The 57,671-nt window shown below is 45.3% G+C and carries 53 protein-coding genes and 1 other annotated feature (1 of these 54 running past the window's edge); of the genes, 24 read left to right on the top strand and 29 right to left on the bottom strand.

The genetic code is table 11. From position 1 onward, the window contains the following. Both FKQ60_RS15320 and FKQ60_RS15315 read left to right on the top strand, forming a co-directional pair. Positions 1–634: the 3' portion of a LacI family DNA-binding transcriptional regulator gene (locus tag FKQ60_RS15320; RefSeq protein ID WP_004395499.1), read on the top strand. It extends 368 nt beyond the left edge of the window; the window shows 634 of its 1,002 coding nt (coding positions 369–1,002); its start codon lies beyond the left edge, outside the window; it ends in the stop codon at positions 632–634. Positions 635–764: 130 nt separating this feature from the next. After that, on the top strand, positions 765–2,393 hold the full coding sequence (locus tag FKQ60_RS15315; RefSeq protein WP_004395498.1) for a glycoside hydrolase family 32 protein: 1,629 nt from the start codon (positions 765–767) through the stop codon (positions 2,391–2,393). Between the two features lie 167 nt (positions 2,394–2,560). Here FKQ60_RS15315 and FKQ60_RS15310 read toward each other — a convergent pair whose 3' ends face one another. Next, positions 2,561–3,478, bottom strand: coding sequence for an aminoimidazole riboside kinase (locus FKQ60_RS15310; protein WP_004395497.1), 918 nt, complete (start codon positions 3,476–3,478; stop codon positions 2,561–2,563). 260 nt (positions 3,479–3,738) lie between these two features. Between FKQ60_RS15310 and FKQ60_RS15305 the strand changes: the two genes are divergently transcribed. The 7 genes from FKQ60_RS15305 (at position 3,739) to FKQ60_RS15275 (ending at position 11,389) form a co-directional block, all read left to right on the top strand. Continuing rightward, a complete protein-coding gene (locus FKQ60_RS15305; RefSeq protein WP_040904854.1) occupies positions 3,739–4,113 on the top strand; it encodes a DMT family protein in 375 nt (124 codons plus the stop codon). Between the two features lie 575 nt (positions 4,114–4,688). After that, complete coding sequence (locus FKQ60_RS15300) at positions 4,689–6,320, top strand: ABC transporter substrate-binding protein (RefSeq protein ID WP_115152717.1); 1,632 nt, start codon at positions 4,689–4,691, stop codon at positions 6,318–6,320. A 104-nt stretch (positions 6,321–6,424) separates the two neighbouring features. Beyond that, the gene (gene oppB / locus FKQ60_RS15295; protein ID WP_072669302.1) at positions 6,425–7,345 is read left to right on the top strand and encodes an oligopeptide ABC transporter permease OppB; all 921 of its coding nucleotides are present in this window, start codon (positions 6,425–6,427) and stop codon (positions 7,343–7,345) included. 15 nt (positions 7,346–7,360) lie between these two features. Continuing rightward, the gene (oppC, locus tag FKQ60_RS15290; RefSeq protein WP_004395493.1) at positions 7,361–8,263 is read left to right on the top strand and encodes an oligopeptide ABC transporter permease OppC; all 903 of its coding nucleotides are present in this window, start codon (positions 7,361–7,363) and stop codon (positions 8,261–8,263) included. Positions 8,264–8,287: 24 nt separating this feature from the next. Beyond that, the gene (locus tag FKQ60_RS15285) at positions 8,288–9,256 is read left to right on the top strand and encodes an ABC transporter ATP-binding protein (RefSeq protein ID WP_170906707.1); all 969 of its coding nucleotides are present in this window, start codon (positions 8,288–8,290) and stop codon (positions 9,254–9,256) included. Further along, positions 9,256–10,248 carry a murein tripeptide/oligopeptide ABC transporter ATP binding protein OppF gene (gene oppF, locus FKQ60_RS15280; protein ID WP_170906706.1) on the top strand — a complete coding sequence of 331 codons (993 nt, stop codon included), beginning with the start codon at positions 9,256–9,258 and terminating at the stop codon, positions 10,246–10,248. The genes FKQ60_RS15285 and oppF overlap by 1 nt, the downstream gene beginning before the upstream one ends. Before the next feature lie 193 nt (positions 10,249–10,441). Then, entirely contained in the window at positions 10,442–11,389 is a 948-nt protein-coding gene (locus FKQ60_RS15275; RefSeq protein WP_170906705.1) for a glutathione S-transferase family protein, read from the top strand. Positions 11,390–11,478: 89 nt separating this feature from the next. Here the strand turns inward: FKQ60_RS15275 and pta are convergent, their stop codons facing one another. Together pta and FKQ60_RS15265 are read right to left on the bottom strand one after the other, a co-directional pair. Continuing rightward, positions 11,479–13,623, bottom strand: coding sequence for a phosphate acetyltransferase (pta, locus tag FKQ60_RS15270; RefSeq protein ID WP_004395489.1), 2,145 nt, complete (start codon positions 13,621–13,623; stop codon positions 11,479–11,481). A gap of 189 nt (positions 13,624–13,812) precedes the next feature. Next, positions 13,813–15,009 (bottom strand): acetate kinase, encoded by a 1,197-nt coding sequence (locus FKQ60_RS15265; RefSeq protein WP_170906704.1) that lies wholly within the window; start codon positions 15,007–15,009, stop codon positions 13,813–13,815. A 351-nt stretch (positions 15,010–15,360) separates the two neighbouring features. On the opposite strand from FKQ60_RS15265, the gene yfbV reads away from it, so the two are divergent. After that, on the top strand, positions 15,361–15,813 hold the full coding sequence (yfbV, locus tag FKQ60_RS15260) for a terminus macrodomain insulation protein YfbV (protein WP_040904387.1): 453 nt from the start codon (positions 15,361–15,363) through the stop codon (positions 15,811–15,813). An 87-nt stretch (positions 15,814–15,900) separates the two neighbouring features. On the opposite strand, the gene dusC is transcribed toward yfbV, so the two are convergent. After that, positions 15,901–16,848, bottom strand: a complete 948-nt coding sequence (gene dusC, locus FKQ60_RS15255) for a tRNA dihydrouridine(16) synthase DusC (protein ID WP_170906708.1) — start codon at positions 16,846–16,848, stop codon at positions 15,901–15,903. A gap of 180 nt (positions 16,849–17,028) precedes the next feature. On the opposite strand from dusC, the gene FKQ60_RS15250 reads away from it, so the two are divergent. The 4 genes from FKQ60_RS15250 (at position 17,029) to serS (ending at position 21,205) form a co-directional block, all read left to right on the top strand. Then, positions 17,029–17,649 (top strand): YecA family protein, encoded by a 621-nt coding sequence (locus FKQ60_RS15250; RefSeq protein ID WP_154168459.1) that lies wholly within the window; start codon positions 17,029–17,031, stop codon positions 17,647–17,649. Positions 17,650–17,831: 182 nt separating this feature from the next. Further along, positions 17,832–18,425: an outer membrane lipoprotein chaperone LolA gene (gene lolA, locus FKQ60_RS15245; RefSeq protein ID WP_170906703.1), complete on the top strand. Its 594-nt coding sequence runs from the start codon at positions 17,832–17,834 to the stop codon at positions 18,423–18,425. A 21-nt stretch (positions 18,426–18,446) separates the two neighbouring features. After that, complete coding sequence (locus FKQ60_RS15240; protein WP_158138297.1) at positions 18,447–19,796, top strand: replication-associated recombination protein A; 1,350 nt, start codon at positions 18,447–18,449, stop codon at positions 19,794–19,796. A gap of 101 nt (positions 19,797–19,897) precedes the next feature. Beyond that, entirely contained in the window at positions 19,898–21,205 is a 1,308-nt protein-coding gene (gene serS, locus FKQ60_RS15235; protein ID WP_170906702.1) for a serine--tRNA ligase, read from the top strand. A 99-nt stretch (positions 21,206–21,304) separates the two neighbouring features. Here the strand turns inward: serS and bioA are convergent, their stop codons facing one another. Further along, positions 21,305–22,588: an adenosylmethionine--8-amino-7-oxononanoate transaminase gene (bioA, locus tag FKQ60_RS15230; protein WP_170906701.1), complete on the bottom strand. Its 1,284-nt coding sequence runs from the start codon at positions 22,586–22,588 to the stop codon at positions 21,305–21,307. A gap of 270 nt (positions 22,589–22,858) precedes the next feature. On the opposite strand from bioA, the gene bioB reads away from it, so the two are divergent. From bioB to bioD, 4 genes are read left to right on the top strand one after another with little or no spacing between them, the layout of a single operon-like run. After that, the gene (gene bioB / locus FKQ60_RS15225; protein ID WP_004395479.1) at positions 22,859–23,911 is read left to right on the top strand and encodes a biotin synthase BioB; all 1,053 of its coding nucleotides are present in this window, start codon (positions 22,859–22,861) and stop codon (positions 23,909–23,911) included. After that, complete coding sequence (gene bioF, locus FKQ60_RS15220; protein ID WP_170904843.1) at positions 23,898–25,055, top strand: 8-amino-7-oxononanoate synthase; 1,158 nt, start codon at positions 23,898–23,900, stop codon at positions 25,053–25,055. The genes bioB and bioF overlap by 14 nt, the downstream gene beginning before the upstream one ends. Next, positions 25,052–25,858 carry a malonyl-ACP O-methyltransferase BioC gene (gene bioC, locus FKQ60_RS15215; protein WP_004395477.1) on the top strand — a complete coding sequence of 269 codons (807 nt, stop codon included), beginning with the start codon at positions 25,052–25,054 and terminating at the stop codon, positions 25,856–25,858. Before bioF ends, bioC begins: the two co-directional genes overlap by 4 nt. Then, on the top strand, positions 25,855–26,559 hold the full coding sequence (bioD, locus tag FKQ60_RS15210) for a dethiobiotin synthase (protein WP_170904842.1): 705 nt from the start codon (positions 25,855–25,857) through the stop codon (positions 26,557–26,559). Before bioC ends, bioD begins: the two co-directional genes overlap by 4 nt. 90 nt (positions 26,560–26,649) lie before the next feature. Here bioD and FKQ60_RS15205 read toward each other — a convergent pair whose 3' ends face one another. The 12 genes from FKQ60_RS15205 to FKQ60_RS15150 all read right to left on the bottom strand — a co-directional run bounded on the left by FKQ60_RS15205 (position 26,650) and on the right by FKQ60_RS15150 (position 37,364). Further along, on the bottom strand, positions 26,650–27,039 hold the full coding sequence (locus FKQ60_RS15205; RefSeq protein ID WP_154168450.1) for a GspS/AspS pilotin family protein: 390 nt from the start codon (positions 27,037–27,039) through the stop codon (positions 26,650–26,652). A 2-nt stretch (positions 27,040–27,041) separates the two neighbouring features. Then, positions 27,042–27,338, bottom strand: coding sequence for a YciI family protein (locus tag FKQ60_RS15200; RefSeq protein ID WP_154168448.1), 297 nt, complete (start codon positions 27,336–27,338; stop codon positions 27,042–27,044). A 148-nt stretch (positions 27,339–27,486) separates the two neighbouring features. Beyond that, positions 27,487–27,891, bottom strand: coding sequence for an acyl-CoA thioester hydrolase YciA (gene yciA / locus FKQ60_RS15195; protein ID WP_040904380.1), 405 nt, complete (start codon positions 27,889–27,891; stop codon positions 27,487–27,489). 118 nt (positions 27,892–28,009) lie between these two features. Then, positions 28,010–28,555 (bottom strand): septation protein A, encoded by a 546-nt coding sequence (locus FKQ60_RS15190; RefSeq protein ID WP_154168446.1) that lies wholly within the window; start codon positions 28,553–28,555, stop codon positions 28,010–28,012. A 186-nt stretch (positions 28,556–28,741) separates the two neighbouring features. Further along, entirely contained in the window at positions 28,742–29,941 is a 1,200-nt protein-coding gene (gene nhaA, locus FKQ60_RS15185; protein WP_170906700.1) for a Na+/H+ antiporter NhaA, read from the bottom strand. Between the two features lie 373 nt (positions 29,942–30,314). Next, positions 30,315–31,127 carry a tryptophan synthase subunit alpha gene (gene trpA / locus FKQ60_RS15180; RefSeq protein WP_170906699.1) on the bottom strand — a complete coding sequence of 271 codons (813 nt, stop codon included), beginning with the start codon at positions 31,125–31,127 and terminating at the stop codon, positions 30,315–30,317. Then, positions 31,127–32,317 (bottom strand): tryptophan synthase subunit beta, encoded by a 1,191-nt coding sequence (gene trpB, locus FKQ60_RS15175; RefSeq protein WP_004395467.1) that lies wholly within the window; start codon positions 32,315–32,317, stop codon positions 31,127–31,129. Before trpB ends, trpA begins: the two co-directional genes overlap by 1 nt. A gap of 108 nt (positions 32,318–32,425) precedes the next feature. Beyond that, positions 32,426–33,835: a bifunctional indole-3-glycerol-phosphate synthase TrpC/phosphoribosylanthranilate isomerase TrpF gene (gene trpCF, locus FKQ60_RS15170; RefSeq protein ID WP_170906698.1), complete on the bottom strand. Its 1,410-nt coding sequence runs from the start codon at positions 33,833–33,835 to the stop codon at positions 32,426–32,428. Positions 33,836–33,840: 5 nt separating this feature from the next. Beyond that, entirely contained in the window at positions 33,841–34,839 is a 999-nt protein-coding gene (gene trpD / locus FKQ60_RS15165; protein ID WP_161426053.1) for an anthranilate phosphoribosyltransferase, read from the bottom strand. A gap of 53 nt (positions 34,840–34,892) precedes the next feature. Continuing rightward, positions 34,893–35,474, bottom strand: a complete 582-nt coding sequence (locus tag FKQ60_RS15160) for an aminodeoxychorismate/anthranilate synthase component II (protein WP_154168438.1) — start codon at positions 35,472–35,474, stop codon at positions 34,893–34,895. A 4-nt stretch (positions 35,475–35,478) separates the two neighbouring features. Then, positions 35,479–37,044 carry an anthranilate synthase component 1 gene (locus tag FKQ60_RS15155; RefSeq protein ID WP_170906697.1) on the bottom strand — a complete coding sequence of 522 codons (1,566 nt, stop codon included), beginning with the start codon at positions 37,042–37,044 and terminating at the stop codon, positions 35,479–35,481. Positions 37,045–37,205: 161 nt separating this feature from the next. Then, positions 37,206–37,307 (bottom strand) — a sequence feature (Trp leader region). Beyond that, positions 37,254–37,364 carry a Trp operon leader peptide gene (locus FKQ60_RS15150; protein WP_083797757.1) on the bottom strand — a complete coding sequence of 37 codons (111 nt, stop codon included), beginning with the start codon at positions 37,362–37,364 and terminating at the stop codon, positions 37,254–37,256. (Overlaps the previous feature by 54 nt.) Before the next feature lie 88 nt (positions 37,365–37,452). Here FKQ60_RS15150 and FKQ60_RS15145 point away from each other — a divergent pair, with 88 nt between their 5' ends. The 3 genes from FKQ60_RS15145 (at position 37,453) to rluB (ending at position 40,107) form a co-directional block, all read left to right on the top strand. After that, on the top strand, positions 37,453–38,325 hold the full coding sequence (locus FKQ60_RS15145; protein WP_170904835.1) for a PHP domain-containing protein: 873 nt from the start codon (positions 37,453–37,455) through the stop codon (positions 38,323–38,325). 2 nt (positions 38,326–38,327) lie between these two features. Then, the gene (locus tag FKQ60_RS15140; RefSeq protein WP_004395461.1) at positions 38,328–38,948 is read left to right on the top strand and encodes an L-threonylcarbamoyladenylate synthase; all 621 of its coding nucleotides are present in this window, start codon (positions 38,328–38,330) and stop codon (positions 38,946–38,948) included. A 118-nt stretch (positions 38,949–39,066) separates the two neighbouring features. After that, positions 39,067–40,107 carry a 23S rRNA pseudouridine(2605) synthase RluB gene (rluB, locus tag FKQ60_RS15135; protein WP_004395460.1) on the top strand — a complete coding sequence of 347 codons (1,041 nt, stop codon included), beginning with the start codon at positions 39,067–39,069 and terminating at the stop codon, positions 40,105–40,107. 115 nt (positions 40,108–40,222) lie between these two features. Here the strand turns inward: rluB and FKQ60_RS15130 are convergent, their stop codons facing one another. From FKQ60_RS15130 to FKQ60_RS15105, 6 genes are all read right to left on the bottom strand, one after another. Beyond that, the gene (locus FKQ60_RS15130) at positions 40,223–41,941 is read right to left on the bottom strand and encodes a hypothetical protein (protein ID WP_170906696.1); all 1,719 of its coding nucleotides are present in this window, start codon (positions 41,939–41,941) and stop codon (positions 40,223–40,225) included. A 160-nt stretch (positions 41,942–42,101) separates the two neighbouring features. Further along, the gene (gene cydC, locus FKQ60_RS15125) at positions 42,102–43,823 is read right to left on the bottom strand and encodes a cysteine/glutathione ABC transporter ATP-binding protein/permease CydC (protein ID WP_170904832.1); all 1,722 of its coding nucleotides are present in this window, start codon (positions 43,821–43,823) and stop codon (positions 42,102–42,104) included. After that, complete coding sequence (gene cydD / locus FKQ60_RS15120) at positions 43,816–45,603, bottom strand: cysteine/glutathione ABC transporter permease/ATP-binding protein CydD (protein ID WP_170904831.1); 1,788 nt, start codon at positions 45,601–45,603, stop codon at positions 43,816–43,818. The genes cydC and cydD overlap by 8 nt, the downstream gene beginning before the upstream one ends. A gap of 118 nt (positions 45,604–45,721) precedes the next feature. Then, positions 45,722–46,681: a thioredoxin-disulfide reductase gene (gene trxB / locus FKQ60_RS15115; protein WP_158138323.1), complete on the bottom strand. Its 960-nt coding sequence runs from the start codon at positions 46,679–46,681 to the stop codon at positions 45,722–45,724. 141 nt (positions 46,682–46,822) lie between these two features. Then, positions 46,823–48,175 (bottom strand): MATE family efflux transporter, encoded by a 1,353-nt coding sequence (locus FKQ60_RS15110; RefSeq protein WP_004395455.1) that lies wholly within the window; start codon positions 48,173–48,175, stop codon positions 46,823–46,825. A gap of 12 nt (positions 48,176–48,187) precedes the next feature. Beyond that, on the bottom strand, positions 48,188–48,652 hold the full coding sequence (locus tag FKQ60_RS15105; RefSeq protein WP_158138325.1) for a helix-turn-helix domain-containing protein: 465 nt from the start codon (positions 48,650–48,652) through the stop codon (positions 48,188–48,190). Positions 48,653–49,051: 399 nt separating this feature from the next. Here FKQ60_RS15105 and FKQ60_RS15100 point away from each other — a divergent pair, with 399 nt between their 5' ends. Further along, positions 49,052–49,708: a 2OG-Fe dioxygenase family protein gene (locus FKQ60_RS15100; RefSeq protein WP_170904830.1), complete on the top strand. Its 657-nt coding sequence runs from the start codon at positions 49,052–49,054 to the stop codon at positions 49,706–49,708. Continuing rightward, positions 49,692–50,942 (top strand): cysteine desulfurase-like protein, encoded by a 1,251-nt coding sequence (locus tag FKQ60_RS15095; RefSeq protein WP_170904829.1) that lies wholly within the window; start codon positions 49,692–49,694, stop codon positions 50,940–50,942. Before FKQ60_RS15100 ends, FKQ60_RS15095 begins: the two co-directional genes overlap by 17 nt. Positions 50,943–51,003: 61 nt before the next feature. Here FKQ60_RS15095 and FKQ60_RS15090 read toward each other — a convergent pair whose 3' ends face one another. The 4 genes from FKQ60_RS15090 to FKQ60_RS15075 form a co-directional block, all read right to left on the bottom strand. Next, complete coding sequence (locus FKQ60_RS15090; protein ID WP_170904828.1) at positions 51,004–51,834, bottom strand: DUF2797 domain-containing protein; 831 nt, start codon at positions 51,832–51,834, stop codon at positions 51,004–51,006. A 149-nt stretch (positions 51,835–51,983) separates the two neighbouring features. Then, on the bottom strand, positions 51,984–52,742 hold the full coding sequence (locus tag FKQ60_RS15085) for an ElyC/SanA/YdcF family protein (protein ID WP_161425621.1): 759 nt from the start codon (positions 52,740–52,742) through the stop codon (positions 51,984–51,986). Next, a complete protein-coding gene (locus FKQ60_RS15080; protein ID WP_161425622.1) occupies positions 52,715–53,038 on the bottom strand; it encodes a DUF3392 domain-containing protein in 324 nt (107 codons plus the stop codon). Before FKQ60_RS15080 ends, FKQ60_RS15085 begins: the two co-directional genes overlap by 28 nt. A gap of 101 nt (positions 53,039–53,139) precedes the next feature. Further along, entirely contained in the window at positions 53,140–54,828 is a 1,689-nt protein-coding gene (locus FKQ60_RS15075; RefSeq protein ID WP_004395448.1) for an NAD-dependent malic enzyme, read from the bottom strand. A 348-nt stretch (positions 54,829–55,176) separates the two neighbouring features. On the opposite strand from FKQ60_RS15075, the gene FKQ60_RS15070 reads away from it, so the two are divergent. Next, the gene (locus FKQ60_RS15070; protein WP_154168420.1) at positions 55,177–55,575 is read left to right on the top strand and encodes a transporter; all 399 of its coding nucleotides are present in this window, start codon (positions 55,177–55,179) and stop codon (positions 55,573–55,575) included. A 58-nt stretch (positions 55,576–55,633) separates the two neighbouring features. On the opposite strand, the gene FKQ60_RS15065 is transcribed toward FKQ60_RS15070, so the two are convergent. Together FKQ60_RS15065 and FKQ60_RS15060 are read right to left on the bottom strand one after the other, a co-directional pair. Next, positions 55,634–56,737: a phosphoribosylaminoimidazolesuccinocarboxamide synthase gene (locus FKQ60_RS15065; RefSeq protein WP_170906695.1), complete on the bottom strand. Its 1,104-nt coding sequence runs from the start codon at positions 56,735–56,737 to the stop codon at positions 55,634–55,636. Positions 56,738–56,917: 180 nt separating this feature from the next. Then, on the bottom strand, positions 56,918–57,313 hold the full coding sequence (locus FKQ60_RS15060) for a SulA-like leucine-rich domain-containing protein (RefSeq protein ID WP_154168416.1): 396 nt from the start codon (positions 57,311–57,313) through the stop codon (positions 56,918–56,920). Positions 57,314–57,671: the final 358 nt, after the last annotated feature.

The raw sequence follows: 57,671 nt of genomic DNA, 5'->3' as shown, positions 1-57,671 counted from the left end.
GACTCACCTTGATGAGCCTTTGATTAAAGCGATTCAACAATCTCATGTTCCCGTTGTATTAATTGGTCAGGATGGCTCGTTATACAATATCCCTAGCGTGGTGCATGATGATTTACGAGTCGGGTTTGAAGCAGGTAATCGCTTAGTCGCGGCTGGATGCGAGCAGATCGGTTTTATCGGTGTGCAAAGTGATGATTTGGCGGTAGATGCCCTTCGTTCGCAAGGGCTAGCTCAGTCACTAGCGCTTCATCAGCGAGAGTTATTGTTTCATGCACGTGGTGATTTTTCGATTGAATCAGGTTATCGGTTAGCTAAGCAGCAACTACAAGTTTTCCCTCAACTCGATGGACTATTTTGTGCGACTGATCGATTAGCGGTCGGGGCAATTAAAGCCCTGCATGAGAGCGGTCGAATTGCGGGTCAGCAGGTGAAAATACTTGGGGTCGGTAATGACGAGTTGGCTTATGTCAGTACTCCAAGCTTATCAACGTTCAATTATGCTTTTGATAAAGCAGGAGAAAATGCCGCAAAAATGTTGCTTGATCGTATTGCTGGACAAGGTTTAGAAATGAGTAAAGTCGTGCTGACCTTTCAAAATATTGATCGTGAGACTTGCTCACCATTGGTCTCGTAGAGACTCGTCGACAATTTTGTGTTCTTTCTCACATTGCTCTCGTCGAGTTACTCATGAAAATCAGAAATACTTGCCTATCGGCGTAATGTCTTATACTTTTTGAGAACGTTCCCGACTTGATGGTAATTCTATGTCTCTTAATTTGTTGATTGAACTCGCTGGTGGGATAACCAATATTCTGCGTATTTTAGCACCAGAAGGGCGGGTAACCGTTGCGGTACGTGATTTACAGCAGGTTAAACCGCTGCCAACGTCGATAGTCTCAGAGTCGGTATTAGGGGAGTGGCAGCTTTCTATGCCGATCAGTGATGAAATTTCTGAACACGATTTGGCAGAGGTTGGCATTCACATTGCAAAACAGCAACGTCAACAAGCCAAAGCTTATTTACCGCCGACCGAAAGTGTATATCGTCCGCAATGGCATATTTCGCCGCCACAAGGTTTGCTCAATGATCCTAATGGTTTTGTTTATCATCAAGGTGAATATTATTTATTTTATCAGTGGCACCCGTTTGCTTGCCAACATAAAGACAAGTACTGGGTGCTACTCAAAAGCCAAGATCTTATCAACTGGCGTTGGCATTCGATTGCTTTAACGCCTTCAGATTGGTTTGACAGTCACGGTGTATTTTCAGGTCATGCGGTGAGTGATAGCGACGATCTGTGGCTATTTTATACCGGAAATACCCGCTTAGGGCATGGTCGTCAGCGGCAAACCATGCAGTGCGTTGCGAAAGCTAACTCTGAAGGTGGTTTTACAAAGCTGGGCCCTGTGATACGCACGCTACCAGATGGTGTCACTGAGCATATTCGTGACCCCAAAGTGGTGTATAAACAGGGCCGCTGGCGGATGCTGCTCGGCGCGCAAACTCAGCAATTAGCGGGCTGTTTGGCCGTTTATCATTCGGATAACTTACAAGATTGGCACTTTGATGGATTGTATGGTCAAGAATTAGCGCCTTATGGTTATATGTGGGAATGCCCAGATATGTTTGAACTTGATGGCCAAAGTTTGGTTGTTTTTGGTCCACAAGGTATCCGCTCGCCTAATCCTCATCACACCATTGAACATCACAATCGAATTTTCACCGTTGCCGACAACCAGCAAGGACAGCTACAATTCTTACAAGGTTGGGAGCTTGATTGTGGTTTTGATTTTTATGCGCCGCAAACGGCACTGACGCCAGATGGACGCCGTGTACTCTGTGGTTGGATGGGGCTACCGGACGAGGTCGATCATCCTAGTTGTGCTGATGGTTGGATCCATCAATTAACCGCGTTACGTGAGTTACGGTGGATAAATGGTCGCGTGATACAGAGCCCGATTCGTGAACTCACTCAGTTGCGCGGCGAAAAACGCTCACTACATTTGACCGAGCAGGGCATCGACATTGGCGGTAAAAGTTATGAGTTACTGGTCACTTTACCTTGGGGGAGTGAGCTGCATTTGATGAAAAATAGTCAGCAGCAAGTCGTTTTGACGCTTGATGAGCAGAGCCAAACTTTACGTTTAGATCGTAGTCAAACTGAGATTCGTCAAGGGGATACGATACGAGAAATCAGTCTGACTACGCAGCAGGTTGAGCTACAAATTCTGGTTGATCATTCGTCGATTGAAATCTTTATCAACCAAGGAGATCAAGTGATGAGTAGCCGTGTGTTTACCGCGCCGGATGCTACGCAAATCGCTTTGTTCGGCGCTGAGGTAGAAGCGGATTACTTCCCCCTTCAGGCAACATTAAAGCCGTTTGCTGCTTAAGGTTATTCTGTTCCTATTTGCAACTGCAGCGATGTTAGCTACGTTCGTTCATCCCAATCAAATAGTTTGTCTATGCTCATTGGGATGAATTCATTTGCCGCTTATCTGTGACTCCAAATCGTTTGGGTATAGCGGCTGTTGGTTCAACAAGACCAACAGCCATTCAATTAAGATTCGATAAATTCGAGTAACGCTTGTTGGTCAGGCAAAGCCGTCATCGCCCCTTTTTGAGTAGTAGCTAATGCACCGCAGCCATGTGCCCATTGGATGGCTTGGGTCGTATTTTCTTGCCAGTTGGAACTTGTCGCTAATTGGTATAACAAACCACCGACAAATGCATCGCCTGCGCCAGTGGTATCAATAGGTTTGACCACTTTACCTGTCACTAACTGTTGTTGTTTGCCTGTTACTACTAAAGCACCTTTTGACCCTTGAGTGACCACCACTAAGGGTAAGGCGAGGGGAGCTAATGCGGTTAACCCTTGCTCAATAGTTTGTGTTTGAGTTAAAAAAGTCAGCTCTTCTTCAGAGAACTTGACTACGTCAGCTTTACTGACTGCCTGCATGACGACCTCGATAATCTGCTCCGGATTCTGCCAGACTTCTTCTCGTAAATTAGGATCAAAACTAACATAACCACCGGCTCGTTTGATTTGTTCTATGGCTGCAAATGTGCTGCTGCGACTTGGCTGGTTGGCAAGAGCGATAGAGCAAACATGTAGCCACTCCCCTTGTTTAAAGGCTGGAATATCGGTTGGCTGTAGGAACTGATCAGCACTGGGTTTGACCATAAAAGTGAAGCTACGCTCACCTGAGCTATCGAGATCAACCACCACGGTTGAGGTGCGTTGCTGATCATCGAGAATAAGATGTTGGCAATCGACTTGTTCTGTTATTAAGGTTTGTTGGATAAATCGACCAAAGGGATCGTTCCCGACTCGACCAAAAAAAGCGCTTTGTCCACCTAATCTTGCAATGGCAACGGCAACATTAGCAGGAGCTCCTCCGGGGCATTTTAAGTAATGCTTGTCGCCTTCAGGAATTAAATCGACGACGGCATCGCCCGTTACCCAAATTTTGTTCATTATTATTTCTCCGATCATGGTTTTGCTTAGTGTAGCCGATGGGCCAGGGTGGAAAAAGCATCAAATAAAAGCTAGAAGATTTCACTTCTAAAAATGTGATCAGTTAATGATAAATGTGGTTAATGTAGGATTTTTAGCTCATTTTTCGGTATCGTTCCCAGTTTGATTGAAATTACTATTGAGTGGATTGACGAGAGCAAAAACTCAGCGCAAACTGCGCTGGTTTTCCTACTTGATCCGGAGCGTTCATCATGTTTGCCCTGCCACCGATGTTGGTCACTATTGGTCTGTTATTGATCAGTAATGTTTTTATGACCTTCGCTTGGTATGCCCACCTAAAAGATCTAGCTCATAAACCTTGGATCATTGCCGCATTGATCAGTTGGGGCATCGCTCTGTTTGAATATATGTTTCAAGTGCCAGCAAACCGGATTGGTTATACGGTGATGAACTTAGGCCAACTGAAAATATTGCAAGAAGTTATTACGTTAACCGTGTTTGTGCCTTTTGCGCTGATTTATATGAAAGAACCTTTCCGCTTGGATTTTGTCTGGGCTGGATTGTGTTTACTTGGCGCGGTATTTTTTATTTTTCGTCCCCAAATACTTGAAATACTAACCCGTACGATGGGTTAACTGCTTGTGAGCTGAATATCGCCACAGTGGTTTAAATCAATGGATTCCGTGGTAATAATTCTTACTGTGAATGCAACATGCTGGGGCAATATGGTCAGCTTAGTGCAAGGTAGTGACCCTCTTCACAGAACGTAGGGCTTTAACAGGGGATTATTACAATAAGTTAGACGTTCTACTGTTTAAATGTTAATTTTTTGCTAAATTGACGGCGGAAGATACTGCTAATCGGGTTTCAAGCAGTGCTTATGCCCGACTTGTCTAAAGATTGTTTCCCTTGTCGATTAAAAAGGCTACTGGCTAAGTAAGTGGTGGTTTTAGTCACTAGGGCGTAACCGCAAACGCGCAGCGGTGCAGCGTTATAGTGGAGTAATTGCCTAATAATTGATGTGGGTTAAGGATATCATTGGTTAGCTTTACATTTTATTGGCAAATTACTTCGATGATTGCTAATGTGCGAAATTCTTTATTAGGTCTAGGTTATATTGCTTGGTTTTTGCGCTAAGCCACCTGATTCAGGCCGTTCTGAAGGCTTAATAAAGAGTCATGGATGCAAAATAAAAACTTGGAGTTTATGCATGTACAAAAATAAAATCACACAAGCCTTGTTACTTGGCGCAGGTTTAACTGTCGCTACGGCCTCTTTCTCTGCGCTCGCTGCTGATGTTCCAGCAGGGACTAAACTTGCTCCTGTTCAAGAGCTTATCCGTGGTAATGGTACTGAAGTTGCTTCTCTCGATCCGCATAAAACCGAAGGTGTACCAGAATCGCACGTGATTCGTGACTTGCTCGAAGGTTTAGTTAACCAAGATGCTGATGGTAATACTATTCCTGGTGTTGCCGAGCGTTGGGAAACCTCAGATAACCAAACTTATACCTTCTATTTACGTAAAGACGCAAAATGGTCTAATGGCGATCCAGTGACTGCGCAAGATTTCGTTTACAGCTGGCAGCGTGCGGTCGACCCTGCTACTGCGTCACCTTATTCTTGGTATATGGAATACACCAAGATGAAAAACGCGAAAGAGATCATTGCTGGAGAAAAAGCCAGCACGACATTAGGTGTTAAAGCATTAGACGATCATACTTTGGTGGTTGAATTGGATACGCCACTGCCGTATTTCGTGATGATGACTGGTCATACCACAATGAAGCCTGTCCATAAAGGGACGATAGAGAAACATGGTGATGAGTGGACTCGCGCGGGTAATTATGTCAGCAATGGCGCTTATATGTTGGACCGCTGGGTGGTCAATGAGCGTTTAGAGCTAAAACGCAATCCCAATTACTGGGATGATTCAAAAACAGTGATTAACAAAGTCACGTTTTTACCGATTGAAAACCAAGTCGCAGAGATGAATCGCTTCTTATCTGGCGAGATTCACATTACCAACGAAGTGCCGATTGAACATTTCCGCCGCCTACAACGTGATCACGCTGACTCGGTTTCAGTCGTGGGAAGCTTATGCACTTACTACTATGGTTTTAATAACCAAAAACCGCCTTTGGATGATGTGCGAGTTCGAAAAGCGCTCTCTTTCGCGATTGACCGTGATGTCATCGCCAATGCGATTATGGGCCAAGGTGAAAAACCGGCTTATTTCTTAACCCCAGAAATTACCGCTGGTTTTCAACCAGAAATGCCTGCTTATGGCAAAATGACTCAACAGCAACGTTTGGCCGAAGCGAAAAAGTTACTAGAAGAAGCGGGTTATAATCGCAGTAATCCACTGCGCTTTAATTTGCTATACAACACCTCAGAAAACCACCGTAAAGTCGCGACCGCGATTCAATCGATGTGGCGCTCAGGCCTTGGAGTGAACGTTACGCTAGAGAACCAAGAGTGGAAAACCTATCTTGATTCACGCCGTGAAGGTAACTTTGACGTGACGCGTGCTGGCTGGTGTGGTGACTACAACGAAGCTTCATCATTCCTTACCTTGATGAAGTCAAGCAACAGCTCGAATGATCCAAGATATCATAACGAAGAGTATGATGCGCTGATGGCCAAAGCCATGGCAACTACCTCAGAAAAAGAGCGTCAGGCGATTTACGCTCAGGCAGAAAAACTGCTTGCACGTGACATGCCGATTGCCCCTATCTATCAATATGTTAAATCTCGTTTGTTATCACCACAGGTCGGTGGTTTCCCGAGCAATAACGCTGAAGAAAAAATCTACACTAAAGATCTTTATCTCATAGCAAAATAATAATTGAGTGGTTAAACCACCTGTTGTTCGACTCTGCATGTACGTAACGGTGCATGCAGTGTCGTTTGTATTTTTTATTATCACAGATTGGAAAGAGTGAGTTTATGTTTAAATTCATCGTAAAAAGGATATTTGAGGCAATACCAACCATGTTGGTATTGATCACCCTGTCTTTCTTTCTCATGCGCTTTGCACCGGGAAATCCGTTTTCTAGTGAGCGTCCATTACCACCGGAAGTCATGGCCAATATCAATGCCAAATATGGCCTTGATAAGCCCGTTTCGGTGCAGTACATCACTTATCTCGGTAATATTTTGCGTGGTGATTTAGGTCCCTCGTTTAAATATAAAGATTATACCGTGAATGAGTTAGTTGCGAGTTCACTGCCCGTGTCGGCAAAAATTGGTGCCGCGGCGTTTATCTTTACGATTATTATCGGTGTCTCGATTGGTACGATTGCGGCGTTAAAGCACAATACTTGGATAGACTATACGATTATGTCGACCGCGATGCTCGGGGTCGTCATGCCTTCCTTTGTATTAGCGCCGGTATTAATTTATGTCTTTTCCATCAAATTAGGTTGGTTTCCGGCCGGTGGCTGGCTCGATGGATCCTTTAAATATATGGCGTTGCCAGTGATTGGTATGTCGTTGCTGTATGTTGCAACTTTTGCCCGTATTACCCGTGGTTCGATGATTGAGACCTTAAACAGTAATTTTATCCGTACCGCTCGTGCCAAAGGATTAAGCTATCGCTATATCGTGTTTAAGCACGCGTTAAAACCCGCTTTACTGCCGGTTGTCTCTTATATGGGACCGGCTTTCGTTGGCATTATCACTGGTTCGGTGGTCATTGAAACCATTTTTGGTTTACCCGGAATTGGTCGTTTGTTTGTTAACGCGGCATTTAACCGAGATTACTCCTTAGTGATGGGAATCACCATTTTGATTGGTTTCTTATTTATCTTATTTAACGCGATTGTCGATATTCTTCTGGCTTATATCGACCCGAAAATTCGCTACTAGTTTGAGGGCGAAAGCATGTTAAAGAAACAAGAACACTTACAAGCCATAGAGAAATTTACCGAAAACCTTGAGATTGAAGGTCGTAGTTTATGGCAAGACGCTCGTGTACGTTTTATGCGCAACAAAGCGGCAATGGCGAGCTTATGTATTTTATGCTTCATCACTTTACTGGTGGTGTTTGGGCCGATGTTGGCTAATTTTAGTTACGATGAAACCGATTGGTATGCGATGCACGCGGCCCCTTCGGCAACCCATTGGTTTGGTACTGATGCCTTAGGGCGAGATTTATTTGTCCGGACCTTAATTGGCGGTCGAATCTCTTTGATGGTCGGGATCATGGGTGCGTTTGTTGCTGTACTGATTGGGACTTTATACGGCGCGGCTTCTGGTTTTATTGGTGGTCGTACCGACCGTGTGATGATGCGTGTTTTGGAAATTTTATACGCGATTCCTTTTATGTTTCTGGTTATCGTATTGGTGACGTTTTTCGGTCGTAATATTGTGCTGATTTTTGTTGCGATTGGAGCGATAGCTTGGCTGGATATGGCGCGAATTGTACGTGGGCAAACCTTAAGCCTACGCAGCAAAGAGTTTATTGAAGCTGCGCATGTCTGTGGTGTCAGTCAATGGCGAATTATCACTCGTCATATTGTGCCGAACGTACTGGGTATTGTTGCGGTTTACTCTACGCTACTGATCCCGAGTATGATTTTAACCGAGTCATTTCTTTCTTTCCTTGGTTTAGGGGTTCAAGAGCCGATGACCAGTTGGGGGGCGTTGTTACAGGAAGGCGCTAACACAATGGAAGTCGCTATTTGGCAACTTATCTTCCCGGCTACTTTTATGATCGTCACTCTATTTTGTTTTAACTACGTCGGTGATGGGCTGCGTGACGCGCTCGATCCTAAAGACCGATAACCCAACTTAGCTAAGGAATAGATAATGAACTTATTAGATGTTCAAGACCTGCGAGTTGAGTTCTCGACTCGGGATGGCATGGTCACTGCGGTCAATGATTTAACCTTCTCTTTGCAACAAGGTGAGACCTTGGGCATTGTTGGTGAGTCTGGTTCGGGCAAGTCACAAACCGTGTTTGCTTTAATGGGCTTGCTGGCCAAAAACGGAAAGATCAGTGGCAGTGCTAAATTTGAAGGGCGAGAAATTTTAAACTTGCCTGAGCGTGAATTGAACAAAGTTCGCGCCGAACAAATTGCAATGATTTTCCAAGATCCAATGACGTCGCTCAATCCATACATGAAAGTCAGCGATCAGTTGATGGAAGTGTTAATGCTTCATAAAGGCATGAGTAAGGCGCAAGCTTTCGAAGAGTCAGTGCGTATGCTCGATGCGGTGAAAATCCCCGAGGCACGTAATCGGATCACCATGTATCCTCATGAGTTTTCAGGTGGTATGCGTCAACGGGTGATGATTGCAATGGCACTGTTGTGTCGTCCAAAACTGCTGATTGCCGATGAGCCGACGACCGCACTGGATGTGACGGTACAAGCGCAAATCATGGATTTGCTCAATGAGCTGAAAAAAGAGTTTAATACCGCGATCATTATGATCACCCATGACTTGGGCGTTGTCGCTGGCTCATGTGACAAAGTGCTGGTCATGTACGCCGGACGGACCATGGAATACGCTGACGTGGATGATATTTTCTATAATCCAAGTCATCCGTATTCAGAAGGGTTATTAAAAGCCATTCCTCGTTTGGATACGGAAGGGGAAATTTTACCGACCATTCCGGGTAATCCACCGAATTTATTACGTCTACCACCGGGGTGTCCGTATCAAGAACGCTGTCATCGAGTCACCGACCGTTGTAAACGTGAAGCGCCGCAGTTACTGAGTTTTGCCGATAATCGTCAGCGCGCTTGTTTTTCGGATTGGGAGGGATGGAAGTAATGAACTTAGAAAAAAATCTATTGTTGGATGTGCAAGATCTGAAAGTACATTTTAGCATTCCAGCAAAATCACCATGGCCATGGGCTAAACCATCGACGCTTAAAGCGGTCGATGGCGTGAATGTGCGCTTGTACGAAGGGGAAACCTTAGGTGTGGTCGGTGAGTCTGGCTGTGGTAAATCGACCTTTGCTCGGGCAATCATTGGTCTAGTCGAAGCGACTGAAGGGCAAGTGGTCTGGTTAGGGCAAGATTTAACCCGTCTGAATGCCGTTAAGCGACGCAATACTCGTAAAGATATTCAGATGATTTTCCAAGACCCGTTGGCATCACTCAACCCGCGGATGACGGTGGGCGATATTATCGCTGAGCCACTACAAACCTTTTACCCTGAGCTATCTAAACAAGAAGTGAAAGATCGCGTTAAAGAGATGATGGCCAAAGTCGGTTTACTGCCGAACGTGATTAACCGTTATCCTCATGAATTTTCCGGCGGCCAGTGTCAGCGTATTGGCATTGCCCGTGCGTTGATCTTAAATCCGAAAATGATCATCTGCGATGAACCCGTCTCAGCACTCGATGTGTCGATTCAGGCTCAGGTGGTTAACTTATTGCAGCAGTTGCAAAAAGAGCTAGGCTTGTCGTTGGTGTTTATTGCTCATGATTTGTCGGTGGTTAAGCACATTTCCGATCGGGTATTGGTGATGTATTTAGGTAACGCGGTGGAGTTGGGCACGTCCGAAGCTCTATTCTCCAATCCGCTGCATCCTTATACCAAAGCCTTGATGTCGGCAGTGCCTATTCCTGATCCTAAAAAAGAGCGCAGTAAAACCATTCAGATGTTAGAAGGGGATCTGCCTTCGCCGATCCATCCACCTTCTGGTTGTGTATTCCGCACTCGTTGCCCACAAGCCACGGCAGAGTGTGCGCAAACCAAACCGCAAATCAAAGGTAATGATATTCACGCTGTGTCGTGTCTACACGTCGAAATATAGCCTAATATCTACCTCTACCACATCGCCCCGAAAGATTGATTGTCTTTCGGGGTGATATTCAAATGGTTTTATTTACTTTCCCCATCAAAAATTTTGAACATCTAGGCCAATTCCCTTCGGTTCTCTTCTTACGGCTGCACTTTATACTAGCGTATCAATACTGAGTAGCAAAATACGTAAAGAGAGGTCAAGCATGGGTAGACTAGTGGCAGGCCAATGGCAGGACGTTTGGTACGATACGAAACAGAGCAATGGGCAATTTGTGCGTGAAGACGCTGGTTTTCGCGATTGGATAGAGAACACACCGAATGCTCGATTCACTCCCGATTCAGGTCGTTATCATCTGTATGTTTCTTTAGCTTGTCCATGGGCGCACCGCACGTTGATCTTTCGAGAGTTAAAACAGCTGACGGACCATATTGACGTAACAGTGGTTTGCCCTGATATGCTAAGCCATGGCTGGAAGTTTGGGATCCCCGAGCCTTTATTTGGCCATCGTTTTTTGCATCAACTCTATACTCAAGCCAAAGCGGATTATACCGGACGCGTTACTGTGCCAGTACTATGGGATAAACAAACCCAAACCATCGTCAGTAATGAATCTGCAGATATTATCCGAATGTTTAACTCGGTGTTTAACTCATTAACCGGCAATGATATCGACTATTACCCATTGGCATTGCGTGAAGTCATTGATGATTGGAATGCTTTTATTTATCCCAATATTAATAATGGCGTTTATCGCTGTGGTTTTTCTACTACCCAGCAAGCATATGAAGAAGCGTATGAGGCACTCTTTGCTGCTCTAGATAAGGTCGAACAACATTTGGCAACGCATCGTTATTTAGCAGGAAAAGTGTTAACTGAAGCGGATTGGCGATTGTTCACTACCTTGATTCGTTTTGATGCGGTGTATGTGGGCCATTTTAAGTGTAATAAACGTCGGATTGCTGATTATCCTCATCTTAATGGCTATCTTAAAGAGTTGTATCAGCATCCGGGAGTGCGTGAAACGACGGATTTTTATCATATTAAGCGGCACTATTATTTTAGTCATAGCATGATTAATCCAACGCAAGTGGTGCCAAGAGGTCCAGAATTTGATCTTGATAGTGCTCATGGTCGTGAACAGTTAAGTTAATCGACATTTGGTCGTCATGATTAAAAAAGCCCTCGAATTACATCGAGGGCTTTTTGTCTGCCATTAACCGTGAGCAATCATTATCTCAATTATTTTTGCTCTTGGTCTGCTTGAATCGCAGTTAAGGCGATGGTGTAGACGATATCGTCAACCAAAGCACCACGTGATAAGTCGTTCACTGGCTTACGCATGCCTTGCAGCATTGGACCGATAGAAACCAGATCCGCTGAACGCTGTACGGCTTTATAAGTGGTGTTACCTGTATTCAGATCAGGGAAGATAAACACGGTTGCTTTACCTGCAACTGGAGAGTTCGGTGCTTTAGAAGCCGCGACATTTTCCATGATGGCAGCGTCGTACTGTAGAGGTCCGTCAATGATTAAATCAGGACGTTTCTCTTGAGCAAGACGAGTGGCTTCGCGTACTTTATCCACATCCGCGCCTTTACCAGAGGTGCCGGTTGAGTAAGAGATCATCGCGACGCGAGGTTCAATACCGAATGCAGCCGCAGAGTCTGCCGATTGAATCGCGATCTCCGCCAATTGTTCAGCAGTTGGATCTGGGTTAATCGCGCAGTCACCGTAAACCAAAACTTGATCAGGCAGCAGCATGAAAAACACCGAAGAGACGATCGAAGCGTTCGGCGCAGTTTTGATGATCTGGAATGGTGGAACAATGGTATTGGCTGTGGTGTGAACCGCTCCAGAAACAAGACCATCGACTTCATTCGCTTCAAGCATCATAGTGCCGAGGAATACCGAATCTTCAAGCTTTTCACGAGCGACGACTTCGGTCATGCCTTTCGCGCCACGCAGCTCAACCAAACGAGCAACGTAATTTTCACGAACGGCTGCAGCGTCAATAATTTCAACGCCTGCACCAAGCTCAACGCCTTGCAATGCAGCAACGCGTTTGATCTCTTCTGGGTTACCAAGCAGTACGCATTTTGCAATACCACGCTCTGCACAGATCGCAGCGGCTTTAACGGTACGTGGCTCATCACCCTCTGGTAGCACGATACGTTTGTTAGCACGACGAGCAAATTCAGTCAGTTGATAACGGAACGCTGGTGGGCTTAAACGACGCGTTGCTTGAGTGCCTTCGGTCAGCGAATCAATCCATGGGCCATCAATGTGGCTAGCAACATGTTCACTGACAAACTCAACGCGCTCTTTATCATCCGCTGGAACTTCAAGGCTAAAGCTTTGTAGGTTCAATGAGGTTTGCCAAGTATTGCCTTGCGCTTTGAAAATCGGTAGGCCAGTGTCAAAAGCAGGCTTACATAGGTTAGCGATCTCTTTAGGAATATCGTAACCACCGGTCAGCAATACGGCACCAATTTCTACGCCATTCATCGCCGCTAAAGCAGCAGCAACAATAACGTCAGGACGGTCGGCTGAAGTCACTAATAATGAGCCAGGTTTAAAGTGCTCAATCATATGCGGGATAGAGCGTGCACAGAAAGTGATGCTCTTAATGCGTCGACTGTTGATATCACCTTCATTAACGATTTCGGCTTTGAGATGTTTCGCCATATCAATCGCACGAGTCGCGATAAGGTCAATGCTCCATGGCACGCAACCAAGTACGCGAATTGGGCTACTGTTGAAGATTTGCATTACTTCAAGGTTGGCCTGTTTTGCACCATCGGCATCGTCAAAAATCTCTGACAAATCGGGACGAGTACGACCCGCATCATCGACTGGCGCATTGAGTTTGTTAATAACCACACCAGAGATGTTTTTATTCTTAGTGCCGCCAAAGTTAGAGCAAGCGACTTCGATACGTTCTTTGAGCTGAGTTGGATTATCGGTACCAGGCGTGGCAACGAAAACAATTTCAGCGCCTAACGTTTTAGCAATCTCTGCGTTAACTTGGTTCGCAAAAGGATGCTTACGCGTTGGGACTAAACCTTCGATTAACGTGACTTCGGCATCAACAATAATTTGGTTATAGCGTTCAACAACCGTTTCCAGTAGTACATCCATTTTTTCGCCGCCAATCAGCGCTTCGGCGGCTGACATGGCCATTGGTTCAGCAATTTTGATATCGCTACTATGACGAATAATGGTTGATGTTAAATCTGGCTGATCGCCACCGCTACGTGGCTGTGAAATTGGTTTGTAAAAAGAAACGCTTACACCTTTACGCTCCATGGCGCGCAAAAGACCCATGCTCACACTGGTTAAACCCACACCGGCACTGATTGGGACAAGCATAATAGTACGGGACATACGTTAAGTACCTCAACACTATCGATACAATCTAAACGAGTTAGATTGAAAGGAACAAAGCCCAACGCCGTATTCCGTAAGAATAGGTCTTGAGCCCCTAAAAAAATAGGCTACATCTTGAGACGCTAGATAAACCTTGCCGATAAGTAACACTATCGGCAAGGAAGGAAGAGTCGCCTACATGGACAATTAGATGCCTGCTAAGCGCGCAGTATCTTCAGCAATCACCAGCTCTTCGTTGGTTGAGATAACCATTGCAGGGATGCGGCTGTTTGCTGTGGTGATCACACCTTCACCGCCAAAACGAGCTTTGAGGTTAGCGGCGCTATCGATTTCAATACCAAAAATTGCTAAACGATTTAGAACCATTTCGCGAATTGGACCCGAGTTTTCACCGATACCACCAGTAAAGACGATAGCGTCTAAACGGCCATCCAGGCTTGCAGTGTAACCAGCAACGTATTTCGCTAGGCGATGGCAGAATACGTCCATTGCGCGAGTGGCTTCTTCTTTTTCACCGTAGTTATCTTCAACGAAACGGCAGTCTGAAGTCACTTGAGTTAAGCCTTGTAGGCCAGACTCTTTGGTTAGCATCGTGTTGATTTGCTCAACCGAGTAACCTAATGCATCATGTAGGTGGAAAATGATCGCAGGATCGATATCACCACAACGAGTACCCATTACTAGGCCTTCAAGTGGTGTTAAGCCCATTGACGTATCAACCGATTGACCGTTTTTAATTGCACAAACTGAAGCACCGTTACCTAAATGGCAGTTAATGATGTTCAATTCATTGGCTGGTTTACCTAAACGCTCAGCGGCTTCACGAGCAATAAATAGGTGAGAAGTTCCATGCATACCGTAGCGACGGATACCGTGCTCTTTATAAAGATGGTAAGGTAGTGCGTATAGGTAAGCTTCTTCAGGCATGGTTTGGTGGAATGCGGTGTCAAATACAGCAACATTTTTCAGCGCTGGAAAAGCTTTCTTAGCCGCATTGATACCAATGATGTGTGCAGGGTTATGCAGAGGTGCGAAAGTTGCAGCGTCTTCAATCCCTTTTAATACAGAATCATCGATTAGCGCTGATTGAGTGAATTGCTCACCACCGTGTACCACTCGGTGACCAATAGCTGCAAGGTTTTCAGCTAGTTCAGGTTTTGAAGCAAGGATGGTATCAACCATAAATGCGAGCGCTTCTTCGTGAGCTGCGCCATGACCTAATTGGGCTTCATGTTTACCATCAAGTTTCCACTTGATACGCGCTTCAGGAAGGTGCAGACATTCTGCAAGACCGGAGAGATGCTCATTGCCGTTTTCTGCATCAACAACCGCAAACTTGAGCGAAGAACTACCGCAGTTTAAAACTAAAACTAGCTTGGACATGTATAACTACCTGTATAATCAGTTAGGATAAAATTTAACCACAAGAATAGCTGAACCCGTAAAAAGTGAGAACTAATCTTGATCAATAACACGGTGAATATCCGTATAATAGGGACGTGACTGAATCAGTATAATCGTCGACGCATTCCATGCTGATTTCGTCTTACGGTTGCCTAAATTGTAAATAACAGCAACAATAAGATTGAGAGTCCGCAGAGGATAGCGATAATGGCTCAGTATAACAAAAAAAATTTGAAACAATATTAGCTTTCGTCAAATTTTTACGCCATTTGTTGAATCATTAAACTATTTTTTAGTCTTAAGGTTCATCAACAGTGAAGGAGAGAGGGTATGGCCAACAGAGCAGGAATCATCCATAGTTTAAGAGATGGCCAAAAGTACATGGATACCTGGCCAATGCGTAAAGAGCTCAACTTACTGTTTCCGGAAGCACGTATCATAAAAGCGACCCGTTTTGGCATTAAAGTCATGCCAGCCATTGCGGCGATTAGCGTACTGACTCAAATGAGCTTTCATAATTTACAAGCCATGCCACAAACCATTGTGGTGGCTCTGTTTGCGATCAGTTTGCCATTACAAGGCATTTGGTGGTTAGGCAGCCGTGCGAATACCCAGTTGCCTCCTTCATTGGCAGGCTGGTATCGTGAATTGCACCAAAAAATCATTGAGACGGGTTTTGCGCTTGAGCCACTCAAAGCGAAACCCCGTTATAAAGAACTGGCTTTAGTGCTTAACCGCGCTTTTCGTCAGTTAGATAAAGGGGCGTTAGAGCGCTGGTTTTAAATAAGATATCGACGGTCATATGACCATATAAACGAATAACACCGCGCCGCTGATTGAGCCGCGCGGTGTTTTGTTTTTGGGAGCCGATTAGTACAGTTGATCGCGATAGCGTTGAAAGTGGCTCACGATGGCGTTGACGTCAGTCAGTGTGCGTATCTCTCTAAATAGCTCTGCCGCTTCTGGATACGCTTGACGTAAATACGAAAACCACTGCTTGACGCGGTTAGGATAGTAGCGACCTTTATCTCCGCGCACTTCATAGGCAGAGTACTCGAGTAATAATTCGACAACTTGATTCCAAGGCATTGGCGCATGGTTGTATTTGACTATATTGCCTAAATTAGGAATATTCAGCGCGCCGCGGCAAACCATTAAAGAATCAACACCAGTCGTACTAATACAAGCTTGCGCATCGGCATAATTCCAAATTTCACCGTTGGCTATCAAAGGGATGGTGCTTTTTTGGCGGATCTGATCAATATAGTCCCACTGAATTTCACTGGCTTTGTAGCCACCCGCTTTGGTTCGCGCATGTACGGTCAGCTCATCGGCCCCTGCCTGAGTCACCGCATCGACAATGTCAAAACAGTCATTAGGATCTTCCCAGCCTAAGCGAATTTTAGCGCTGACAGGGATGTGTTTCGGTACCGCGTCACGGCAGGCTTTAACCACCTGATAAATCAATTCAGGGTGTTGCAGCAGTGCCGCGCCGCCTTTGCTTTTATTGACCATTTTCGCGGGACAACCAAAATTGAGATCAACGCCATAGGCGCCCAATTCTGCGGCGCGCACGGCGTTTTCTGCCATCCATTGTGGCTCTTGGCCTAAAAGCTGGACTTTGATTGGGGTGCCGGATTGAGTGCGTGAAGCGTGTTTAAGCTCGGGACAAAGACGATAGAAAACATGATCCGGTAGGAGCAAATTGACCACGCGAACAAATTCGGTGACGCAAAAATCGTAATCATTAATTTCGGTGAGCATTTGACGCATCAAGTGGTCAAGAACGCCCTCCATTGGGCCTAAAATAACGCGCATAATAAAGAGTGGTACCGCCAATAACAAAGACGCGAGATTGTAGTGGCAGATGGGCGATGAGTCATCCTCTTTTGTCGTCTTACGGATCGATTGTAGCAAGTGATACTCGGATCATGGCTGCAACTGACAACGGTTTACGTTTATACTGTGTCAATCTTAATTGACCGATACCGATAATTTATGAACTACCCATTGATAATGCTCCCTAAGCACTTCTGCTCTGTATCCCCCTTGTTTATCGAAGGCAGTATATTAGCGGCGAATTTTGCTACTCAGCCACTGGATCCTAAGCAGTGGTTAAGTGAGTTGTTTCCAGACAATGTCGATGAACTGGAACCTTTGGTTACCGCCCAGATCAATGCACAGTATCAGCAACTTAAAGCCAATCAATTTGCGTTGTTAAGTCTTTTATCGCAACACGCAGAATCACGTGAAAAGGGGTTAACGGAGTTTGCTCAGGGGTTTATGAGTCTATGGCCGATGATCGAACCGCAATGGCAGACGAGCAGTCATTCCGATGGTTCATTACGCATGCTACAAGCGTTATTAACCACCTTAATGTTGGCGATTGATGAAGCGGGGACTCATCAGCAGATGCAAGCCGCGGGTTATCAATCATTGCCCACGTTAGCGCATATGATTGAACAACTGGATTTAATGGTTCATGAGGTGGCGCTGGCCGCCGATGAAGCGATGCTTGGTGCTAAAGCCCAAACCATTAATCCTTATAAACAAGTTGGGCGTAACGACGCTTGTCCATGTTCGAGTGGTAAAAAATTCAAGCATTGCTGTGGCCAATAACCACACTTAGACGGCGTCATGTCAACCTTGTTTTCGACATGACGCGGTTTAACCACGAACTTTTTCTACCGAATGTTGACATATAAAACAAGGAAAGTCGTTATACCTTACCATTGAAGATATTGATGCGGTTAATCATCACGGATTTATCCTTAAGTCAGGTTGTCAGGAGTAAAAATAAAATGAAAAAATGGATAGTGCTGCTGTTTTGTAGCTTTTCGGTATTGGCGAGTCCTAAAGAGACGCTGAGTCAGCGTTTAGCATTAACCGAAGGTTTTAGTGCCCAGTTTGATCAGCAAGTGCTGAGTCCAGAAGGGGAAACAGTCATGGGAGGTAAGGGCACCGTTGAAGTGGCTCGTCCGGGATTGTTTCGCTGGGAAACCTTTGAACCGGATGAAAATATCTTGGTCTCCGATGGACAAACACTGTGGTATTACAGCCCATTTATCGAACAAGTCTCAATTTATAATCAGCAACAAGCCACTGAGCAGACACCTTTTATATTACTGACTCGTAATCAAGCCAGTGATTGGAATGCGTACCAAGTCGAAGCTGAAGGCGATGTGTTTACCTTAACACCGATTACCTTTGAATCGAACCAAGGACGTTTTCAGATCGTGATTGATGCACAAGGGAAAGTGACCGGATTTACCGTCATCGAGCAAGATGGTCAGCAAAGTCGTTTTACCTTCCATGATGTCACTTTGCAAAAGCCGCCTATCAGCCGTTTTCAATTTGTCATCCCCGATGGGGTTGATGTTGATGATCAACGCTAGTAACAAAATCAATGAGCGATCGTGAGTAATTACCGTTTAGATTTTTCAGGGGATGAAGATTTTCGTCCCCTTGCGGCACGTATGAGGCCACAAACCATTGAGCAATATATTGGCCAGCAGCACATTCTTGGCCAAGATAAACCACTGCGTCGTGCGTTACAGGCGGGGCATCTTCACTCGATGATTCTTTGGGGCCCGCCGGGAACTGGAAAAACGACGCTAGCTGAAGTCGCTGCCAATTACGCGAATGCTGAAGTAGAACGTGTCTCAGCCGTCACGTCCGGCGTTAAAGAAATTCGTGCGGCTATCGATAGAGCGAGAGAAAATCAGCGCGTCGGGCGGAGGACGATTCTTTTTGTCGACGAGGTTCATCGCTTTAATAAATCACAGCAAGATGCTTTTTTACCGCATATTGAAGATGGAACGGTGACCTTTATAGGCGCGACAACGGAGAACCCGTCATTTGAATTAAACAATGCGTTGTTATCTCGCGCACGGGTGTACAAACTCACCTCATTGAGCGTCGATGAAATTTTACAAACACTGCAACAAGCGATTGACGACAAGCAAAAAGGGCTTGGCCAACATCCAGCTGATTTTCATGATAACGTTTTGCAGCGGCTCGCCGAGTTGGTTAATGGCGATGCACGAATGTCGCTCAATTATTTAGAACTGTTGTATGACATGGCAAGTCAAGATGCGCAAGGCCGTAAACAGATCACGCTCAGTTTATTGGCTGAAGTGGCGGGAGAAAAAGTCGCTCGTTTTGATAATAAAGGCGATATTTGGTACGACTTAATCTCGGCATTACACAAGTCGATTCGTGGTTCCAATGCCGATGCCGCCTTGTATTGGATGGCGAGAATGATCAGCGCAGGGTGCGACCCATTATATATTGCGCGTCGTTTACTCGCGATTGCTTCTGAAGATGTGGGTAATGCAGACCCAAGAGCAATGCAAGTCGCTCTCTCTGCTTGGGACTGTTTTACCCGTGTCGGTCCAGCTGAAGGTGAGCGCGCGATTGCTCAAGCGGTGGTTTATTTGGCCTGTGCTCCGAAAAGTAATGCAGTTTATACCGCTTGGAAACAGGCCCTGAATGATGCTCGTAACTTGCCAGAGTATGAGGTGCCAGCACATTTGCGTAATGCTCCGACTCATTTAATGAAAGATCTCGGGTATGGTGCGGAATACCGTTATGCCCATGATGAGCCTGGGGCTTTTGCCGCTGGTGAGCGTTACTTACCGCCAGAAATGATAGGTAAGCGTTATTATCAGCCAACTAATCGTGGCCTAGAAACTAAGATTGCGGAAAAACTCCAGTATCTAGCCGATTTAGACGCAAAAAGCCCACAAAAGCGCTATGAAAAGTAGTGGCTTTTGGTTATCTTTGGCTGAGTAAATTCAATACGTGTGATGTTGTTCAAAAAAACAACGCCCATGTTTCTTCACAACATTAAAGCATAGGATTAGCAATGCTGGATTCTAAATTACTTCGCACAGAGCTGGATGAAACAGCTGCAAAATTAGCACGTCGTGGCTTTACGCTCGACGTCGAAACCATTCGCACCCTTGAAGAGCAACGTAAGTCGATTCAAGTCGAAGTTGAAAATTTACAATCCACGCGTAACTCCATCTCCAAGCAAATTGGCCAACTGATGTCGCAAGGCGATAAAGCGAGTGCGGAAGCGATTAAACAGCAAATTGGTACTCTCGGTGAGGATCTCGACAGCAAGAAAGTTGAGTTAGACAAAATCCAAGCGGAACTAGAAGCGATCACGCAAACCGTACCTAATATTCCTGATAGTTCAGTGCCCGATGGTAAAGATGAAGACGACAACGTGGAAGTGTCACGCTGGGGTACACCGAAAGAGTATGATTTTGAAGTGAAAGATCATGTTGACTTAGGTGAAATGAGCGGCGGTTTAGACTTTGCGAGTGCAACCAAAATTACTGGTGCTCGTTTTGTGATCATGAAAGGCCAGTTTGCTCGTTTGCATCGTGCCATTGCCCAATTTATGCTTGATTTGCACACTGAACAACATGGTTATACTGAGCTATACGTTCCTTACTTAGTCAACCAAGAGACGTTATTTGGTACTGGTCAGCTACCTAAATTCGGTAAAGATCTGTTCCACACCGAGCCATTGACGGAAAAAGCCAGCGATGAAGATCCTCGCCGTTTTTCTTTGATCCCAACGGCAGAAGTTCCAGTGACCAACTTGGTACGTGATGTAATTTTGGATGAGGCAGAGCTGCCACTGAAAATGACCGCTCACACACCGTGTTTCCGCTCTGAAGCCGGATCTTATGGTCGTGATACCCGCGGTTTGATCCGCATGCACCAATTCGATAAAGTTGAGTTAGTGCAAATCACTAAGCCAGAAGATTCGATGGCGGCGTTAGAAGAGTTGACCGCTCATGCAGAAAAAGTGCTACAACTGTTGGATCTTCCTTACCGTAAAGTGGTGCTGTGCACCGGTGATATGGGCTTCGGTGCTTGTAAAACTTACGACTTAGAAGTGTGGGTACCCGCGCAAAAAACCTACCGTGAGATTTCATCATGCTCAAACATGTGGGATTTCCAAGCTCGCCGTATGCAAGCTCGCTTCCGTCGCAAGGCAGAAAAGCGCCCTGAACTCGTACACACTCTGAATGGTTCTGGGCTAGCTGTGGGCCGTACCATGGTAGCGATTTTGGAAAACTACCAGCAAGCGGATGGCCGTATTGAAATCCCAGCGGTATTACAAAAATACATGGGTGGTTTAACCCACATCGGTTAATTTCTGCCTTATTGTTACTCAAAACCGACGCTCAGTGCGTCGGTTTTTTATTGATGCTAAGCTGCGCGCTATCGATTTAAAACGAGTTTTCGTTTATTGCTAGCTTATTTGGAAACAGTCGTCATTTTGCACAGCCGTCTCTACCGCATCTAATAGGCTATCAATATGTTTGCTGTCACTGATATAAGGTGGCATGAGATAAATCAAGCGGCCAAAAGGGCGGATCCATACGCCAAGCTCGACAAACAACGCTTGAATCACGCTCATATTGACTGGATGGTGGGTTTCTATGACGCCAATGGCGCCAAGCCAGCGCACGTCTTTTACGTGTCGGTAGGCGGTAAAATTGGGTAAACGTTTGGCAAATTGGCTTTCAATATTAGCCACTTGCGTTTGCCAATCTCCTTTGGCAATCAGTGCGAGACTGGCGGAAGCGACGGCACAAGCTAAAGGGTTACCCATAAACGTTGGCCCATGCATAAAACAACCGGCCTCACCACTACAAACGGTATCGGCGACAGTTTTACTGGTTAATGTCGCCGCAAGCGTCATATAACCGCCGGTTAAGGCTTTACCAAGGCACAGAATATCCGGCTGTATATTCGCATGCTGACAAGCAAACAATTTTCCCGTTCGACCAAAACCGGTAGCAATTTCATCAACAATTAACAGCGCGTTATAGTGATCACAAAGTCGGCGTACTTCACGCAGAAATTGCGGATGATAGATACGCATTCCTCCTGCACCTTGGACTATCGGCTCCAGGATCACCGCGGCAATCTGTTGATGATGGAGCGCAATCTTGCTGCGAAAATCGTCGATATCAGACTCTTGCCAACGATCATAAAAACCAGTTTTTGGTGAATCAGCGAAAATGTGCTCAGGTAAAAAGCCTTTATATAGGTTATGCATTGAGTTATCAGGATCAGTCACTGACATCGCAGCGAAGGTATCACCATGATAACCATGACGTAAGGTAAGAAACTTCGAGCGTCGTTCACCTTTGGCGTGCCAGTACTGTAGCGCCATTTTTAAACTGACCTCTACCGCTACCGATCCGGAATCAGCGAGAAAGACGTGCTGTAAATTATTAGGTACCAATACCAGCAGCTGTTGACACAGGTCAATTGCTGGCTGATGCGTGAGGCCGCCAAACATGACATGGGACATTTTATCCACTTGCTGATGCACCGCTTGATTTAGCGCCGGATGATTGTAACCATGAATGGCTGCCCACCAAGACGACATGCCATCAACCAATGTTTTGCCATCTTCTAAGTAGAGAGTCACGTCTTGTGCATGAGTGACGGGATAACAAGTTAACGGATTAATGGTTGACGTGTAAGGATGCCAGATATGTTGGCGATCAAAAGCTAAATCCATGAAAAGTCCATACTTAAGTGAGAGCTTAAAGTCATCTGTTGTAAACTCAATGGTTTTTTAAATGTTGACAGTCTAGCTTGGAGGGGCGATAGATCCAAGCATAAGCGGTATAAAAACTGGGGAAGGTGATGAGAAATCCACCTAACGCGCAAGGTCGTTATTTAGTCGGATGTAAACTTGTGAGTTAATTTATAGTTGACAGTTGATGTCGCTTCAGTAGACTACAGCGCATAAATGTCACCAAGCAAGGCACATTGCTAAGGATTACTCGTGGAAGTACGTCACAACTGGACAAGGGCGGAGGTTACTGCGCTGCTTGATCAACCATTTATGGATTTGTTATTTACTGCGCAGCAAGTTCATCGTCAGTTTCACCCCCACAATCATGTTCAAGTCAGTACCTTATTATCGATCAAAACTGGGGCTTGTCCGGAAGATTGCAAATATTGTCCACAAAGTGCTCATTATCGGACTGATGTTGATAAAGAGCGACTTATGGAAGTAGAGCGTGTTTTAGACGCGGCGGAAAAAGCCAAGCAATCGGGATCGACGCGATTTTGCATGGGAGCAGCATGGAAAAATCCCAAAGCGCGCGATATGCCATTGTTGAAAGCGATGATTGCTGGTGTCAAAGAAAAAGGGCTAGAAACCTGTATGACGTTAGGCATGCTCAGTGCAGAGCAAGCGTATGAGCTAGCGCAAGCAGGATTAGATTATTACAACCATAATCTTGATACCTCTCCTGAATTTTACGGCAATATTATTACCACGCGAACCTACCAAGACCGTTTAGATACCCTGTCTCATGTCCGTGATTCCGGAATGAAAATTTGTTCTGGCGGGATCATCGGCATGGGAGAAAGTGTTGATGATCGTGCTGGCCTGCTCGTTGAGTTGGCCAACCTACCGACTCAACCTGAAAGTGTGCCGATTAATATGCTGGTTAAAGTTCAAGGAACACCACTCGCGAGTGCAGAAGAGGTTGAGCCTTTTGATTTTATAAGGTTAATTGCGGTTGCACGGATCATGATGCCAAAATCTGCGGTGCGTTTATCCGCAGGGAGAGAGAAGATGAACGAACAGATGCAGGCACTGTGTTTTATGGCTGGTGCCAACTCAATCTTCTATGGTTGCAAATTATTAACTACGCCAAATCCTGCTGAAGACAGTGATCTGCAGCTGTTTAATAAGTTAGGTATTAACCGTCAACAAGCGATTCAAAAACCGGATCAAGTGACAGAAAACGATCTGCTCGATCAAGTGATTGAACGTGTTGCATCAAGACCAAGTAATACGGATCTGTTTTACGATGCTAGCCTTTGAGCAACGGATTGAGTATGCGCTGAATGAGCGAAACCAACGAGGCTTAACCCGCCAATTGTCAGCAGTTCAAACCACAGGTTCAGCGCAATTAGTTCACGCAGGGCGAAAGTATGATCATTTTGCGAGTAATGATTATTTAGGGTTAGCGAGTGACCGCTCATTAGTTGAAGCGTGGCAGCAAGGCTTAGCTCTCTTTGGTGCTGGCAGCGGCGCTTCGCCATTAGTGAGTGGTTTTTCCCCCGCGCATCAGCGGCTTGAAGCCTTGCTTTGCGAGTGGTTAGGGTATCCTCGAGCTATTTTGTTTAGCTCTGGCTTTAGCGCCAATCAAGCCCTGTTGTTCACCTTGTTAGAGGAGGGGGACCTGCTCTTACAAGATAAGCTTAATCATGCCTCGTTGATTGAAGCTGGCTTATTATCTTCAGCCCAATTACGGCGCTTTCAGCACAATAATCTTGAACACCTTAAGCAATTGTTAACCGCCCATTCATCCCAGCACGCGTTGGTAGTCACTGAGGGGGTATTCAGTATGGATGGTGATAGAGCGCCTTTATCATCAATCCAGCAGCAGGTTGATCAACGAGCCTGGCTGATGGTTGATGATGCACATGGTATTGGTGTTTTGGGGGAGCAAGGGCGAGGAAGCTGCGCGCAAGCAGGAATTCAACCCGATATTTTGGTCGTCACTTTTGGTAAAGCGCTTGGTTTATCGGGAGCAGCAATCTTATGTAGTGAGGTTTTGGGAGATTATTTAACCCAATTTGCTCGTCATCATGTCTATTCAACGGCGATGCCGCCAGCACAAGCTTATGCTCTCTGTCATTCTATCCAAATGGTGCAACAACAATCGTGGCGCAGAGAGAAGTTGCAAGAACTTTCTATGGTCTATGACCAAATGCTTAGTGGTGTGCCTGGCTTTGTTTCCACTTCAACTCCCATCAAACCATTTATCCTAGGAACCAACCAGCGTGCCATCACTATTGCTGACCGACTGCGTGATGGTGGCATTTGGGTGGGTGCAATTCGCCCCCCCACGGTCCCGACCAATCAAGCAAGACTGCGAATTACGTTAACGGCCAATCACACCAATCAACAAGTCACAAAGCTGGCTGACGCTTTAATGATGGCGATGGAGGGGCAATTATGAACCTCGCGGTTGGGGTAGAGCACGCTGAGCAAGGGGCAACGAAAAAAGCCATTGCTCAAGCCTTCAGCAAAGCGGCATCTCGTTACGATCAACATGCGGCTTTTCAACGTGATGTCGGGCAACGGTTATTGGACACTTTGCCCAAACAACTGGTGGATTGGCAGGTACTGGATTTGGGATGTGGTACGGGTTATTTCGCTCAGCAACTGCGATCACGGGGGGCGACTGTCGTCTGTGCGGATCTTTCATCAGCAATGTTGTATCAGGCTAAACAGCGTTGTGGTCATTATCGAATGCATTATGTCCAACTTGACGCTGAAGCTCTCCCTTTCAAAGCTGCGCACTTTGATCTGGTGTTTTCGAGTTTAGCCTTGCAGTGGTGTGAGGATTTAGTCGTTCCGCTGCAAGAAATTCATCGCATTCTCAAACCTCAAGGACAAGCAAGATTTTCCACTTTATTGTTTGGATCATTAACCGAGTTAGCACAAGCGTGGCAGAAGGTTGATGTACATCAACACGTTAAACGCTTTGCGGATGTGAATAAGATAAACCTTGCGTTAGCGCAATCTGACTTTGCGCAATATCACTTAGACTTACCCGCAATAACCGTGTGGTATGAGAGCGCTTATCAATTAATGCGCGATCTGAAAGGTATTGGGGCCACCCATATCCATGGCCGATCTCAAGGGCTAACGGGCCGCCACACTCTTGCTCAGGTAGAGCAGGCCTATCAGCAGTTTGCTGGTCAGCAAGGCCTCCTACCTGCAACGTATCAAGTTTGTTTAGGGGTGTTACATCGATGATTAACGCAATATTTATTGCCGGTACGGATACCGATGTGGGTAAGACCGTGGCTTCAAAAGCGATTTTGCAGGCATTGGCCGCTCGTGGCTTTTCTACTATAGGTTATAAACCAGTAGCGGCTGGATGTGAGCAAACGGCAGAGGGGATGCGTAACGGCGACGCTTTACATTTGTTGCAAGCAGCAACCGTCAAAATGCCGTATGAAGATATTAATCCGTATCCGTTAGCCTTGCCGGCTTCGCCTCATATTGCCGCCAAACATGAGCAGGTAAATATAGATACTAGTGTGCTGAGTGAAAAACTCGCGAAGTTACAATCTCATGCTGATGTTGTATTGGTTGAAGGCGCAGGTGGTTGGCGGGTACCAATATCGGATAGTGAGGGTTTATCTCGCTGGGTGCAGCAAGAACAATTAGCAGTGATTTTAGTTGTTGGTATTAAACTGGGTTGTTTAAGCCATGCTTTACTAACGGCAGAAAGCATTCATGCTGATGGATTAAAGATTGTTGGCTGGGTGGCGAATCGAGTTAATCCTGGAACCGAGCACTATGCAGATATTATTCAATTACTAGAACATCGGATTGATGCGCCAAAGTTAGGTGAGATTCCCTACATGCCAAGTATTAAGTGCCGAGATTTGGGTAAGTATATTGATTTATCCCCATTATTGATTGAGCAGCAAGAAACGCTGACTTGTTAGAGAAACAAGGTCTACCGGAATGGTTAGACCTTGTTCATTTGAGTTTGCCCACGACTGAATTCTCATCGATAGGAAAGCCGAATTTAGCGTTTATTTGCAGCTACTTTTCGTCATCGATTGGTCAACCATGGTTTGTCCTCGTGGGTTGCGTACCAAGAAACGATAACTAATGCCGACATCAAGATTGGCACGAATATCAGGTGTCGAGCAAAAACGTTGTAAACTGGATTGCATCACTTGATCAATTGGGGTCGCACCTTGTTGGTCGTTGTTATAAATCATCATCATTTCAATCATTGTCCCCTTGGCGCTGGCACGCATGATAGTCAAAGGGCCTTGTTCAATCGGGAGTTCAGCGTTTAATACGCTGGCACGATTAGCGGCAAGCAGTTCTAGGTGTTTTTGTTGATCGGCGGTTGAACTACAGCCAGCCAATAATAGCATCGTCAGTCCTACGCAGGACAATAGTAACTTATTCATAATTAAAACACTTTTTTGAATGGTTTGACGATCACCTGGGCATAAACGCCAGCCGTGACATAAGGGTCGTTGTCAGCCCATTGCTGGGCCGCTTGTAGAGATTCAAATTCAGCAATCACTGTTGAGCCAGTAAATCCAGCGTCACCCGGATTCTCTGCATCAATAGCCGGCATTGGTCCCGCAGTAAGCAAGCGACCTTCATCACGTAATGCTTGTAAGCGTGCTAAATGAGCAGGACGAGCACTAAGGCGTTGTGTTAGAGAATTCGGTACATCCTGAGCAAAGATCACATACCACATATTGATATCCTTATTGGTGTTTAAAAGTAGATTATCTGTCTACCTATAACTTTCGGTTTAGTCAGTATGGTTGATGTTAATGTACTGAAAGTAAAGCGATTTTAAAATGCCTATTGACGATTAATATTATTAATCCTTCGTTATGTGATCAAGCGCCTCTCTGCTTTATCACTCGAGGCCGCCCATCTGCATCAATCGCGACATAATTAAACGTAGCTTCACACACTTGAAAGCGATCAAGTACCCCATCTTCTTTGATTGGCTTGACCCACACTTCAAGATTAATCGACATCGAGGTTCGGCCGATTTTGGTGCATTCACCATAACAGCACACCACATCACCGACTTTGACTGGTTTTTTAAAGGTAATACTAGAAACAGAGACAGTAACAATACGTCCGCTGGAAATTTCTTTAGCGAGAATACCACCAGCGAGATCGAGTTGCGACATAATCCAGCCACCAAAGATATCACCATTGGCATTGGTATCGGCTGGCATCGCTAACGTTCTCAATAATAGTTGGCCTTTAGGAGAGTGTGCATCCTGATTCATTTTCGACATCCACAATAAACAAAACAGCGACCCACAAGGGTCGCTGAAAAAGAACTGAGATTATACCCTTAAAATAGGATTAAGCTCAAAAGTGTTATGAGTATCGGGCTGCCTCCCGTTACTGTTCCGTGTCTTTTTGCTCTTTTGGCAGGTGTTTATAGATATAAAATCCGGTCAGTAAAGTATAGATAAACGTTGCGGCAAGTAAGCCAAATACCTTGAAATTAACCCATACTTCTAACGAGAGCTGAAAGGCAATGTAAGTATTGAGAAGCGCACAGACAGCAAAAAACATCACCCATGCCCAAGTGATTTTGGCCCAAATATCATTCGGTAGTGAAATTTCTTTGCCAAGCATACCTTTAATCGCTGATTTACCCAGTTTATGACTGACAGCAAGTCCGATAGCAAACACCAGATAGACAATGGTCACCTTCCATTTTATAAAGTTATCATTATGTAAGAAGATGGTCATGCCGCCAAAAATAGCCACAAGAGCAAAAGTGATCAGCTGAATCTTTTCGACTTTTTTGACTAAAAAGTAAGTGATCAGCACTTGCAGTGCGGTTGCGGCGATCAGCGCGCCAGTCGCAATATAGATATCGTAAAGCTTAAATAGTACGAAGAAAATAATCAGCGGAATAAAGTCGAGCAGTTGTTTCATTATCAGATGAGGCCCAAAAGGAGACGATGGTGACAGTCTAGCGAAATAATCACTAAATCAAAACAGATAATCGCTCACCGTGGTGTTGGCTTACCCCAATCATATCGTTTATTTATATGATTGGGGATTCACTCCGTTACCGCCTAATTATAATTCCACGTTGTTTGAGTATAGAAGCAACCATGATTATTTAATTCGGCTTTGTTGCAACTCACTTACTCTGGCTTGGCTAGAGACAATGTGTGGCGTTGATACTGGAAGCGCCTTCATTAACATAGAAAACCCCAAGATGGCTGAAGCGGTCGAGCCCATCAAAATACCGATTTTGGCGTAATCGACCATCACACTTTGCTCAGCGGTAAACGCGAGAGTGGAAATGAAAATAGACATAGTAAAACCAATCCCACACAGTACCGCTACCGATAGAATCATGCGTAGGTTGACAGTAGGGGGCAGTTGAGCGACGCCAAGCTTAATCGCTAACCAACTGAATAAGAAGACACCGATAGGTTTACCGACAAATAATCCTAGCGCAATACCGAGCGGTAAGTGAGCATTACTACTGACGATATTAATCGACGAAAACGTGACGCCAGAGTTAGCAAAGGCAAACAGCGGTAAGATTAAAAACGCGACATAAGGGTTCAATAAATGCTCAACCCGTTTCGCCGGGCTCTTTCCTGCTCGGCAAGTCAGTGGAATTAAGAAACCAGCGATAACGCCTGCGAGCGTAGCGTGAATTCCTGAGTGGTAGACGGTAAACCAAAGTACAAGGAATAATACAAAATACAGCGCGAGAGAGGAAAATTGCTTCTTGCCACAAAAGAATAAAAACAAACTGATGGTCAAGACAAACAGCAGCATCATGCCTGAAGGCTCACTGTTATAGAATAGAGCAATAATAAAAATCACGCCTAAGTCATCAATAATGGCCAAAGCCAACAAGAAGACTTTCAATTCAACGGGCACTCGTTTACCGAGTAAGCTTAGAATTGCCAAAGCAAAAGCAATATCTGTCGCCGCTGGAGCTGCCCAACCATTGATGGCAATCGGATCTTGATAATTAAAAAACAAGAAGATAGCGATAGGGAATAGCATGCCACCTAAGGCAGCCATCGCCGGTAACATGGCTTTTGAACGACTATTTAACGATCCCTCAATCAACTCACGTTTTACTTCTAAGCCAATCATTAAAAAGAATAAAGCCATTAAGCCATCATTGATCCAATGACTGACGCTGATCCCAAAAACATAAAAGTTTAAAAATTGTTGATAAGAGTGTTGTAGTGGTGAGTTAGCGATGGCAAGTGCGGTGATGGCGGCAAGCAGCAGTAATACACCGCTCGCAGGATCACTGGTGAGAAAATATTTAATCCTTTTATACATTGTCATTCTTCCATTGTTATTTTTTTAGTATTGCTATAGCCGATAGTTTCAATCTAGTCGTGTAATGAAACGTTAAGTCTTCTATCAACATTGGTCTTGGGCATTGTCAGAGTAAAAACTCAACATCTGAGCCTATGATAGTTGACTGTGAAAATATTCGTCTCGTTTATATCGATTAAATCTTGTTTAACAATCGGGATTTCCGAATTGGAGCGTAAATTGAAGGGTGAAAAGTAAATACTTGGAGTCAGTTCACATTTGTCACCAGAAGAGGAAGTGAGAGGAAAATAGACTGGGTTTGTAGATAAAAGGAAGCGAAAAAATAGGCGACCATAAGGCCGCCTCAGTGAAACGCTAAGTACTTAGCGGATAATTAGTTATCGCGTTGAGTGGCGTTTTTCATTGCCGAAATAAAAGTTTTCAGTTCATCCAGCATCACTTCGGGTTCGGCAAGATGTTGCTCGATAATTTTTACTACCGCCGAGCCAGAAATCGCCCCAGCAGCGCCAGCCTCAATGGCCTGTTTGACTTGTTCTGGCTCTGAAATGCCAAAACCGAGTAACGCTGGAGGCGCTGAAAATTGGTTAAGGCGATCGAGTAAGGCGTGAACGGGCATGTTGGCTTTGGTTTCTGCGCCCGTTACCCCTGAGCGAGATAAAAGGTAGGTATAGCCGCTACCTAGCTCTGCAACCGATTGTAAGATCTCATCACTGGCGGTAGGTGGTGCAATAAAAATTGGATGAATGGCGTATTTTTTCGCTGCGGTCACAAACTCAGCACTTTCATTGGTGGGGACGTCAGCGATTAACACTGAATCAACGCCCGCTTGTTGGCAGCGTTGATAAAAATTATCGATGCCGCGAGCGTAGACCAAGTTGGCATACATTAATAAACCAATGGGTAAATCAGGATATTGTGCTCGAATGGTGCTGATCAGCTCAAAGCATTGATCGGGTGTGGTACCGGATGCTAACGCGCGAATATTCGCCCCTTGAATAGTCGGGCCATCCGCCAAGGGATCTGAAAATGGCATACCCAGCTCTAGTGCATCGGCTCCGGCTTCAACCAGGGTTTGCATAATGCGCAGCGACTGCTGTGGGTTAGGGTCGCCAATGGTGACAAACGGAACAAAAGCGCCTTGGTTCTGTGCTGCCAAACGTTGGAATAAATGTTGATAACGATCCATTATAGTGCGCCTCGTTCTTCTAATAATTGATGGACGGTGAAGATATCTTTATCACCACGACCAGATAAATTGACGACCAGTAACTGCTCTTTATCGGGCTCGGCATACGCCATTTTTACCGCATAAGCGAGCGCGTGTGAGGATTCCAAAGCCGCGATGATGCCTTCATTACGCGCGATAGATTGAAACGCCTCTAGCGCCTCATCATCGGTAATGCTTTCATATTCTGCGCGGCCAATGGCATTCAGGTGCGCGTGCTGCGGGCCAACGGATGGAAAATCCAACCCAGCAGAAACCGAATAGGACTCTTCGACTTGGCCATACGAATCTTGCATCAGTGGCGCTTTCATACCAAAAAAGATCCCCGTTTTACCGTGTTTGAGTGGCGCGCCGTGTTGATGGGTATCAATGCCTTTTCCTGCTGGCTCAATACCAATCAAACGTACGTTAGGTTCATCAATAAAATCGGCGAACATACCAATCGCGTTAGAGCCGCCGCCGATACAGGCTAATACGGCATCAGGTAAGCGTCCTTCACGAGCCAAAATTTGCAGCTTAGTTTCTTCACCAATGATGCGTTGAAATTCACGGACTATGGTCGGGAAAGGGTGTGGGCCTGCCGCGGTACCGAGTAAATAGTGAGTCGTTTCATAAGTAGCAGACCAATCACGCAGCGCCTCATTACAGGCATCTTTTAAGGTTGCCGAACCAGAATGAACAGGGATAACTTCTGCGCCCATCAGTTTCATACGAAAGACGTTCGGGCTTTGGCGCTCAACGTCCTTAGCGCCCATGTAAACGCGGCATTTCAGTCCAAGTAGCGCGCAAGCGAGCGCGGTGGCTACCCCGTGTTGCCCGGCGCCGGTTTCGGCGATGATTTCATGTTTGCCCATCCGTTTTGCTAGCAAGGCTTGGCCAAGAACTTGGTTGGTTTTGTGCGCGCCGCCGTGCAATAAATCTTCTCGTTTTAGATATAGCTTGGTTTTGGTGCCCTTAGTGAGATTGCGGGTTAGGGTTAGAGCGGTTGGGCGACCGGCATACTCTTGCAACAAGGTCATAAATTCAGCGCGAAAGTCAGGGTCTTCTTGCGCATCAATAAACGCTTGCTCTAACTGATCCAGCGCAGGGACTAAAATTTGTGGCACATATTGACCACCGTATTCGCCAAAATAGGCATTAAGCTTTGCCATGATTCGTATCCTTTGTCTTGTCATTGGTTGCGCATGATCCTCTTGTCATTGGCGTCGTTTGCCACCCTAGTGGGTGGTTTGGACTGTTGGTCATGCGCAAATCGGTGATTAATAATGCCTAATGGCACGAAATGCTGAATTAAGTTTCTGTTGATCTTTTTTACCGAGTTGACTTTCTACTCCTGAATTGAGATCTAATCCCAAACAGCCAAGGCTTGCCGCCTGCTGAGCGTTGTCTGGGTTTATTCCTCCAGCGAGCATCACGTTATTGACCTCATCGAGCAGTTGCCAGTTAAAAGCTTGTCCTGTGCCACCCGATTGAGCGCCGACTTGGCTATCAAACAGATGACGATCAATATGCCGTTGCAGAGTTTTTGGCTTGCTATCACTCACGCCATAGGCTTTCCAGATCTCAATCTCATTGGCTAATTGCATTCTTAATTGATCAACATAAGCTTGGTCTTCATCACCATGCAACTGTACCGCTTTGAGCGATAGCTGCTGCGCGATATCGACCACCTCTTGCAGTGAATGATTTTGAAATACCCCCACGTAATGCAGTGGTGCGCCGCTCATGACGAGTCGTGCCTGTTCAATATCCACATAACGTGGTGACTTAGACACAAAAATTAACCCGCCAAACACGGCTCCGGCTTGATAGGCTTTGGCGGCATCATCGGCATGGGTTAAGCCACAGACTTTATTTTCACCGAGGATAATTTTGCGCACCGCCAGTTCAAGATTTTGCTCGGCCATCAGTGAACTGCCGATTAAAAAGCCGCTGGCATAATGGGCCAGATCACGCACTTGTTGATGGTGATAAATGCCCGATTCTGAAATGATGATGGTGCCTTTTGGTAATAAGGGAGCTAACTGTTTAGTGCGATTGAGATCAGTTGAGAGATCGCGCAAGTTACGGTTATTAATACCAATCACCTTGGCTTCTAGGGTGATGGCGCGCTGTAATTCCGCATGGTCACTGACTTCGGTTAATACGCCCATGCCCAGTTGGTGAGCAATCGCGGCTAAGTGTTGATACTGCTGATCATCGAGTACCGATAGCATCAATAAAATCCCATCAGCGCCATAATGACGAGCCAAATACACTTGATAAGCATCAACCATAAAATCTTTACACAGGATTGGCTGACTCACTTGCCCTCGGATCCGTGGCAGAAACTCGACATTGCCTTGGAAATATTTTTCATCGGTTAAAACCGAGATCACATCTGCGTATTGATGATAAACTGAGGCAATATAATCCAAATCAAAATCTTCGCGAATCAACCCTTTGGACGGTGAGGCTTTTTTACATTCTAAAATAAAGCGCGTTTTCTCTGGGCTGAGGGCGTCATAAAATGAGCGATCGGCTGGTGTCAGCAAGGCTTGAAAAGTATTCAGCGGCTGTTTGGTTTTACGCTGTTCAACCCAAAGGTACTTATCTTGCACGATTTTAGCTAACACTTCGGCCATCTGAGTATCTTGGATGGAAATATGTTCGGAGAGTTGCTCAGACATAGGATTTAACCTCTTTGTGCTAATTGTTGAACCAGTTGAAACGCTTTACCCGAGTTCATCACGTCAATAGCTAACTGGGCGTTGGCTTTCAGATCGTCACGACCAAACAGGCGTAGCAGTAGAGCGACATTCACCGCAACAGCAGCCAGTTGGGCATCGCTGCCTTTCCCCGTCAAAAGATGGGTAATGATGGCGCGGTTTTCTGCCGGCTCTCCGCCCTGAATAGCAGAGAGAGGGTAAGACTCGAGGCCAAAATCTTTGGGGGTCAAGGTATATTGAATAATCTCACCATGACGAATTTCTGCAACTAAAGTTTCACCATGGATGGCGACTTCATCCAAGCCGCTACCATGCACCACGGCAGCACGTTGCAGCCCCATTTGTAACATGGTTTGGGCGATTGGCAATACTAGCTCAGGACTGTAAACCCCCATCAGTTGAATCGTTGGCCGAGCCGGATTAATCAAAGGTCCTAAGATATTGAAAATGGTGCGTGTTTTCAGGGTTTGACGTACGGGCATCGCATGGCGAACCCCTTGGTGATAGTGGGGAGCGAACAAGAAAGCCACACCTAACTCATCCATGGCTTGACGAGTTTGCTCAGCGCTCATCGCAAGGTTGATACCAAAAGAGTCTAACAGATCAGAAGAGCCTGATTTACTGGAAACGCCACGATTACCGTGCTTGGCGACTTTCACGCCGCATGCCGCGGCGACAAAAGCGGCAGTGGTGGAAATATTAAAGGTGTTTGCACCATCGCCACCGGTGCCGACAATATCCGCAAAGTCGTAGTCTGGACGCGGGAACGGTTCAGCGTTAGCAAGCAAAGCTTGCGCCGCGCCAGCGATTTCATCCGGTGTTTCGCCTTTCATTTTTAAGGCGGTTAATACCGCGGCGATTAAAATGGGGTCAAGATCACCTCGAATGATGACATCAAATAGCTGCTGACTTTCCAGTTGCGAAAGTGACTGCTGGGCATACAGTTTATCGATGATGTGTTGCATAAAATATCCCTATCAATCTGTGTATAAAATTAGGCGGAGCATCGTGGTTGAGCTTATTCGCTCAGTGCCCAATCAATGGCATTGGCAAGCAATGTGGCGCCATAGGTGGTCATGATCGACTCAGGATGAAACTGAAAACCACAAATTTTGTCTTGTTCATGGACAACAGACATCACCAAACCATCAACTTTTGCTGTAATAGTTAAACAGTCAGGGACTTGTGTGGCGACCAGTGAGTGATAACGCGCAATCGCCATCGGTGAGGGCAACTGGGCATAAATCGCGTGATGCTGATGTTCCATCATTGACACTTTGCCATGTACGATGTCTCCGGCTCCAGCAACGGTGCCGCCATAGGCTTCAACGATGGCCTGATGACCAAGGCATATGCCGATGATCGGCACTTTACCTTTTAAGCGTTGTAGTAGCTCGGGCATACAACCCGCGGCAGATGGCGCACCCGGTCCTGGTGATAAGACCAGCAAAGGATTATCTAGTTGCGTGATGGCGTGTTCAATGGTTTGCGCGGTAATGTGGTTACGATAAATGGTCACTTGATGACCTAAGGTGCGAAATTGATCGACCAAATTGTAGGTAAAGGAGTCAAAGTTATCGACAAACAAAATATTCGCCATGAGGTTACTCCTGATGCGCTGATTGAATCGCCGCGATCACGGCTTGGGCTTTACCGCGTGTTTCATCGGCTTCGGATTGCGGATCAGAGTCATAAACAACGCCAGCGCCCGCTTGTACTTGTGCGATGCCATTTTCCACATACGCTGAACGGATCACGATGCAGGTATCTAAATCACCATCCCCCGTTAAATAGCCCACCGCACCGCCATAGCTACCACGCCGTGTTTTTTCTACTTCACGAATAATTTGCATGGCGCGGATCTTCGGTGCCCCCGTTAACGTGCCCATGTTCATACAAGCTTGGTAAGCGTGTAGGGCATCGAGATCGCCTCGCAACTGACCAACAACCCGAGAGACCAAATGCATCACATGGCTATAACGGTCAACTTTGAGTAAATCAGCCACATGGCGGCTACCGGCTTGCGCAATTCGCGCCACATCATTTCTTGCCAGGTCAACCAGCATCATGTGTTCGGCGTTTTCTTTTTTATCACCGCGCAATTCAAGCTCAATACGACTGTCTAAATCATGATCAAGGGATCCATCAGCGCGTTTACCGCGGCGGCGGGTACCAGCGATCGGATAAATCTCGACTTGATTGCTGTCGGTTGCGTATTTCAAGGCGCTTTCTGGCGAAGTCCCAAATAGAGTGAAACGGGTGTCCTGCATGTAAAACATGTATGGGCTTGGGTTGCTGTCTTTGAGTTTTTTATAGGCAGCCAGTGGAGATGGGCAAGGCAGCATAAAACGGCGAGAGGGGACAACTTGGAAAATATCGCCTTTCACGACCAAGGTTTTTAGGTGCTTGACCGTTTCACAGAATACCGGATCAGAAAGATTGGTGGTCACGCTGAGATCAGCGACTTTTTGTGCTGTAGGCAGTGGCTTTGACTCTGCACTAAGAGTGGTAATGGTTTGTAAGCGAGCGGCTAACACTTGGCGTTGCTGTTGATTGGCGCTAAACAGCGTCGCTTGTAGGCGGCAGTGTGCGTTTTTATGGTCAATGACCATTAAAGTTTCAGCGACATAAAACACATAATCTGGACACTGGTCGATGGCCTCTGCGCTGCCTAAAGGTTCAAAATTAGCCACTAGGTCATAAGCAAATAAACCGCCGAGAAAAATCGCATACTTATCTTGGTTGCTTAGATCAAAGCTGTGCTGCACTAAACGCAGCGCATCAAATGAACTGGCTTCTTGCAAGCGGGAATCTTCATCTAGCTGATCACTGAGTGGAGCGAAGTTGAGGGTTAACGTATCATGATCGAGCTGGTGGCTAATATCGGTAGCAATATTATGTTTAAGTAACTTAACCAACTGCTGGCCATTATCGGTGAGGGCGTGAAAAGTGACGCGATGACCGACGCAAGTAATGCGCACCGCGGCATCAATCAGCAACAGGCTTTTGACATCTTGTTTTGATTCAATATCCGCGGATTCCAGTAATAAACAGTCGGTTTTATCGGCACACAAGGCATGGAAGACACGCGTCGGATCCGGTGTATAAGGTAGCGTTGTGTGAAGAACCTCAAGCTGCCCTTGTTGTTTGATATCAATAGCTTTGTTCATAAAGCTTCCTTGATGAATGGTTTTCTTGCTACTTTGCATACTCGCATAATCCTGTGTTTGACCCAATCGTCTTGTGATGTATTTCTAAGTTGTTATCCCTTTTTACTGAAAGTGGTCATTCCAAGTCGTTTAGGGAGAATAAAAGTCAGCGATCTGAGTCAATAAAAAAGCCCGCTCAGTATCAGCGGGCTTTTGGTTGTGTATTCGATTTAGAAATACACCGTTGCCCACCAAGAACTTGTCCAAGTGCGCCACCAAGTGAGTTCAGCAGAAGCTGCACTAAAATTGTGATTATGGTTTTGGTTAAATTCTTGTAACATAGGAAGCCTTAATACGGTGCTTTTGTATTTGCGTACTAGTTAACTAGTTCGAGAGCAGAAAGTCAAGCCTAAATAACAGGCAATAGATATGAAAATAGATCTCCACAGTCATACGACTGCTTCAGACGGTCGATTTAGCCCTGAGCAATTGATCGATCGCGCGTTAGAATTTAATGTCGATGTATTGGCGATTACCGATCACGATACCATTGATGGTTTAGCTCCAGCCCGAGCCTATATTGAAGCTGGTCAGCATCCGATTACGTTAATCAACGGTATTGAGATTTCCACGGTATGGCAGAATAAAGATATTCATATTGTTGGGTTAAATATTGATCCCGATAATATCGCTCTCACTCAATTAATTGCAGAGCAAAAACAGCACCGCGTGGGGCGTGCTGAGCTGATCGCTGAGCGGTTAGCGAAAGTGACGAGAGAAGGGGTATTGGAAGACGTTAAGCGGATCGCTGGTGATGCACCTATCACTCGTGCTCATTTTGCCAAATGGCTGGTTGACCAAGGCTACGTCAAATCCATGCAACAAGTGTTTAAAAAATACTTAACCCGTAATAATCCCGGCTACGTGCCGCCCAACTGGTGCAGTATGAGTGAGGCTATCAGTGCGATTCATGCCGCTGGGGGACAGGCGGTTTTAGCCCATCCAGGGCGATATGACTTGACGGCGAAATGGCTTAAGCGCTTAATTAGCGCATTTGTTGAAGCGGGAGGTGATGCTATGGAAGTGGCACAGCCTCAGCAAGCACCGCAAGAAAAGCGCACCCTTGGTGATTACGCAATACATTTTAATTTACTCGCTTCGCAAGGCAGCGACTTTCATTATCCCTCTCCTTGGATGGAGCTTGGGCGAAATCTTTGGTTGCCAGCAGGCGTTGAAGCGGTTTGGAAAGAGTGGCAGCACCTGCCAAACCAGAGAGTCGTGAGACTCAATGAAGAGGAATAATCATGAGCCAATTTTTTTATGTTCATCCTGAAAACCCACAAGCACGTTTAATTAACCAAGCGGTTGCGATTATTCGTAATGGCGGTGTTGTCGTCTACCCAACGGATTCTGGCTATGCGTTGGGTTGTCAATTAGAAAATAAACAGGCTTTAGAGCGGATTTGTCAAATTCGTCGTTTGGATGATAAACATAATTTCACATTATTATGTCGCGACTTATCGGAGTTATCTTTGTATGCACGAGTCGATAATACCGCGTTTCGTTTGCTCAAAAATAACACACCGGGCCCCTATACCTTTATTTTCAAGGGCACCAAAGAAGTCCCTCGTCGTTTAATGAATGTGAAACGCAAAACCATCGGTATCCGCGTACCAGATAATAAAATTGCTCTCGATTTATTAGAGGCGTTAGGTGAGCCATTAATGTCCACTTCGTTGATTCTTCCTGGCAAAGAAACTACGGAATCGGATCCGGAAGAGATTCGCGATCGCTTAGAGCATCTCGTTGATGTGATTCTCAATGGTGGGTATTTAGGGGAACAACCCACCACGGTGATTGATTTCAGTGAAGATGAAATGGTTGTTGCACGTTTAGGTGCAGGAGACCCAACCCCATTTCAATGATCGCATCAGTCACAAAACGGATGCTTTTTGTTGGATTATTTGCAATAATATTCGACCGCGATTTTAAGATCGCATATTGTCATTCGACGTCTGAGAAGACGACATCATAGGTAGATAAATGAGCGAAAAGTTACAAAAAGTTTTAGCACGTGCTGGTCATGGTTCTCGTCGAGAGCTTGAAGCTCTGATCCGAGCTGGACGTGTAAGTGTTAATGGCAAGGTAGCTATACTCGGTGAGCGTCTAGAAGATGAAACCGCCGTAGTACGTATTGATGGGCATGCCGTTTCTGCTAAAGCGCCAGAAGAAGTGATCTGTCGTGTGCTGGCTTATTATAAGCCGGAAGGTGAGCTGTGTACTCGTCACGATCCTGAAGGTCGTCGCACCGTCTTTGACCGTTTGCCGAAAATTCGCGGGTCACGTTGGATTTCAGTTGGACGTCTTGATGCCAATACTTCCGGTTTACTATTGTTCACTACCGATGGTGAGCTGGCTAATCGTTTGATGCACCCAAGCCGTCAAGTAGAACGTGAATATTTAGTTCGAGTTTTTGGCGAAATTAACGAAGAAAAAATTCGCAACTTAGTGCGCGGTGTGCAGCTTGAAGACGGCATGGCTCGTTTTGAAGATGTTATGTATGCGGGTGGTGAAGGTATGAATCATACCTTCTATGTGGTGATTAACGAAGGGCGTAATCGCGAAGTTCGCCGTTTGTGGGAGTCACAAGGCACCACAGTAAGTCGTTTGAAGCGCGTGCGTTATGGCGATATTTTCTTAGATAAGAAATTACCGCGTGGGGGATGGGTAGAGCTCGATCTTAAACAAGTTAACTACTTGCGTGATCTCGTTGAACTACGCCCAGAAAAAGAAACCATGCTGGATGAATCGAAAGATAATACATCGCGCAAACGTGAACGTTCACGTAGTCAGAAGATCCGTCGTGCTGTGAAGCGTCATGAAGAGCGAATCACGACCACCACCGCTAAACCGAAAAGCCGAGTGACTAACGGGACAACGACCGGTGGTTCGACAGGCAATGCACCTACACGTGCTCGTCGCAAACCTGGTTCAAGTACTCGTAATAGCGCACAAGAGCAGAGCTCCCGTCAGGGTACCCGCGCTCCGAGCGGTAAAGCTAAAGCGCCACGTCGCCAAGGCTAAGCGCATTTTTTGTTATTGAATAGGTTTATCCATAACAAAAGTAGCACTTGACCTTTAGTTAATGATTGAAAAATCCCGAGCAATGCTCGGGATTTTTATTTGTTCATCAATAAGATTACTGTACCGATGGGGCTGAACGTTGATGATAGTCAACCGTGATACCGCTATCGTTAATATCGATGACAAACTGAGTAATCACATTACTCGTTGATCCATGCATCAACTCTTCAGGTAACTCTTCGCCACTGAACTCTGCGGCTAATCGCATGGCTTCCATAAAGCGTGGCATATTAACATCAAACTGAAACAGACCTTTAGCCGTTAATGGTTGTTTTAAGATAGCTTCTGCGGAGGTTGCTGATTGGGCACCAGAATAAAGAGCAAGGTGTTTATCATTAAGCCGAGCAAATAGTGGCGTTTGCATCCCTGTTTCAGCACTCACCAGTGTCGAGAGATCAATCGGCTCTCCATTGGCTTCAAGCGTCAATTGCGCTAATTCTGGCACGAACATCTGAGCGCTGAGCAAGAGGTTTTCTGGTTGATTAGCTGAAAGAGTGAAAAGAAAATCGAGTTTATCCCATTGTGGTCCAAAAGGATGCTCTGTATCCAAGGTCAGGTCATTCAGCGCAAAATGCATACCTTTGACACTGCTTAGCATACTTGCCCCTAGACTGAGCATTGTCGCCGGGTTTTCATCGCCTAAACTTTGTTGAAAATCTGCCAAAAAATCACAAGAGTAGCTTGGTTGACGTAAGTCATTCCAAATGCTACCAACAGAAGTGGCTAATTTTGAAACATCTAAACCCAGACCGATAGAAAAAATACGCTCTGTGGGATCGGTCACTTCAGGTAAAAAGCCACGTATGGCTTTGAGTGCATTAATGATCACTTGGTTATGGCTTTCAATAACCAATTTACCCTTGATCGCCGCTTGTCCATTATGCATGCTATATTCAGCAAGCCCAACGGTACGTGGCCAGTTACGGGCAATGGCTGCTAACTCTGTTTGACAATTGGGGTGACGAATTTCATCAAGAAATGGTTCAGAGGTCTGTTGTTGTAATACCTCCAGCTGACGAGCAATACGGTTACTGGCTGGTTGGGTGAGACCTTGGATAATGGCTTGATGATCTAAGTAAGCATAGTTGCTGTATTGTTGACCATATTTGGTTTTCAGCTCGCTAAAACGATCGCTTTGCGCAAAAGAGAGTTGTGGTTTTTCAATGCCTAAAGCTAATTTAAGCGGGTTTTCTTCACCAAGCATTGGCAGATCAAGCGTAAAGGTCGCGACTTGATTACCTACCGCAATGATCAGACCAATATCTTCATCCTCTTCTTCAGTGAGTCGATAACGGCGATAAGTGACTTCACCGAATTGGCCAGCTTGGTAGGCTGCCCCTGTTTCTTGTTCAACTTGCGAGATGGTTCGCCAAAAAGCGTCGCTGTTTTCGAGCTGAAGCTTATACACAGGAACTAAGCCTAAGGTATACATCACTGGCTTAATGTTATCCGGTGTACCGAGGTAGGTTTTCAGAGTCTGTTTATCAACAGCACTTTGTAAATAACCATCAAGATATTGAATAATAAAGGCTTGCTCTGCGGTGAGATCTCTATCATCAAGATAGTCGTACAAACTCTCTTGAGCATTACCGAAGGCATGTAGATATTGATAATGATCGTAGTTTGCGGTAGCGAAAGAGACAAAAGCCGATTCGGCTGGGATCAGAGTCAGTAAAGGATCGATGTCACTATCGGTTTTTGGATCAAGATGGTAAAAGTAGCCACCCGCCGCTGCCGTGGCAGCAATGGCAGTGGCAAGAATCAGTTTTTTCACGGTCAACTCCGTTGTGTCCCTACGATGAATCGTCAATAAACCGAGATTAAAGAGGGCATAGTGATGATTGAAATAAGTCGCCCTACGTTATGTAGGGCGAGAATAAAAACCATATCATATAGTAATAACTATGCTATTCAATACGTTGTTTATTGATTGCTTATAAAGTTTGTTGCAGTTGAAAGTATCGTCCTTGTTGAGCGAGTAGTTGGTCATGATGACCTTGCTCGACGATTTCCCCTTGATCAATCAGGCAAATCGTATCCATCGACTCTAGAGCAACCAAACGGTGAGTGATAAACACCACCGTCTTATCGACAAAATGGGTTTGTAGTAAGGCCATAATTTGTTGCTCAGTTTGCTTATCTAACCCTTCGGTAGGCTCATCAAGCAGCAAAATTTTTCCGTTATGGAGCAGTGCTCTTGCGATACCAATCCGGCGTTTTTCACCTCCGGAAAGTTGACGTCCACCATCGCCAAGCCAAGTATCTAATCCTGGGCCATCGAGCAATTTCTCTAGCCCGACTTGATGAAGTAATGGTTCTAATTCACGGTCGGTTACATCAGGCTTAGCCATCAGAAGATTATCACGCAAACTGCCATTTAGAATATCAACCCGTTGACTGACGACACTGATTGCGCGGCGTAAATCGCTCTCTTGCCACTCTTGCAAACGAGTTCCACCAATAGAAATGCAACCTTGTGATGGATCCCAATAACGACACAGCAATTGAATGAGTGTTGATTTTCCCGATCCGGTTTGACCCACAATCGCCACTTTTTTACCAGCAGGAATCGTGAGATCAACCTTATCAACAACGGTTTTTGTACTGTCAGGGTAAGCGAAACTAACCTGATTAAACTCGATATCCAATTGATCAGCATGTTGAGTGGGTGACAGGGGGAAAACCACGTCGGGCTTACTAAGAATGATTTCATTTAAGCGACGAGCGGAGGTTAAGGTTTGGCCTAAATACTGAAATGCACCGGCAATCGGCATTAATAATTCAAAACTGGCCATGGTCGCAAAGGCCATTAAAGCAATCATTGGATCGGGCGCTTGACCATTGACGCCATCCGCCGCCAACCACAGCATTAACAGCAAGGCCCAGCCGTTAGCGAGAAGTAATAGGGCTTGTGCAAGGCCAGTATAATGGGTATTGACCTTTTGATTGTATAGGAGCTTATCTTGGGCAATAAAAATCGCATTGCGGTAGCGCTGCTCAGCATTAAAAATAACCAGTTCACTATAACCTTGCAGCCAGTCTAGCGTTGCAATACGCATCTGCGCTTTATGTTCCGTTAACGCTTGACCATTACGTTTACCTAGCAGGTAAAACAAAGGCGGCCAGACGAGCAGTAACGTCAGTAAGATAGCCCCTAACGTTAACCCCAAACTCATATCAAACCAACAGAGTAGGGCGGTTAATGCGCCAATCCCCAAAATACCCACGGTTACTGGGTTAATGAGTCTTAGATAGACATGATCCATCGCATTGATATCAGCGACTAAGCGATTGAGCAAATCCGCATCACGCAGATTATTGATTCGTCCGGGAATCAAGGGTGCTAATTTAGTAAAAAAGAATACTCGCAGATCGGTCAGCAGTTTAAAGGTGGCATTATGGCTAACCACTCGCTCACCCCAGCGGCCTGCTGTACGCTGCATAGCAAAGCCGCGGACAAAAGCCCCAGGTAGCATATAATTAAACGTTTCTCGGGCAATGGTTAAGCCTGCTACCGCTGCAGCCGATAAAAACCATCCTGACAGTGTTAATAAACCGATTGAGGCACAAACCGTAAAAAAGGCCAGTAACATACCCAGTGATAAGCCAAACCAATGTTTTTTATACAGCTTGAGATAAGGCAATAATTCACGCATCTAAATTCCCCTTATCGGCTTCTTTTCTAGTTTGGTTTGCACTAAGCATGCGAGAAAAGAGTCCTGGTTGCTGACTAAGTTGATGAAAATTACCTTGTTGAACGATCTGTCCCTCTTGCATCACTAAGATTTGATCGACGGAACGTAAAGGTTCAAGTTGATGAGTCACAAATAGCGCCGTTTTATCACTAATTTGTTGTGTTAAGCTGCGCATAACCAGTTGCTCACTTTGTGCGTCTAAGCTGGCAGTTGGCTCATCTAAGAGCCAAAATTTGCCGTTCTGTAACATCGCTCTCGCCAGTGCTAGGCGTTGAGCCTGACCGACGGATAAGCCACCAGAGCGATCACTGATTGGGTAATCTAATCCATGTGAGTGAACAAATTCGCTAGCAAAAGCCTCATCTAATACTTTTTGTAGCTGTTTATCGTCGATACTTTCTTTACCTAAAGTGACATTGTCACGAATGGTTCCGTGGACTAAAAGCGGGTTTTGTCCAATCCAACTGATTAACGCTCGCCAAGAAGCATGGTCGATTTGACTTAATTCCGTACCATTAACGGTTAAACTGCCTTGATAAGGCATAAAACCAAGCAGGGCATTGACTAGGCTGGTTTTGCCTGCGCCACTTGGTCCGACTAACGCCGTGGTTTGACCATGGGTTAATTGAAAAGAGATCGGACCAACGAGCGTTTTTCCTTCTAGGCTTAACACGGATAAATCTTTGGCAATAATCTCGATAGAAGGGGCATTGGCCATAGAGTGATGGCCTGATTGGACTTGTTCAACATCGATACTTAAGAAATCCACCATACTTTCAGCGGCAGCAATCGCTTGTTGTTTGGCATGATAAAAGGTGCCTAAATCACGTAAAGGCTGATAAAACTCTGGGGCGAGGATCAAAATAAATAATCCTGCAAATAAGGTCACGCCAGTACCGTAATATCCAAAATTGAGTTCACCGATAAAGCTAAAACCAAAGTACACCGCGGTGATGGCAATCGATACCGAGGCAAAGAACTCTAATACTGCGGAGGATAAGAAAGCAATGCGTAAGATATCCATGGTTCGTTTACGAAACACTTCCGAAGCCCCTAGCATTTGATCGGTTTCTGCTTGGGTTCGATCAAATAAACGGATCGTCGTCATGGCCTGTAAACGATCATAAAAATGACCGGATAAACGTTGCAGCGCTTTAAAGTTTTTCTTGCCTGCATCAGCGGCTTTCATGCCCACTAAAGCCATAAATAGCGGAATAAGCGGAGCGGTGATCAAGAAAATTAATCCTGCCGCCCAGTTGACTGGGAATACCACCACTAAAATGATAAAAGGGATCAATACTGCCAGCGCCATTTGTGGTAAATAACGAGCAAAAAAGTCATGCATTTCTTCGACTTGTTCAAGCGTTAAGGTTGCCCATGCTCCGGCAGGTTTACCTTTAATGTAGGCTGGTCCTAAATCACGAAGTTTATTAAAAATCAGTTGCCGAATGTAGGTTCTGATCTCTTGACCAGCACGAAATCCAGCCATTTCTCTCGCCCATGAACAGCCAGCGCGCAGTGCAATGGTCATGGCCAATAAACTGAAATGCGTGACTAAGGCTTGTTTATCTACCTGCTCGATGATTAGCTGGTGAAGAATACTGGCGATCAAGGCGGCTTGCCCGAGCAAGAGCAAGCTCGAAATAACGCCTAACCCAATAGCAAGCATTAACCAACGTTTGGCAAGTTTGCTTTGCTGTTTGAGCCAAAGATTGAGGCTGCGTTGCTTTTTCTTATCCATTTTAAAGGCTTATTGATCATTATTATGAAAGGTAAGTCGGCTAGTATACAAAAGAAAACCCAACGGATATACCGCTGGGTTAGTCAGTTGTCACACAGGAGGCACAATCGATGGTTTTTTATTTGTTATTGAGGCTATCAAGGTAGCGCTCAGCATCGAGTGCGGCCATACAACCTGTACCAGCCGAAGTGATGGCTTGACGGTAATTATGATCCATCACATCTCCCGCAGCGAAAACTCCAGCTACGCTCGTTTGAGTTGCATTCCCTTCTAAGCCAGATTGGACCCAAATATAGCCATCTTTCATATCAAGTTGACCTTGGAAGATGTCGGTATTGGGTTGATGACCGATAGCAATGAAAACTCCCATGACATCGAGTTGTTCGGTTTGATCAGATTGTGTGTCTTTTAAACGAACGCCGGTCACGCCCATCTCATCGCCAAGCACTTCATCTAACGTGCGGTTGGTATGTAGAACAATATTACCGTTGTTGACTTTATCCATTAAACGGTCAATAAGAATTTTCTCTGAGCGAAAGGTATCTCGACGATGAATTAAGTGAACTTCAGAGGCGATATTGGCAAGATACAAGGCTTCTTCGACAGCGGTGTTACCGCCACCGACCACCGCGACTTTTTGGTTACGATAGAAAAAACCATCGCAAGTTGCACAAGCAGAAACCCCTCGGCCTTTAAACGCTTCTTCAGAAGGTAGGCCTAAGTATTTTGCGGAAGCACCGGTTGAAATAATCAACGCATCGCAAGTGTACTCTTGGCTATCACCTTTCAAGCGGAAAGGGCGCGTTGAAAAATCGACCTGATTAATATGGTCAAATACAATTTCAGTTTCAAAGCGCTCTGCGTGTTGCTTCATCCGCTCCATTAAATTGGGTCCGGTTAATCCTTCTGGATCGCCTGGCCAGTTTTCCACTTCCGTGGTGGTCGTAAGCTGACCACCTTGTTGCATCCCAGTGACTAACACTGGATTTAGGTTCGCACGCGCTGCGTAAACGGCAGCGGTGTAGCCAGCTGGGCCTGAGCCTAAAATAAGTAGTTTACAATGCTTTACATCGCTCATGATGACTCCGCTGTGAGTTCTAAAAAGTTAATCGATTGTAAGGAATAATGTTCGGGATGAAAAGCCATATATCCCCTTGCTACTTGAAGCCGTGGTGTGAGCTGCCTCCACCACTGGCCACATCAAGTTATTAGAGGTTCGCTAGGGGATGACTAATGAATCGGGTTGATGACCGAGTTTTTTCCATTGGCGATACAACATAAAACCCACCAGTAAGGATAAACAGATATTGGACAGCGGAACCGCGAGCCATACGCCATTTAAACCAAAGAAATGGGGTAAAACCAACAAAAAAGGAATCTGAATCATCATATTACTCATGGTAATAAACGTCGCTTTATTGCCTAATCCTAAGGATTGAAACCACGTTGCGGTTAAAATAAGAAAACCGTCTAAAAACATGGCACATAAAAACAACCGCATTGCCCATGTGGTGGTGGAGAGCAGTGCTTCATCGCCTTGAGCAATAAAAAATTGTGCAAAGAAACTGGGTGACCATTGAATCGCCAGAACCAGGAAAATACCACTGCCTAGGGTAAATGCGCTGGCGATTTTAAACGTTGCTTTGACGCGTTGTTTAAGATTCGCACCGTAGTAAAAACTGGTCAGAGGCTGCATCCCTCCTGCAGTGCCTTCGGCCATCAGATAGTAAAAAGTCAGTAAATAACCAGCAATACTATAAGCAGCAACATGGATGGCTTGACCATGTTTGAGCAGCAGCATGTTGTGCAGCACAATAGAAAAACTGATATATAGGTACATCAGCATACTCGACAAGCCGGTTTTTAGAATGTCGAACACGGCTTTGCTTTGCCAGTGAAAAGCTTGTTTTGAGATAGGTAGTTGGCTGCGACGGCTCAGTAAATAGTTTAAACAGATGGCGACGGAGATCAGCTCCCCCAGTAGAGTAGCAATCGCTGCCCCTTGCAATCCAAAACGGAAATAACCAATAAATAGGGCGTCCAAGGCAATATTACTGATCGCACCAATTCCCATCGCGAGTGTTGCTAAACGTGGTGCTCCGGCGTTACGTACTAACAGTGGTAAGGCAATACTGCCGAGAACAATCGGAGCGCCAGCCATCATCCAATACAGATAATCTGCTCCTTGTAAGTAAGCTCCATCTGTTGCACCTTGAAAATGCAAAAACATTGGACTTAGAAAGTGCAGTGCAATGCCTAGCGGCAAGCCGACAGCGACCAGTAATAGTAGGCCGTGGATCAAATAATTAATTGCAGACGAGGTTTCACCTGCGCCCATTTTTAACGACGTATGAGCCCCTGCACCCATGCCAATCATCATACCAAAGGCGAGTAATACGCCGACAAATGGCCAGGCCAAACTGATCGCCGCTAAGCCATCAGCCCCAATAAAGTGACCAACAAAAATACCATCGACAATTTGATAGGTACCACTGACCATCAATGCGGCAATCGATGGCAAGGTGTAGTGCCAAAACGCTTTACCGACAGAAGTGCGCTGTAAATTTATCATGTTGTTTCTCAATTAATAAGGACGAGAGGTGAGCTGAGGCGGCTCCATGCCCCCAAGATCTAAATCACGACAAGCTTTCATTAACAACTGTTCTAATTGTCTCAACTCATCGCTGGTTAATGTCTGTTGAAAGTGCACAATGGCGGAGTGATACACCTCTGCTTCATATTCTTGCATGGCCAACATTTTTTCACTCGGCAACAGACGCTGTGCTCGTGCATCCTCCATGCAAGGTTCACGAATGATATAACCTTGTTTTTGCAGCTTATTGACCATGGCACTCGCTGAAGCTTTGCTCACCTTCATCTGGTCAGCCAATTCGGTTAAACGAATGCCCTGTTCCGCATAGGCAAGTAAGGTATAGATATACTGCAATTCACTATTGGTTAACTCTAAATGACCATTATGTTTTGCTTGTTCACGCCAATGATGCCATAAGTGCCACTCTAAGCGCTGTAGGCTATGCCTTAAGTCCATAATTTACTCTTGCGTTTATCTTTTTAGTTAGTCTAACTAACAATTTCTGTGGTAACAAGAAAATCATTATTCAATCCATGTAACGACAGGCGAGTCGAATGGAATGAATGGTTAGATTACGCTTCAATATTCTAAGGCGGTGGTTTGTGTATAACTATTTGTTTTAATTTAAATTTTATTTTTCTTGGTGTGTGAGTCTAAAATTTGGGCTATGCAATGTTAATTTTTGGTTTATTAGTCTAATTTTAATGTTTTCATTAGTTTTTTATTTCTTATTGTTGCTGTCTCTTAGGGTTTTTTGTCTGCTTGGCTTGAATAAAGCGTATTTCTGCGTATTCTTTATGTAAATATAATGTTAATCAAAAGTGTCTGGCATGTGTTTTCATTAAGGAGTCAATAATGTTATCTGCACATGAAACAACCCTACAAATTACTCATTTAAGTCCAGAGGCAACACGCCAATTAGCGCCATCGTTTGCCACGCTGCCCCATACCGAACATGCTGATGGTAAATACCGCTTGCGTCGTTATTCGGTGATTCAGTATCGAGATGGTCAAGTGGTTTCTCTTGGAAAAAATGAGTTTGTGCAAAGCGAGGATATTAACCATTTTCAAGGGAATATTGTTCGTCAGTTTGAGCCGATTCTTGCAGAGACACTCAATAGTGAGGGAATGCGTGAGGTATGCGAGTTATTTATGCAGGCTAATGAGTTACCGAATGGGCAAGAGATAGAGATTCATCAAATTCGAGTGACGGCGATTTATGATGAAACTCAAGTCGCTCCAGAAGGCGTTCATCAAGATGGGTTTGATCATATCGCCTTAGTCAGTATTGACCGCTATAACATCGTTGGTGGTGACATTATGCTTTACAACGACTGCCATGAAGCGCCATTTTTCCGTAAAGTGCTTGATAATGGTGAGGTGGCGATACTCGCAGACAGTAAGTTATGGCACAACGCGAGTCCCATTCGCTCGGTGGATCACACTCAAGAAGGGCACATGGATGTTTTTGTTCTAACCGCTAAGGATGGTCGCCATGAGTTTCACTCCTGAGCAAGCACGGGTGCAGTTTTCTGCTTTAGCCCAGACTCACCATGATCGGCCAGTGTATTTCTTTGATGGACCCGGTGGTTCTCAGGTGCCTCGCTCAGTGCTACAAGCGATGACGGATTATCTGGGTCACTTTAATTCTAATCTTGGTGGTCACTTTTTTTCGAGCCAGCGGACAACGGATCTCATGTTACAAGCAAGAGAATCGGCTCAAGCGCTACTCAATGCTGAATCGTCGGGTAACATTGTCTTCGGTGCGAATATGACCTCCTTGACGTTTCAACTCAGTCGCAGCATCAGTCGAGAGTGGCAAAGGGGTGATGAAGTGGTTGTTACGGCCTTGGATCATTATTCTAATGTATCGAGCTGGGAAGAGGCCGCACAAGATAAAGGGGCGCTTGTTCATCAAGCAAGGATCAATCCTGAAAACGGTACGCTGGATATTGATCATCTTTTAAGCCTAATTAATGCTCAAACAACTTTGGTCGCGTTGACTTATGCGTCTAATACGACGGGTTCAATCGTCGATGTCAAAAGGGTTATCGAGGCAGCTCACGCGGTAGGGGCTCAAGTGTTCATTGATGCTGTGCATTATGCGCCGCACCATTTAATTGATGTCCAAGATTTGGAGTGTGATTTCTTAGTCTGTTCGGCGTATAAATTTTTCGGGCCCCACATCGGTATTGCCTATATCCACTCTCAATGGCTACACAGTTTGCAACCTTATAAAGTGGAGCCCGCAACCAATATTGGTCCCGGCCGATTTGAAACGGGAACCCAGAGTTTTGAAAGCTTAGCAGGCTTAGTGGCTGCGATTGATTATTTGGCTCAATGGGGAGAAAGCGGTGCGCCTTTACGTCAACGTTTGGCGCAGAGTTTTGCACAATTTAATCAACATGAGCAGCAGCTGAGTGGTTATTTTCTGCGTAAATTACAACAATTACCGCAAGCTCAACTGTATGGTCGATGGGAAGCGGACAGCGATAAGCGTACACCGACGTTCGCGATTCGTATCGCTGATCATTCACCAGAATGGATAGCCAAGACATTAGGTGAACAAAATATTTGTGTCTGGAATGGCCATTTTTATGCGCTAGGTTTGATTCGTCAACTAGGCTTAGAAGCGAAAGGTGGAGTGGTGCGAATTGGTTTAATGCACTACAACACCGTTGAAGAAATCGATCAGCTTTTTAACGTATTGGCGCCATTGGTTAAGCCAGTATCGCTCGTCGAGTAACGCCGCCAGTCGCCATCGGGCAAACTTGTTTGCTCGATGGCTCTCTGGATTATTTCCGATATTATTCGTTGTAACTCACTTCTACTTCGTAAGCGGTGTATTTGCGAATATTGATCACGCCGCTATCAAAAATCAGATATTGACCTTTAATACCTTGTAACACACCACTAACTAATGGCTGTTTATCAAAATTATGGGAAGTGATTTTAATCGGATGTTGTTCAACCGGATAACTGATCTCGGTACCGCTCTCATTCAACTCAATTACCACATCATCTCCAAATTGTTGTTTTAATTCGGTAATTTTTTCTGCTAATAATGGTGTTAACTTTGCAGCGTGTTCGGCTAAGGGCAGAGGTTCACCATCTCCTTTCAGTAGCGTTCGCCAATTGGTTTTATCAGCGATGTGTTTAGCCAGTTCGACTTCGAGTAAGCCTGAAATATGTCGTGTTTTGACTTTGTACAGCGGTAATCCTTGAGTGGCTCCTTGATCTATCCAGCGCGTCGGAATTTGATTATGGCGAGTGATGCCGACTTTTAAGCTCGAGGTGTTGGAGAGATAAACGTAATGATCGACCATGCAGTGATTTTGTGCCCATTCAGGTTCACGGCAGGTGCCTTGTCCAAAATGGCAGGTCTCTGGTTTCATGATGCACATATCGCAACTAGCAAGTTTCTTCATGCATACAAAGCAATGACCTTGAGAGTAACTTTTTTTGGTCTTTTTGCCGCATGAATGGCAAAAAATATTACCCGTATGATGAAGTGTCAGCGTTTTGCCGATCAATGGATTAAGGTCGATCAGGTGCTCGCCAACGGGAAGTTGGTAATGAACCGTTTGATGATGTTGAGCGCGCATTTTTTGTAATACGCCGCGAATAGTTAAAGACATGACATCGCTCTTTTTTGTAGTGTTATCCCTTACTGACCGAAACTTACGTTGCTTATGAGCTAGTTAATCAACGGATTATTGAGACCCGTAAGCCAGAGCATAGGTTATTAACGGCGTGTTTTCGGTCGTTTGGGTTTAGAATTATGTGATTACTTTTGAGTCCAATCAGACTCATCGACAGTGTTCTCGCTTAGTGTACCATTATCACGAGATTCAGACAGGATAGGTTCTTTGGGACCTAAGAACCTTGGTTGCGTATCGAGGAAGTAAAGATCTAAAACCGCTTTGCTTCTTGCGAAGACTTCACGTAAACGTACTTTGTATCCTAGATGATTTTTAGGACCGGGAACGGCTAGACAAGTGGCGTTAATCTCGTGATGTTGAGCGATAAAGAGCGCACGCTCGCAATGAAAACGTTGAGTGACGATCAAGAAATCATCGGTATCAAAAATGCGTTTCGCCCTGACAATCGAATCTAAAGTACGAAAGCCAGCATAGTCGAGATAGATCTGCCCATCGGGCACGCCCGCTTTGAGTAAATCGCGTTTCATCGTCCAAGGTTCGTTATAAGAACGATGAGCATTATCGCCGCTCAGAAGAAAATAATCGGTTTTATTGAGTTGATAAAGCTCAATCGCCGCTTCAATACGGTGTAGATAATAATCGTTTAAGGTGCGCCCAAGGTACTTACTGGTTCCTAGCACCACCGCGACATCAAATTTGGGTAATTTATTGATATCGCTAATAATATGCGGTTGAGTTTGCCAGCTTACCCAGCGGTCGATAGAAAAAATGACGGCTACGGCTATCAGGAAAAGCAGCATCAGCAAGGCTACGCCGCGGAGAAACCAACGTAAAAGCGTTTTCAGTCGGCCAATCATTAAATTTGTCGGTTTTTTTGTGCCCATAAACCTATCACAATAAAACTGATCATGATGATACTAAACATCATGCCTCGCTCTAAGTTGGCCAGTGTGCGAGTTAAGTAAGGGCTGGCTTTGACAATCAGTAAGCCATAACCAAACGCATTGACGATAATAAAGACTAAAGTGCGGACAATAAAATGCTGGTTATGCATCAGGCGACGCAGTAACGCATTCACCTCTCCGCCTAACATCACCAACCAACAGGCAATCAATGCCATCGAGATCTCAGCAAGATAGGGGGCCAGATACTGACCGGCTGGGGCAAAAAAACTCATCATATCGGTGCTCTAGTGATTAAAGCCTCGGAGCTGCTAACGTTGCACGACAAAACAGTGCAAAAATTAACAGCTCCTATTAACGCTTTGTTCAACGGGACGAATTAAAAAGCGGTACGCTTGTAACGACGATAAGCAGGTTGCCAGAAATGCTGTTCAATGGCAACGTCCAAAGCTTCATCCGTAATTTCTAACGCAACACCTTGTTCTATGGCTTTTTTAGCGACAGCAAAGGCAATTTTCTTCGAGACAGAATGAATCGATTCTAGCGGTGGCAGAAGTGGACCGTGACCATTAATCGCTAGTGGTGAGCAGAGTGATAAAGCTCGGCTCGATTCCATTAACATTTCATCAGTGACTCGTTTCGCTCCTACGGCGAGTACGCCTAAGCCAATCCCAGGGAAGATGTAGCTGTTATTACACTGGGCAATGGCGTACGTCTTACCATCATGGATGACGGGAGCAAACGGACTACCAGTGGCGACTAACGCTTCACCATTGGTCCAGTGAATAATGTCGGCAGGCGTCGCTTCAACTCGACTCGTCGGGTTAGAGAGAGGAAAAATAATCGGTCGAGGGCAATGTGCATGCATCTCTTTGATCACTTCCTCACTGAATAGGCCTGGAGCGCCTGAAACACCCACCAACACGGTTGGTTTGGCATGACGGACTACATCGACCAATGAGTAACCATTACCTTCAGAAGTCCAATCTTGAGTATTGTCTTTTTTCTGCACCAGACGCTGTTGGAAATCAAGCAGATTCGGCATCCCTTCTTCTAATAGACCCCAGCGATCGACCATATAGACTTGTGAACGAGCTTGAGCGTCGGAGATCCCTTCGGAGACCATCTGGGCAATAATCGCTTCAGCAATGCCACAGCCAGCAGAGCCTGCCCCTAAGAAGGTGATCCGCTGTTGTGATAATTGGCTACCTGCCGCTTTACAAGCCGCCAGTAGTGAGCCAACGGTGACCGCCGCTGTACCTTGAATGTCATCATTAAAGCAGCAAATGCGATTTTTGTAGCGTTCCAACAGTGGCATGGCATTTTTTTGCGCAAAATCTTCAAATTGAATTAACGCATCTGGCCAACGATGTTGTACCGCTTGGATAAAATCTTCGACAAAGTTATCGTATTCGGCTCCGGTGATCCGAGGATGACGCCAGCCCATGTACATTGGGTCTGCTAAGCGTTGCGGGTTATTGGTACCGACATCCAATACGATAGGTAAGGTATAGGCGGGACTGATTCCGCCACAAGCCGTGTAAAGTGATAATTTACCGATTGGAATGCCCATACCTCCAATCCCTTGGTCGCCAAGGCCGAGAATACGTTCACCATCAGTCACCACAATCACTTTAACGTTATGGTTTGCGGCGTTATTAAGCAGATCGTCGATACGATCTCGGTTAGCGTAGGAGATAAATAGCCCACGACCACGACGGTAAATATTAGAGAAATTCTCACACGCAGCGCCAACCGTCGGGGTGTAAATGATCGGCATCATTTCAGAGATATGGTTTTGTACTAAACGATAGAAGAGAGTCTCGTTGGTGTCTTGAATATTACGTAGGTAAATATGCTTATCCATATCACTTTCAAAGCTGCAATATTGTTGATAAGCACGGACCACTTGTTCTTGAATCGTTTCTGTCGATTCTGGAAGTAAGCCTTCCAAGTTAAAAGATGCACGCTCTTCGGCGCTAAAGGCACTGCCTTTATTCAGTAAAGGGGTGCTGAGTAGCGCAGGGCCAGCATAAGGAATATAAAGCGGACGTTTATCGTTATTCATTTGGTGCCTATGTAGGGTAGGTGGGAACAGATGGTTAAAAATGATAGCGGCTTATCCGCTAAGTTGTAAATAGATAAGCCTTTCCGTTTAAGTGATTATTTTCATTATAGACTTAATTAAAGGTTAAATCGGTCACTCTCGCGGACTTTTTGATGGATAACCTTCTGTTGACGAGAAGAGTACCAATCAGAAACATAGTCGGTATATAGTGTTACAAGTTTGATTTTTTATATTCCAGTTAGAAGAGAATACTTCCCATAAAAGATTGTTTTTACATATCGTATTGCTATATAAGTGTTCCTGCATAATAGTAAGCCCGCTAGGATAGATTTTTACATTGAGGTAAACATGCAACAATCACAACGAGTTTCTGTCGTGTTTGATTATGCGAGCTTTTTAGGAGCATCGTGTACCAAACGATGGAATTTTTCTGATGTATTAGCCTCCTTTGCTCCCATTTTCGGTACCGTCTGGCAAGATACCGTTAAACAGAGTAAAACCCATGAAGAGCGACTATGGGATTTGGCCTTAAGCACGTTATCTAGCCGTCGAAGTGACGAAGCCAATCTCATCGCATTGCTCAAACTGGCTAAAGCCGAAGGGATAGAAGAGCTAACACTGATCATGCCTTATGGATTAGAGCCAGCGCAGGTTCTGTTGATCGAGCAAAGCGCCGAGGTTAAATTACAGCCCGCTCAGGGGGATGAGTTTTTGGTGATCGTTAACCCCGCTTTGCCCGTGAGTTAGCGCTTTCATTATCATCCGCACCCATCGATCAGATGATGAGTGCGGGTAAAAAACAGCGTTAGACAATCAAATCGTATTGGTCACGCAATATAGCGATGATCTCTTGTTTAGGATGGCTACTTAGTTTGATAGGGTGGCCGACAATTTTTTCTGCAATGCCTAAATAGGTGCGCGAAATGTCCATCAGTGCTTCTACCGGAAGCGCATTATTTTGTGCCAATGCTTCGCGCTCTGTCATCCGTTCTTTATTGAGTAAAATATCTGGGTCAGGGAAGTAACCAAGCAAAAATTGGCGAAAGCCTTCTTTTGAATTTTCGACGATTTGGCCTTTTTGATAATATTCGGTGTCCCAAATGCGCGAAGAGTCGGGCGTACCAACTTCATCCATATAAATCAGTTTTTCTTGTCCATTGGCATCGGTAACATAACCAAACTCAAATTTGGTATCAACAAACTGTTGCCCGATGGCTTTTAATGCTTCACTAATCACGCTAAAACCCTGTTTAAGCAGCGTTTCGTAATGATCAATATCAGCAGGATGAGTAAAGTTAAATGCAGCGAAATTCTGTTCGATATCGTGTCGAGTGATATTCACATCATCGGCTTCAGGAATACCAGGGATCCCAGTTAAAATACCTTTGGTTGATGGCGTGATCAGTAGCTCAGGGAGTAGGCTATCTTTTTCCAATCCATCAGGCAGAGCAATACCACAAAATTCGCGTTCACCTTTAGCGTAAGCACGCCACATCGATCCAGTGATGTATTGGCGGCAGATCGCTTCGATTTTAATCGGTTTGGCTTTTTGGACTATCCACACTAAAGGGTGAGGAATGTCGACGATGTGACTATCGGCTAACCCTTGTTGTTTGAAAAGGCTAAACCAATGGTTAGAAATAGCATTGAGCGCCGCGCCTTTACCGGGAACGCCTTTTAATCCACCTTCTGCATGCCAAATACAATCAAAAGCAGAGATACGATCGCTGATCACCATAATTGCCAGTGGTGCATCTTTGGCAATCGGATAACCTTTTTCTTGGATCAATCGCTGACTGTCTTGTTCGGTAAGCCAGTAAACCGAGCGGACTTTACCGCTATGTACAGGCAAGTGGGTACGAATGGGGAGGTCGTCATTGACGGCAAGAACTTGATCAGCAAGACTCATGAAACATTCCTATCTGGATTAAACAGCGTTGACAAGAAAGACCCTCTGGTTTGTCAACCGACCATTGGGTCTTGTTTATGGCACGCATCATACCAGAACTATTTTCTGTCGCCATATAAAAAGCAAACGTTTGCCTTGGTGGGTTATTGATAGATTCAGTCTCTGCTCGGGGTACCGTCGTTAATGAAAGACCGGCGAGGTTTTGTTCAGGAAAAAAACTTCACATTGGTGCTGTTTCGCCATGTGTTGTAAACGGCGTTGATTTGCTTTATCGATACCTGCCGAAGCAACAATAGCACTGGCATTGCCTGATTGAATCGCTTTGAGCACAATGTCTATTTCAGAACCTGAACGTGAAGCTTTCATATGAATAATTTTATGGCACTGGATCCGGTGCATGCTTAATTGTTGATAGTGAGGACGCGGGCATTGTGCCGTATAGAGAATCCATTGGTGTTGCTCGGATAGCTGAGCTAATCGAGACAACATAGGATAATTGAGCAGTGGTACGCTGTGGTGATTGACTGTGCAAGTCTCGTAAATCGTGTCTGAATAATGGAAGGTAGTGTTAAGCATAATACTGTCCTCATATACATGCTGTATGTATGTACAGTAGTCGAGGCGTGGATGATGATCAAGTGGTAAGTGTGTTCGTTTTTAGTTCATTTCTGACATTTAGTCGTCATTTTTATCCTAGATGATTGATAAATAAGCGGTTGTTTTTTGAACGAGAGAGTAGATGAAAGATGTGAATTTGTGATCAAATTTACAGTTTGTTGAGATGAGAGATGAAAAGGGAATTTATTTAAAAAAAATATCCTCCGGCATAGCCGGAGGTTTTTCATATGCGCCTATAAGGCTTTCTTACAAGCAGCGCCCTAACAGGCGCATCACGATCTGACATTTGCATATGACGATTACTTACGGCCCGTAA

The organism is Vibrio sp. A11 (assembly GCF_013048705.1).
Classification (GTDB): domain Bacteria; phylum Pseudomonadota; class Gammaproteobacteria; order Enterobacterales; family Vibrionaceae; genus Vibrio; species Vibrio metschnikovii.
This window is presented reverse-complemented; position numbering and strand designations above follow the sequence as displayed.

Bases quoted from the DNA above. Each gene is read 5' to 3' on its own strand.
- FKQ60_RS15315 (WP_004395498.1), top strand. From the start codon at position 765: ATGTCTCTTAATTTGTTGATTGAACTCGCTGGTGGGATAACCAATATT.
- FKQ60_RS15310 (WP_004395497.1), bottom strand. From the start codon at position 3,478: ATGAACAAAATTTGGGTAACGGGCGATGCCGTCGTCGATTTAATTCCT.
- FKQ60_RS15300 (WP_115152717.1), top strand. From the start codon at position 4,689: ATGTACAAAAATAAAATCACACAAGCCTTGTTACTTGGCGCAGGTTTA.
- oppB (WP_072669302.1), top strand. From the start codon at position 6,425: ATGTTTAAATTCATCGTAAAAAGGATATTTGAGGCAATACCAACCATG.
- oppC (WP_004395493.1), top strand. From the start codon at position 7,361: ATGTTAAAGAAACAAGAACACTTACAAGCCATAGAGAAATTTACCGAA.
- FKQ60_RS15285 (WP_170906707.1), top strand. From the start codon at position 8,288: ATGAACTTATTAGATGTTCAAGACCTGCGAGTTGAGTTCTCGACTCGG.
- oppF (WP_170906706.1), top strand. From the start codon at position 9,256: ATGAACTTAGAAAAAAATCTATTGTTGGATGTGCAAGATCTGAAAGTA.
- FKQ60_RS15275 (WP_170906705.1), top strand. From the start codon at position 10,442: ATGGGTAGACTAGTGGCAGGCCAATGGCAGGACGTTTGGTACGATACG.
- pta (WP_004395489.1), bottom strand. From the start codon at position 13,623: ATGTCCCGTACTATTATGCTTGTCCCAATCAGTGCCGGTGTGGGTTTA.
- FKQ60_RS15265 (WP_170906704.1), bottom strand. From the start codon at position 15,009: ATGTCCAAGCTAGTTTTAGTTTTAAACTGCGGTAGTTCTTCGCTCAAG.
- yfbV (WP_040904387.1), top strand. From the start codon at position 15,361: ATGGCCAACAGAGCAGGAATCATCCATAGTTTAAGAGATGGCCAAAAG.
- dusC (WP_170906708.1), bottom strand. From the start codon at position 16,848: ATGCGCGTTATTTTAGGCCCAATGGAGGGCGTTCTTGACCACTTGATG.
- FKQ60_RS15250 (WP_154168459.1), top strand. From the start codon at position 17,029: ATGAACTACCCATTGATAATGCTCCCTAAGCACTTCTGCTCTGTATCC.
- lolA (WP_170906703.1), top strand. From the start codon at position 17,832: ATGAAAAAATGGATAGTGCTGCTGTTTTGTAGCTTTTCGGTATTGGCG.
- serS (WP_170906702.1), top strand. From the start codon at position 19,898: ATGCTGGATTCTAAATTACTTCGCACAGAGCTGGATGAAACAGCTGCA.
- bioA (WP_170906701.1), bottom strand. From the start codon at position 22,588: ATGGATTTAGCTTTTGATCGCCAACATATCTGGCATCCTTACACGTCA.
- bioF (WP_170904843.1), top strand. From the start codon at position 23,898: ATGCTAGCCTTTGAGCAACGGATTGAGTATGCGCTGAATGAGCGAAAC.
- bioC (WP_004395477.1), top strand. From the start codon at position 25,052: ATGAACCTCGCGGTTGGGGTAGAGCACGCTGAGCAAGGGGCAACGAAA.
- bioD (WP_170904842.1), top strand. From the start codon at position 25,855: ATGATTAACGCAATATTTATTGCCGGTACGGATACCGATGTGGGTAAG.
- FKQ60_RS15205 (WP_154168450.1), bottom strand. From the start codon at position 27,039: ATGAATAAGTTACTATTGTCCTGCGTAGGACTGACGATGCTATTATTG.
- FKQ60_RS15200 (WP_154168448.1), bottom strand. From the start codon at position 27,338: ATGTGGTATGTGATCTTTGCTCAGGATGTACCGAATTCTCTAACACAA.
- yciA (WP_040904380.1), bottom strand. From the start codon at position 27,891: ATGAATCAGGATGCACACTCTCCTAAAGGCCAACTATTATTGAGAACG.
- FKQ60_RS15190 (WP_154168446.1), bottom strand. From the start codon at position 28,555: ATGAAACAACTGCTCGACTTTATTCCGCTGATTATTTTCTTCGTACTA.
- nhaA (WP_170906700.1), bottom strand. From the start codon at position 29,941: ATGTATAAAAGGATTAAATATTTTCTCACCAGTGATCCTGCGAGCGGT.
- trpA (WP_170906699.1), bottom strand. From the start codon at position 31,127: ATGGATCGTTATCAACATTTATTCCAACGTTTGGCAGCACAGAACCAA.
- trpB (WP_004395467.1), bottom strand. From the start codon at position 32,317: ATGGCAAAGCTTAATGCCTATTTTGGCGAATACGGTGGTCAATATGTG.
- trpCF (WP_170906698.1), bottom strand. From the start codon at position 33,835: ATGTCTGAGCAACTCTCCGAACATATTTCCATCCAAGATACTCAGATG.
- trpD (WP_161426053.1), bottom strand. From the start codon at position 34,839: ATGCAACACATCATCGATAAACTGTATGCCCAGCAGTCACTTTCGCAA.
- FKQ60_RS15160 (WP_154168438.1), bottom strand. From the start codon at position 35,474: ATGGCGAATATTTTGTTTGTCGATAACTTTGACTCCTTTACCTACAAT.
- FKQ60_RS15155 (WP_170906697.1), bottom strand. From the start codon at position 37,044: ATGAACAAAGCTATTGATATCAAACAACAAGGGCAGCTTGAGGTTCTT.
- FKQ60_RS15150 (WP_083797757.1), bottom strand. From the start codon at position 37,364: ATGTTACAAGAATTTAACCAAAACCATAATCACAATTTTAGTGCAGCT.
- FKQ60_RS15145 (WP_170904835.1), top strand. From the start codon at position 37,453: ATGAAAATAGATCTCCACAGTCATACGACTGCTTCAGACGGTCGATTT.
- FKQ60_RS15140 (WP_004395461.1), top strand. From the start codon at position 38,328: ATGAGCCAATTTTTTTATGTTCATCCTGAAAACCCACAAGCACGTTTA.
- rluB (WP_004395460.1), top strand. From the start codon at position 39,067: ATGAGCGAAAAGTTACAAAAAGTTTTAGCACGTGCTGGTCATGGTTCT.
- cydC (WP_170904832.1), bottom strand. From the start codon at position 43,823: ATGCGTGAATTATTGCCTTATCTCAAGCTGTATAAAAAACATTGGTTT.
- cydD (WP_170904831.1), bottom strand. From the start codon at position 45,603: ATGGATAAGAAAAAGCAACGCAGCCTCAATCTTTGGCTCAAACAGCAA.
- trxB (WP_158138323.1), bottom strand. From the start codon at position 46,681: ATGAGCGATGTAAAGCATTGTAAACTACTTATTTTAGGCTCAGGCCCA.
- FKQ60_RS15110 (WP_004395455.1), bottom strand. From the start codon at position 48,175: ATGATAAATTTACAGCGCACTTCTGTCGGTAAAGCGTTTTGGCACTAC.
- FKQ60_RS15105 (WP_158138325.1), bottom strand. From the start codon at position 48,652: ATGGACTTAAGGCATAGCCTACAGCGCTTAGAGTGGCACTTATGGCAT.
- FKQ60_RS15100 (WP_170904830.1), top strand. From the start codon at position 49,052: ATGTTATCTGCACATGAAACAACCCTACAAATTACTCATTTAAGTCCA.
- FKQ60_RS15095 (WP_170904829.1), top strand. From the start codon at position 49,692: ATGAGTTTCACTCCTGAGCAAGCACGGGTGCAGTTTTCTGCTTTAGCC.
- FKQ60_RS15090 (WP_170904828.1), bottom strand. From the start codon at position 51,834: ATGTCTTTAACTATTCGCGGCGTATTACAAAAAATGCGCGCTCAACAT.
- FKQ60_RS15085 (WP_161425621.1), bottom strand. From the start codon at position 52,742: ATGGGCACAAAAAAACCGACAAATTTAATGATTGGCCGACTGAAAACG.
- FKQ60_RS15080 (WP_161425622.1), bottom strand. From the start codon at position 53,038: ATGATGAGTTTTTTTGCCCCAGCCGGTCAGTATCTGGCCCCCTATCTT.
- FKQ60_RS15075 (WP_004395448.1), bottom strand. From the start codon at position 54,828: ATGAATAACGATAAACGTCCGCTTTATATTCCTTATGCTGGCCCTGCG.
- FKQ60_RS15070 (WP_154168420.1), top strand. From the start codon at position 55,177: ATGCAACAATCACAACGAGTTTCTGTCGTGTTTGATTATGCGAGCTTT.
- FKQ60_RS15065 (WP_170906695.1), bottom strand. From the start codon at position 56,737: ATGAGTCTTGCTGATCAAGTTCTTGCCGTCAATGACGACCTCCCCATT.
- FKQ60_RS15060 (WP_154168416.1), bottom strand. From the start codon at position 57,313: ATGCTTAACACTACCTTCCATTATTCAGACACGATTTACGAGACTTGC.